The 41,543-nt window shown below is 64.4% G+C and carries 40 protein-coding genes and 1 pseudogene; 18 read left to right on the top strand and 23 right to left on the bottom strand.

Annotated features, from left to right (window positions below; translation table 11 throughout):
- A pseudogene (locus tag IC66_RS0106070) lies at positions 1-217 on the bottom strand (nitrate ABC transporter permease); the annotation flags it as partial.
- Positions 218-277: 60 nt separating this feature from the next.
- Positions 278-1,597, bottom strand: coding sequence for a CmpA/NrtA family ABC transporter substrate-binding protein (locus IC66_RS0106065; protein WP_028144314.1), 1,320 nt, complete (start codon positions 1,595-1,597; stop codon positions 278-280).
- Between the two features lie 671 nt (positions 1,598-2,268).
- Between IC66_RS0106065 and IC66_RS0106060 the strand changes: the two genes are divergently transcribed.
- Positions 2,269-3,108 (top strand): formate/nitrite transporter family protein, encoded by an 840-nt coding sequence (locus tag IC66_RS0106060; protein ID WP_028144315.1) that lies wholly within the window; start codon positions 2,269-2,271, stop codon positions 3,106-3,108.
- A gap of 60 nt (positions 3,109-3,168) precedes the next feature.
- The gene (locus IC66_RS0106055; protein WP_049806465.1) at positions 3,169-4,905 is read left to right on the top strand and encodes a bifunctional protein-serine/threonine kinase/phosphatase; all 1,737 of its coding nucleotides are present in this window, start codon (positions 3,169-3,171) and stop codon (positions 4,903-4,905) included.
- 1,255 nt (positions 4,906-6,160) lie between these two features.
- On the opposite strand, the gene IC66_RS0106040 is transcribed toward IC66_RS0106055, so the two are convergent.
- On the bottom strand, positions 6,161-7,078 hold the full coding sequence (locus IC66_RS0106040) for a dioxygenase family protein (RefSeq protein ID WP_028143051.1): 918 nt from the start codon (positions 7,076-7,078) through the stop codon (positions 6,161-6,163).
- A 158-nt stretch (positions 7,079-7,236) separates the two neighbouring features.
- Here IC66_RS0106040 and IC66_RS0106035 point away from each other — a divergent pair, with 158 nt between their 5' ends.
- Positions 7,237-8,511 (top strand): serine hydrolase domain-containing protein, encoded by a 1,275-nt coding sequence (locus tag IC66_RS0106035; RefSeq protein ID WP_038947007.1) that lies wholly within the window; start codon positions 7,237-7,239, stop codon positions 8,509-8,511.
- Positions 8,512-8,563: 52 nt separating this feature from the next.
- Here IC66_RS0106035 and IC66_RS0106030 read toward each other — a convergent pair whose 3' ends face one another.
- The 4 genes from IC66_RS0106030 to IC66_RS0106010 all read right to left on the bottom strand — a co-directional run bounded on the left by IC66_RS0106030 (position 8,564) and on the right by IC66_RS0106010 (position 12,097).
- Complete coding sequence (locus IC66_RS0106030; protein ID WP_038947006.1) at positions 8,564-9,883, bottom strand: TRAP transporter large permease; 1,320 nt, start codon at positions 9,881-9,883, stop codon at positions 8,564-8,566.
- Positions 9,880-10,395, bottom strand: coding sequence for a TRAP transporter small permease (locus tag IC66_RS0106025; protein ID WP_038947005.1), 516 nt, complete (start codon positions 10,393-10,395; stop codon positions 9,880-9,882). Before IC66_RS0106025 ends, IC66_RS0106030 begins: the two co-directional genes overlap by 4 nt.
- An 84-nt stretch (positions 10,396-10,479) precedes the next feature.
- Positions 10,480-11,478: a TRAP transporter substrate-binding protein gene (locus tag IC66_RS0106020; protein ID WP_018322778.1), complete on the bottom strand. Its 999-nt coding sequence runs from the start codon at positions 11,476-11,478 to the stop codon at positions 10,480-10,482.
- Positions 11,479-11,872: 394 nt separating this feature from the next.
- Entirely contained in the window at positions 11,873-12,097 is a 225-nt protein-coding gene (locus IC66_RS0106010; RefSeq protein ID WP_038947004.1) for a hypothetical protein, read from the bottom strand.
- Between the two features lie 187 nt (positions 12,098-12,284).
- On the opposite strand from IC66_RS0106010, the gene IC66_RS0106005 reads away from it, so the two are divergent.
- From IC66_RS0106005 to IC66_RS0105975, 7 genes are all read left to right on the top strand, one after another.
- A complete protein-coding gene (locus IC66_RS0106005) occupies positions 12,285-13,742 on the top strand; it encodes a sensor histidine kinase (RefSeq protein WP_049806466.1) in 1,458 nt (485 codons plus the stop codon).
- Positions 13,743-13,908: 166 nt separating this feature from the next.
- Positions 13,909-14,724 carry a FadR/GntR family transcriptional regulator gene (locus tag IC66_RS0106000; RefSeq protein ID WP_038947002.1) on the top strand — a complete coding sequence of 272 codons (816 nt, stop codon included), beginning with the start codon at positions 13,909-13,911 and terminating at the stop codon, positions 14,722-14,724.
- Between the two features lie 151 nt (positions 14,725-14,875).
- On the top strand, positions 14,876-15,697 hold the full coding sequence (locus IC66_RS0105995; RefSeq protein ID WP_038947001.1) for an ABC transporter permease: 822 nt from the start codon (positions 14,876-14,878) through the stop codon (positions 15,695-15,697).
- A complete protein-coding gene (locus IC66_RS0105990) occupies positions 15,694-16,500 on the top strand; it encodes an ABC transporter permease (RefSeq protein ID WP_028143058.1) in 807 nt (268 codons plus the stop codon). The genes IC66_RS0105995 and IC66_RS0105990 overlap by 4 nt, the downstream gene beginning before the upstream one ends.
- The gene (locus IC66_RS0105985; RefSeq protein ID WP_028143059.1) at positions 16,497-17,255 is read left to right on the top strand and encodes an ABC transporter ATP-binding protein; all 759 of its coding nucleotides are present in this window, start codon (positions 16,497-16,499) and stop codon (positions 17,253-17,255) included. Before IC66_RS0105990 ends, IC66_RS0105985 begins: the two co-directional genes overlap by 4 nt.
- Positions 17,252-17,584 carry a hypothetical protein gene (locus IC66_RS0105980; protein WP_028143060.1) on the top strand — a complete coding sequence of 111 codons (333 nt, stop codon included), beginning with the start codon at positions 17,252-17,254 and terminating at the stop codon, positions 17,582-17,584. The genes IC66_RS0105985 and IC66_RS0105980 overlap by 4 nt, the downstream gene beginning before the upstream one ends.
- Before the next feature lie 4 nt (positions 17,585-17,588).
- Positions 17,589-18,644, top strand: coding sequence for an ABC transporter substrate-binding protein (locus tag IC66_RS0105975; RefSeq protein ID WP_028143061.1), 1,056 nt, complete (start codon positions 17,589-17,591; stop codon positions 18,642-18,644).
- A 58-nt stretch (positions 18,645-18,702) separates the two neighbouring features.
- On the opposite strand, the gene IC66_RS0105970 is transcribed toward IC66_RS0105975, so the two are convergent.
- Together IC66_RS0105970 and IC66_RS0105965 are read right to left on the bottom strand one after the other, a co-directional pair.
- Positions 18,703-19,434 (bottom strand): cytochrome c biogenesis CcdA family protein, encoded by a 732-nt coding sequence (locus IC66_RS0105970; RefSeq protein WP_038947000.1) that lies wholly within the window; start codon positions 19,432-19,434, stop codon positions 18,703-18,705.
- Positions 19,435-19,640: 206 nt separating this feature from the next.
- Complete coding sequence (locus tag IC66_RS0105965) at positions 19,641-19,907, bottom strand: hypothetical protein (protein ID WP_028143063.1); 267 nt, start codon at positions 19,905-19,907, stop codon at positions 19,641-19,643.
- Positions 19,908-20,389: 482 nt separating this feature from the next.
- Here IC66_RS0105965 and IC66_RS0105960 point away from each other — a divergent pair, with 482 nt between their 5' ends.
- The 4 genes from IC66_RS0105960 (at position 20,390) to IC66_RS0105945 (ending at position 23,325) form a co-directional block, all read left to right on the top strand.
- On the top strand, positions 20,390-21,439 hold the full coding sequence (locus tag IC66_RS0105960) for a LysR family transcriptional regulator (protein WP_028143064.1): 1,050 nt from the start codon (positions 20,390-20,392) through the stop codon (positions 21,437-21,439).
- Between the two features lie 29 nt (positions 21,440-21,468).
- On the top strand, positions 21,469-21,840 hold the full coding sequence (locus IC66_RS0105955) for a helix-turn-helix domain-containing protein (RefSeq protein ID WP_020608151.1): 372 nt from the start codon (positions 21,469-21,471) through the stop codon (positions 21,838-21,840).
- 272 nt (positions 21,841-22,112) lie between these two features.
- Positions 22,113-22,934: an enoyl-CoA hydratase gene (locus tag IC66_RS0105950; RefSeq protein ID WP_028143065.1), complete on the top strand. Its 822-nt coding sequence runs from the start codon at positions 22,113-22,115 to the stop codon at positions 22,932-22,934.
- A 103-nt stretch (positions 22,935-23,037) separates the two neighbouring features.
- Positions 23,038-23,325, top strand: coding sequence for a hypothetical protein (locus IC66_RS0105945; protein ID WP_028143066.1), 288 nt, complete (start codon positions 23,038-23,040; stop codon positions 23,323-23,325).
- Positions 23,326-23,390: 65 nt separating this feature from the next.
- On the opposite strand, the gene IC66_RS0105940 is transcribed toward IC66_RS0105945, so the two are convergent.
- From IC66_RS0105940 to IC66_RS0105905, 8 genes are all read right to left on the bottom strand, one after another.
- Positions 23,391-24,470: an isocitrate/isopropylmalate dehydrogenase family protein gene (locus tag IC66_RS0105940; RefSeq protein WP_038946999.1), complete on the bottom strand. Its 1,080-nt coding sequence runs from the start codon at positions 24,468-24,470 to the stop codon at positions 23,391-23,393.
- Positions 24,471-24,605: 135 nt separating this feature from the next.
- The gene (locus IC66_RS0105935; protein ID WP_028143068.1) at positions 24,606-25,673 is read right to left on the bottom strand and encodes an alcohol dehydrogenase; all 1,068 of its coding nucleotides are present in this window, start codon (positions 25,671-25,673) and stop codon (positions 24,606-24,608) included.
- Positions 25,674-25,749: 76 nt separating this feature from the next.
- Positions 25,750-26,721 (bottom strand): ABC transporter ATP-binding protein, encoded by a 972-nt coding sequence (locus tag IC66_RS0105930; protein WP_038946998.1) that lies wholly within the window; start codon positions 26,719-26,721, stop codon positions 25,750-25,752.
- Positions 26,718-27,710 (bottom strand): ABC transporter ATP-binding protein, encoded by a 993-nt coding sequence (locus tag IC66_RS0105925; RefSeq protein ID WP_028143070.1) that lies wholly within the window; start codon positions 27,708-27,710, stop codon positions 26,718-26,720. Before IC66_RS0105925 ends, IC66_RS0105930 begins: the two co-directional genes overlap by 4 nt.
- Positions 27,707-28,579, bottom strand: a complete 873-nt coding sequence (locus tag IC66_RS0105920; protein ID WP_038946996.1) for an ABC transporter permease — start codon at positions 28,577-28,579, stop codon at positions 27,707-27,709. Before IC66_RS0105920 ends, IC66_RS0105925 begins: the two co-directional genes overlap by 4 nt.
- Positions 28,566-29,516, bottom strand: coding sequence for an ABC transporter permease (locus IC66_RS0105915; RefSeq protein ID WP_038946995.1), 951 nt, complete (start codon positions 29,514-29,516; stop codon positions 28,566-28,568). The genes IC66_RS0105920 and IC66_RS0105915 overlap by 14 nt, the downstream gene beginning before the upstream one ends.
- Before the next feature lie 7 nt (positions 29,517-29,523).
- Complete coding sequence (locus tag IC66_RS0105910) at positions 29,524-31,068, bottom strand: ABC transporter substrate-binding protein (protein ID WP_038946994.1); 1,545 nt, start codon at positions 31,066-31,068, stop codon at positions 29,524-29,526.
- A 131-nt stretch (positions 31,069-31,199) separates the two neighbouring features.
- Positions 31,200-32,396 (bottom strand): CaiB/BaiF CoA transferase family protein, encoded by a 1,197-nt coding sequence (locus tag IC66_RS0105905; protein ID WP_038946993.1) that lies wholly within the window; start codon positions 32,394-32,396, stop codon positions 31,200-31,202.
- A 192-nt stretch (positions 32,397-32,588) separates the two neighbouring features.
- On the opposite strand from IC66_RS0105905, the gene glgA reads away from it, so the two are divergent.
- Positions 32,589-34,004, top strand: a complete 1,416-nt coding sequence (glgA, locus tag IC66_RS0105900) for a glycogen synthase GlgA (RefSeq protein ID WP_038946992.1) — start codon at positions 32,589-32,591, stop codon at positions 34,002-34,004.
- A 235-nt stretch (positions 34,005-34,239) separates the two neighbouring features.
- Here glgA and IC66_RS0105895 read toward each other — a convergent pair whose 3' ends face one another.
- Together IC66_RS0105895 and IC66_RS0105890 are read right to left on the bottom strand one after the other, a co-directional pair.
- Positions 34,240-35,184 (bottom strand): oxygenase MpaB family protein, encoded by a 945-nt coding sequence (locus IC66_RS0105895; RefSeq protein ID WP_038946991.1) that lies wholly within the window; start codon positions 35,182-35,184, stop codon positions 34,240-34,242.
- 91 nt (positions 35,185-35,275) lie between these two features.
- Entirely contained in the window at positions 35,276-36,412 is a 1,137-nt protein-coding gene (locus IC66_RS0105890; RefSeq protein WP_028143077.1) for a DUF3734 domain-containing protein, read from the bottom strand.
- A gap of 201 nt (positions 36,413-36,613) precedes the next feature.
- Between IC66_RS0105890 and IC66_RS0105885 the strand changes: the two genes are divergently transcribed.
- Positions 36,614-37,495, top strand: coding sequence for a LysR family transcriptional regulator (locus tag IC66_RS0105885; RefSeq protein ID WP_038946990.1), 882 nt, complete (start codon positions 36,614-36,616; stop codon positions 37,493-37,495).
- 35 nt (positions 37,496-37,530) lie between these two features.
- Here the strand turns inward: IC66_RS0105885 and IC66_RS0105880 are convergent, their stop codons facing one another.
- Together IC66_RS0105880 and IC66_RS0105875 are read right to left on the bottom strand one after the other, a co-directional pair.
- Positions 37,531-38,247, bottom strand: coding sequence for a peroxiredoxin-like family protein (locus IC66_RS0105880; protein WP_038946989.1), 717 nt, complete (start codon positions 38,245-38,247; stop codon positions 37,531-37,533).
- Positions 38,248-38,329: 82 nt separating this feature from the next.
- Complete coding sequence (locus IC66_RS0105875) at positions 38,330-38,614, bottom strand: hypothetical protein (RefSeq protein ID WP_038946988.1); 285 nt, start codon at positions 38,612-38,614, stop codon at positions 38,330-38,332.
- A 237-nt stretch (positions 38,615-38,851) separates the two neighbouring features.
- Here IC66_RS0105875 and IC66_RS0105870 point away from each other — a divergent pair, with 237 nt between their 5' ends.
- Together IC66_RS0105870 and IC66_RS0105865 are read left to right on the top strand one after the other, a co-directional pair.
- Positions 38,852-39,334 carry a cupin domain-containing protein gene (locus tag IC66_RS0105870; protein ID WP_038946987.1) on the top strand — a complete coding sequence of 161 codons (483 nt, stop codon included), beginning with the start codon at positions 38,852-38,854 and terminating at the stop codon, positions 39,332-39,334.
- Between the two features lie 89 nt (positions 39,335-39,423).
- On the top strand, positions 39,424-40,626 hold the full coding sequence (locus IC66_RS0105865) for an MFS transporter (protein ID WP_038946986.1): 1,203 nt from the start codon (positions 39,424-39,426) through the stop codon (positions 40,624-40,626).
- Here the strand turns inward: IC66_RS0105865 and ccoS are convergent.
- Together ccoS and IC66_RS0105855 are read right to left on the bottom strand one after the other, a co-directional pair.
- Positions 40,623-40,790 (bottom strand): cbb3-type cytochrome oxidase assembly protein CcoS, encoded by a 168-nt coding sequence (ccoS, locus tag IC66_RS0105860; RefSeq protein WP_008138466.1) that lies wholly within the window; start codon positions 40,788-40,790, stop codon positions 40,623-40,625. The two genes, IC66_RS0105865 and ccoS, sit on opposite strands and share 4 nt — an antisense overlap.
- Positions 40,790-41,543: HAD-IC family P-type ATPase (locus IC66_RS0105855; RefSeq protein WP_038946985.1), on the bottom strand; the 754-nt coding region annotated here is incomplete at its 5' end. The genes IC66_RS0105855 and ccoS, both read right to left, overlap by 1 nt.

Genomic DNA, 41,543 nt, shown 5'->3' with positions numbered 1-41,543 from the left:
GCGGCGCGGAGCCGGCGCGACGGCAGACCAGCTCCCACACCAGCGTCAAAAGCGCGATCACGACCAGCGGCGGGATCACGCGCACGGCAGTTTCTCGCGCCATCCGCGCATAGGCTTCAGCGCGCGGCGGGCGCTTCGGTGTCAGCGCGACGACCGGTGCGGCAACGGCCGCAGGCGACGCGGTCTCGACCTCAATCTTCGTGGCAGGCATATTCATCGCAATATCTCTCCGGCTGCAAAGGACGATGCGGCCGCCCATGGGCGGCCGCTGGCTCCATCAGACTTCGACGCGCTTGATCGCGAGCGACTTCAGATAGGCTGCCGGATTTTCGGGATCGAACACCTTGCCGTCGAAGAAGGTCTCCTTGCCGCGCGAGGTGGATGTCGGGATGTCGGAGCTCGCGACGCCGAGTGTCTTGGCCGCATCCTTCCACATGTCCTCGCGGTTGACCTTGGCGATGAGCGCCTTGCTGTCGAAGCCGGCCTCGTATTTGCCCCAGCGAATGTCCTCCGTCATGAACCAGAGGTCGTGGCTCTGGAATGGATAGGAGGCATGGTCGCGCCAGTACTTCATGATGTGCGGCGAGTTCTCGACCACCTTGCCGGAAAGGCCGTAATCGAACTTGCCCTTGGCGCGATCGGCGATGTCCTCGACCGGGCAGTTGATCCACTGGCGCTTGGCCATGATGGTGGCGAGCTCCTCCTTGTTCTCCATCTTGTCGGCCCATTGCTGGGCTTCCATCACCGCCATCAGGATCGCTTTCGCAGCCTTCGGGTTCTTGTCGACCCAGGCCGCGCGCATGCCGAGTGACTTTTCCGGATGCTTGCTCCAGATCTCGCCGGTGGTGACGGCGGTATAGCCGATGCCCTGGTGCACCAGCTGCCCGGGCCAGGGCTCACCGACACAGAACGCATCCATGGTGCCGACCTTCATGTTGGCCACCATCTGCGGAGGCGGCACGGTGATGGTCTCGACATCCTTGTCCGGATCGATGCCGCCGGCGGCGAGCCAGTAGCGAACCCAGAGGTCATGCGTGCCGCCGGGAAAGGTCATCGCGACCTTGGCCGACTTGCCCTCGGCCTTCTTCTTCTCGAATGCCGCCTTCAGCAGCGAGGCATCGACGCCGACCTTGAGGTCGGCATATTCCTTGGCGACCGAGATGCACTGCGCATCGAGATTGAGCCGGGCCAGGATGTACATCGGCGTCGGCTGGTTGTTCTGCGTCACCTTACCGGCCGAGATCAGATACGGCATCGGGGTGAGGATATGCGCGCCGTCGATGCCGTTGCCCTCGGAGCCGAGCACGAGATTGTCGCGCGTGGTGCCCCAAGAGGCCTGCTTCTGCACGTCGACGTCGGGCATGCCGTATTTGGCGAACAGACCCTTGTCCTTGGCGACGAAGAGCGGGCCGGCATCGGAGAGCGCGATGAAGCCGAGCTTGGCGCCCTTGACCTCGGGGCCAGCGTCCTGCGCGAAGGCGCCGGCGGGAAAATTCAGTTTGGCGGCGGCGAGAAGTGCGGCGGTAGAGCCTGCGGCCTTCAACAATTGGCGGCGGCTGAGCCCATTGTCCGAGGGCCTGCGGGTGCGCTTGGTCATATGTCGTCCTTTGCGTCGTTGCAGAATTGATGGCGTCAGTGCACACGAGCAGCCCGTCCGTCCGGCGGCGCCGTCTTTGGCGCATGCGAACGCACGACGGGGGAGACCCCCGTCTGGTGGCGTCGGCAAGTCGGATGAGAAGTCTCGCGGGACGGCTTCAATGGCGTCGGCACGGAACTATTCAAGCTTCATGCCAAGCCCTTCATCGCCAAAAATGGCGGACAATGAAGGGGTTACGGTGACCGCGCCAGACTGCCGCACCCCCGCTCCGCACGCGAAATTTGCGGCCTGCTCAATCCTTGTGCGTCGCACAAAACTTGTGCAGCAGCCCAGGCAAAAGGCTCGGGGCACGTCGGCAGCCAACCAAGCAGCAACACATCGTATTGAGATTGCTTGATCTTTCTCGTTGGCCCGAACGGCACGCGACTTGCTTCTCCTGGGCCGTCAACGAAGACTGCGGCTCGCCGCATTGTTGCAGCCTCTGGCGGCTGCATCCCGGAAGCTCACTGCTTCGCGGCCCTCACCGGCTCAGTCCTCGTGACGCGATTCTCACGGCTTCCAACTCTCCATACCGCTCGTGCGCGGCAAGCCAGCCCGCACGGCCAAAGATGTTCAGCCGCGCTCTCGCCAGGTGCGCGTCGACCTCTCTTACGAAGCAAAAGGAACCATTGATGTCGTATCTCGCGCCTTCGGAATTCGTCACCAAGATGGTGGATGCGGGCGAGTCCAAGATCTTCATGTCCACCCGGGATACCATCATCCGCGCCTACATGGCCGGCGCCATCCTCACGCTCGCCGCATGGTTCGCCGTCACGATCAACGTCAACACGGGTCAGCCGCTGGTCGGCGCGCTCTTGTTTCCGGTCGGCTTCGTCATGCTGTACCTCCTCGGCTTCGACCTCCTGACCGGCGTGTTCGTGCTCTCGCCGCTTGCCCTGATCGACAAGCGTCCTGGCGTCACGATCGGCGGCGTGCTGCGCAACTGGGGCCTCGTGTTCATCGGTAATTTCGCCGGCGCGTTCACGGTCGCCTTCATGATGGCCTTCGTCACCACCTTCGGCTTCACGCAGCCGCCGGACAAGGTCGGGACCGCCATCGGAATCATCGGCGAAAGCCGGACGCTCGGCTACGCCGCGCACGGTGCGGCCGGCATGGCGACGCTGTTCCTGCGCGGCATGCTCTGCAACTGGATGGTCTCGACCGGCGTCGTCGGCGCCATGATCTCGACCTCGGTCCCCGGCAAGGTCATCGCGATGTGGATGCCGATCCTGGTGTTCTTCTACATGGTGTTCGAGCATTCCGTCGTGAACATGTTCCTGTTCCCGTCCGGCCTGCTGCTCGGCGCGAAGTTCTCGATCCTCGACTATCTGATCTGGAACGAGATCCCGACCGTGCTCGGCAACCTCGTCGGCGGCCTCGCCTTCACCGGCATGACCCTCTACGCCACGCACGTCATGACCCTGCCGAAGCGCCAGGTCGACAAGGCTGCAAAGCCCCGCGTCGCCGCCTGATCGAATACGTCTCGACAGGGGAGCCTCGCCCGAGCAGGGTGAGGCTCCCCTCTCCTGGTGATGACGATGACCCGCGGACTCCTGATTTCGGTCGGCCAGCACTCCGACAAGGGCCGCAAGCCCGTCAACCAGGACTTTCACGGCGTCCTCATTCCAGAGGAGCCGCTGCTCGGCCTGAAGGGCATCTCGGCGGTCCTCGCCGACGGCATCTCCTCTAGCAGCGTGAGCCAGATCGCCAGCGAGTCGGCGGTCAAGAGCTTCCTGATGGACTATTACTGCACGTCGGAATCCTGGACGGTGAAGACCTCCGCCCGCCGCGTGCTGGACGCCACCAATTCCTGGCTGCATGCGCAGACGCGCAAGAGCCAATATGCCTATGACCGCGACAAGGGCTATGTCTGCACCCTCAGCGCCATGGTCATCAAGGCGACCACCGCGCACATCTTCCATGTCGGCGACTGCCGCATCTACCGCGTCGCCGGCAAGGCGCTCGAGCAGCTGACCGACGATCACCGCATCATCGTGTCATCGGAGCAGACCTATCTCGGCCGCGCGCTCGGCATCAATCCGCAGCTCGAGATCGACTACCTGGCGTTCGAGGTCGAGGCCGGCGACACGTTCCTGCTGGCGACCGACGGCGCTTACGAATTCGTCGACGCGCGCTTCATCACGAGCGCGCTGAACGAGCACGCAGACGAGCTCGACGGTGCGGCAAGGGCGATCGTCGAGGAAGCCTACCGGCGCGGCAGCGACGACAACATCACCGTCCAGATTATCCGCATCGACGCGGTGCCGCAGCGCGAGCCGGCCGGCATCTTCAATCAGACGTCACAATTGCCGCTGCCTCCGCTGCCGGAGCCGCGCGCGATGTTCGACGGCTACCGCATCGTCCGCGAGATCCACGGCAGCAGCCGCAGCCACATCTATCTCGCCGTCGATGCCGAGACCGAGGAGCCGGTCGCGCTCAAGCTGCCGTCGGTCGATTTGCGCGACAACGCCGCCTATCTCAAGCGCTTCCTGATGGAGGAGTGGATCGCGCGCCGGATCGACAGCCCTCACGTGCTGAAGCCGCTGTCGCAGTCGCGGCGCCGCAATTATCTCTATGTCGCGACCGAATTCGTCGAGGGGCAGACCCTGAAGCAGTGGATGACCGACAATCCGCGCCCCGATCTCGAAACCGTGCGTGGCATCATTGAGCAGATCGCCGCGGGCCTGCGCGCCTTCCACCGCATGGAGATGCTGCATCAGGATCTCAGGCCCGAAAACATCCTGATCGACAAGACCGGCACCGCGAAGATCATCGACTTCGGATCGGTCAGGGTTGCGGGCGTCGCGGAGGCTGCGCCACGGGACGAGGCCGACGAAATCCTGGGCACGGTTCAGTATACGGCGCCGGAGTATTTTCTCGGGCAAGGCGGCTCGCCGCGCTCCGACATGTTTTCGCTGGCAGTGATCTGCTACCAGATGCTGACCGGAAAGCTTCCCTACGGCGCCCAGATTGCCAGGACCCGGCGCAAGGCGGACGTGCGGAGGCTCAAATATCGCTCCGCCGACGACGACCGCAATGTGCCGGCCTGGATCGACGGCGCGCTCCGCCGCGCGCTGCATCCCGATCCCTACAAGCGGCACGAGGACCTGTCCGAATTCGTCTTCGAGCTTCGCACGCCCAATCCAGCCTATCTGGACACGCGGATCACGCCGCTATTGGAGCGCAGCCCGCTGATGTTCTGGAAGCTGACCTCCGCGGCACTCGCCTGCGCCGTCGTCGTGCTGCTGGCGCTGCTGCACGCCCGCTAGGGCCGAAGCGTCAGCTTCTGGCGGTCATGGGGAAATTCTATCGAGGTCTCCCCTGGATCAATCTTTTGTCGGACGCGTTCATCGGCGCCGACTATCTGCCAGCGTAATAGCGCCTGCAGCCACTAGGACAATGATGATGACCGTGGCGAGCGCCTCCACCGAGGCAAGGGTGTCGTACCAGCTGTTCCAAAGCTCAAGCATGCGCTGGCCTCTATCGAGCGCCGCCCATCAGCGATAGACTACACTTTCTCAGAAAGGACGCGCCTTCGCGCGCAAGCACAATGCTGCGTTTCGCCGCGTGCCTTTTGATCGCGCGGCAACGTGACCCATGCCGAAGATGTTGACCAACTGTGAAGTGGTTTACATCCTTGGGGTCTTGGCTCGGGCTAAAGTGGCGAAGGCTTCTTACTTTGAAGGAGGCATCCAATGCTCGCGGCAATCAGATGGAACTCCCGATATAACGCTCGCGAATGGGTGATGAAGGCTGGGGCGCTCGTCGTCCAACTCCGCGCACCGAATGCAAACCGACAGACCGGTGAAAGTAAGTCGAGGCGGCCACTCTGGAAACACTTCGACGACACCCATCATTGGGACGCAACCGCGGAGGAATGGGTCCCAAACCCTGACCGGTGATCGCAACGCATTGTGCGCACACCGACCGAATTCGGAGACTTCAAGCTGCCCGTTGCTGACGGGCCCGTCTAGCGGTGAGGCGGCGTCTTGACTTGCTCTGACATCCGTATCACGGACTGACGCAGTCGGCCCTACGGGGCTTGATCGTAGGCCTGCAGGATCCTGACAAAATCAGCCATGCTGGATCGATCTTGGCTTTCAGCCATAGCCGCAATCTGAGTATTGGACGCGGGTCGGCTTCCCTGCCAGAACCGCATCAAGAGATCGGCGATGTTTCTCATGGTGTACTCTCTGCACCAACCATGGCAATAAGCATCAGTTGAGCGGCAAAGCGCCCGCTAGTTCGGAAGAAGGGCCGGCGGGCGCTACGCCGCCGGCCTTGTCCCGCAACTGCCGGCTCACAGGGCCGGTTCCGTTGCTTTCCACTCTGGATGCATCGGTAACACCAAGCACTTGGTCGGCGCCATCGCGCGCAGGTATGAAGTGACCATACCTAGGTAGACTTGGGTTGGTGAATCGGGATCAGTCGACCAAGTGTAGGTTTAATCGCTGGTAGGTTGACGACTTGCGTGGATGGCCCAACTCGTACGCGCCCGGACTGCCCCGGCATTCCGGCGGGCCATCAGGCCCGCTCCACAGCCTTCACCCCGAGCGGCGTCGGCGCCATGCCGCCGCCGGGCTTGAGGTGGAATTCGTAGGTCATCAGATGCCACTGACCGTTCGCCTTGGAGCCGTCAGGCATCGCGGGATCGTTGCGCGGCTCGACCTTGGCGACGAGATCATCCTTGACCCCGAACACCACGTCGGAATCCAGATATTTGTCGCCGTCCATGAAGACGTGCGTGATCAGGGGCTCGTATCCCCTCGCGTTGACCAGGAAGTGCACATGCGCCGGGCGCATCGGATGACGCTTGGTCTGCACGATCATCTCGCCGACCGGGCCGTCGGTCGGGATCGGATAGCTGCATGGCAAAATGGTCCGGAAGAAGAAGCGGCCGTCGTTATCGGTGATGAAGCGCGCCCGCGCCGAAGCGCCGACCTCGTCATAGTTCGGCTTCTGGGAATCGTAGAAGCCGTCGTCATCGGCATGCCAGACGTCGACGGGGACATTGGCCAGCGGCTTGCCCTGGAGGTCGGTGACGCGGCTCTGCACGAACATCCGCTCGCCGGTTTGATTGTTCGGCGAGATGTCGGTGCCGTGCGCGGTCACCTTGTGCTCGCCGACATAGAACGGGCCGAGCACCGTGGTCTGGGTGGCGCCGTCGCGGTCGCGATGGTTGACCGCGTCGACCAGCATGGAGACACCGAGCACGTCGGACAGCAGGATGAACTCCTGGCGGGTGTCGGTGCATTTCTGACCGGTGCGGGTCAGGAAATCGATGGCGTAGTCCCATTCCTCGAAGGTGAGACCCGTCTTGCTCACGTAATCGTGCAGCGACTTCACCAGTTCCTGGAGCAGGAATTTGGCGCGCGGATTGGGCGTGCTGTCGAAGCTCTTCACGACGGCCTGGGTGAGATCAGTCTCGTTGAACTGGGTCATGATGGTTTGCCCTGCGTTTTCTCATTGGCCCCGGGGGGCTTGGAGGCGTTCCAGGGGCCAGCCTACACCAGTCGGCCCGCTCGCGCTAAGCGCGAGCGGCTTGGAATGGGGCCGTCATTTGGCTATCAACGGACCGACAAAACTGCCCGGAGGAACTGATGCTCGCCCCCACCCCCGCCTCGCCCGAATCCGTCGGCATGTCCAAGGCCGCGCTCGACCGCATCGATGCGCATCTGAGGAAACGGTACATCGATGCCGGCCGCTTCCCCGGCACGCATCTTCTCGTCTACCGCCGCGGCAAGGTCGCGCACAGCTCGGTTCAAGGCTTTGCCGACGTCGAACGCAAGCTGTCGGTCAAGGACGACACCATTTACCGCATCTATTCCATGACCAAGCCGCTCACCAGCGTCGCCTTCATGATGCTGGTCGAGGAAGGCCTGGTCGCGATCGACGAGCCCGTCGCCAAATACATTCCGGAATGGAAGGATCTCGGCGTGTTCATCGCCGGCAACTCGCCGGCCTTTCTGACCCGGCCGCCGTCCCGGCCGATGCTGATCGTCGACCTCCTGCGCCACACGTCCGGCCTCACCTACGGCTTCCAGCAACGCTCCAATGTCGATGCCGCCTACCGCACTGAAAAGATCGGCGAGGTCGAGAAGTCGGGCACGCTCCAGACCATGATCGAGGCTCTGGCCAAGATCCCGCTGGAATTCTCGCCGGGCGAGGCCTGGAACTACTCGGTCGCAACCGACGTGCTCGGCTATCTCGTCGGCAAGATCTCGGGAATCCCCTTCGAGCAATTCCTGAAGCAACGCATCCTCGACCCGCTCGGCATGACCGACACCGACTTCCACGTGCCGGCCTCCAAGGCGCATCGGTTCGCGGCCTGCTATTCCGCAGATCCCGGTGGCGGCATGACCTTCCATGCCGGCCAGCGCCGCGAAGGCCTGACACTTCAGGACGATCCGACAACGAGCTCGTTCCTCACCCCGCCCTCCTTCATCTCCGGCGGCGGCGGCCTCTGCTCGACGGTCGCAGACTATCTCACCTTCTGCCGCGCACTGCTCAACGGCGGCGAGCTCGGCGGTATCAGGCTGATCGGACCGAAAACGCTGGCCCTGATGACCAGCAACCACATTCCGGGCGGCCGCGCCCTGCCCGAAGTGTCGCGCTCGCTGTTCTCCGAGGCCGCCTATACCGGCATCGGCTTCGGTCTCGGCTTCGCGGTGACCATGCGCCCCGCAGAGACGCTGATCGCCGGCAGCCCCGGCGAATACAATTGGGGCGGCGCGGCCACGACCTCGTTCTGGATCGATCCGGCCGAAGAGCTGATCGCGATCTTCATGACGCAGGTGCTGCCGTCGAGCGCCTACCCGATCCGGCGCGAGCTGCGCAGCATGGTCTACGCCGCGATCACCGAGAGCAATCTGTAACCAATCCAGCCGATCCCGCGGCCCACCGCCGCGGGATCGCGCCATCAGACGCTCATTTGAGCATCTCCGGCACGATCAGGCGCGGCAGGAACAGCGACACGCTTGGCCAGACGATGACGGCCGCGAGCACGAGCAGCATCGGGATCAGCATGATCACCGTGTCCTTCAGAGCATAGCGCAGCCGCACGCCGGCGATCGAACAGGCGATCATCAGACACAGGCCGTAGGGCGGCGTCACCAGTCCGAACGCCAGCGACACGATGGAAATGATCGCGAACTGGACCGGATGGAGATCGACGGACCTGGCCAGTGGTTCCAGCACGGTGCCGACGATGACGATCGCCGGGATGGCGTCGAGGAAGCAGCCCACCACCAGAAAGCAGAAGGCGATGAAGAAGCCGGCTGAGACAGTGCCCATGCCCCATGTCGAGACGTTGGCCAGCAGCTCCTGAGGGATCTTGTAGTAGGCGAGCAGCCAGCCGAACGCACTTGCGGTGCCGACGCAGAACAGAGCCACGCCGGCAAGGCGCCCGGTGTCGAGCAGGGCCTTGTACAATTCCCGTATGCCTGTCTCCCGATAGAAGAACGCCGACAGCGCGACGGAATATAGCACCGCGACGCAGGCGGACTCGGTTGCGGTGAACCAGCCGAGCAGAATGCCCCCAACGATGATGAAGGGCGTCATCAGCGCCGGAATTGACTTCCAGATGGCGCATCGCATCTCGACCCAGCTTGCCTTCGGATAGGTCGGGTAGCCGCGGCGCACTGCATAGACGTGCACCGTCGCCATCTGCGCGCCCGCGATCAGCAAACCCGGCACGATGCCGGCCAGATACATCGCCGCAATCGAGGTCGAGATCAGCCCGCCCCACACGATCATGAGGATCGACGGCGGGATGATGACCGCCAGGACCGCTGACACCGCGGTGATGGCAATCGAGAACGAGAGATCGTAGCCCTCCTTGGTCTGTGCATCGATGAAGATCTTTGACTGGCTCGCTGCATCAGCGGTGGAGGAGCCCGAGATGCCGGCAAAGAATACCGACAGCACGACATTGATCTGCGCCAGCGATCCGGGCCAGTGCCCGACCATCGAGCGCGACAGCGCCACCAGGCGATCGGTGATGCCGCCGATGCTCATCAGGTTGGCCGTCAGCAGGAAGAACGGCACCGCGAGCAGGATGAATGAATTGTAGGCGTTGAAGGTTTCCTGCGCGAGCATCATCATCGAGAGATGAGGCTCGATCAGCAGAATCGGCACGCAGGCAAGGCCGAGCGCGAAGGCGACCGGCACGCGCACGATGAGCAGGCCGATGAAAACCCCGAACAGCACCATCGCGGCCTGTCCGGCGGAGAGTACATTGCCGCTCATCGCCCTGCCCCAACCAGAATGCGCATTTCATCGATGATCTGTTCACCCGCAAAGATGATCCACGTCACGCCGGTCACAGGCCAGGCGACGTGAATCAGCCAAAGCGGCAGATCGGCCAGCTCTGAAGTCCTGTTCCAGGCAAAGCGGGTGAACTCGAGGCCGGCCGATACGAACACCAGCGCCAGCGCCAGTATGCCGAGCCGCGCGAGGATTCGCACCGCGGCCTCCGACCGCCGCGACAGGTCAGGCCACACATCGACCTCGAAATGCTGCGCTTCGCGCACGCCGACCATGGCGCCGATCATGATCGTCCAGACGAACAGGAAGCGCGCCATCTCCTCCGTCCAGATGTAGGACGGAATGAAGGGCGTGTAGCGTGAGATGATTTGCAGCGTGACCGGAACAACCAGGACGCCGACGCAGGTGGCCAGCAGGAATTCCAGCAGCTTCGCATAGGCCGCCGATACGCGGCGCCACAGCGACGGTGTGGACGGGACGGGCATTTCAGACATTGGGGCTCCGTGCAGCAGCTCATCCGCCAGCTCCGGGCAAGAAGCGGGGCTTGCCCGGACGTGCTGTCGGCGGACGCAAAGACCTCAGACGACGTTGATCTTCTCGAAAATGCCCTCCGCACCGATTTCCTTGGCGTAGGTGGCCATCACGGGGTCGGCAAGCTTCTTCATGGCGTCCCGCTCCTCGAAGGGAACGCGCTTGAGCTTGCCGGCCTTCTCGAGCGTGTCGAGCTTGACGACCTCTTCGCTCGACTCGAGCTGACGGCCGTAGTCGCCGGCCTCCTTGCCGGCCTTCATGATCGCGTCCTGCAGCTCCTTCGGCAGGGTCTTCAGCGTCTTCACCGAGAAGCAGATCGGCCGGATCGACACGGCGTGCTGGGTCAGGTTGAGATGCGGAGCGACTTCGTAGAACTTCATCGCCTCGACGCCGGCCGCCTCGTTTTCGCCGGCCGATATCACACCGTTCTGGATCGCGTTGTAGATCTCATTATAGGCGATCACCGTCGGGCTCATGCCGACCGCCGCAAAGGTCTTCGACCAGATCGGCGCGCCCTGCACGCGAACCTTGAGTCCCTTGAGATCGGCGAGATTCTTGAGTGGCTTGTTGGCGAAGATGTTGCGGATGCCGCCGCCGGAATAGCCGATCAGGACGACCTCGGCCTTCGCCGCGACCTCGTCGGCGATCGGCGCCAGGATATTGGCTTCGACGACCTTGTTCATGTGCTCGATGCCCTTGAACACGAAGGGCGCGTCGATGAAGGGGGCGGCCTTGGCGAAGGTCGACATGTGAGCCGGCGAGACGATGCCGTAATCGACCGCCTTGCCCTGCGACATGTACTCGAAATACTGCTTCTCGAGGCCGAGCGAGGAGTTCCTGTGCAGGGTGAAGTTGACGGGCTTGCCGTAGTACTTCTTCACCAGCTCCTCGAACCGGAGCAGTGCCCGGTTGAAGGCGTGGTCGTCGTTGAACTGGACCGCGCCGTTCAGCGAGATCGGCGCTTGCGCCCTGAGGATCGACGGCATCCCAATCGTGGCCGCCGCAGTGGTCGCACCGATACCAGCGAGAAATGACCTTCGCTTCATCGTCTCCCCTCCCTTTGATGCTCCGGCCCTGTAGCCGGGCCGTGAGCGCAGCCGGTATGCGGCTTGCGAAATGGAAGCGTATGAAAAACGTCGGCCGGACGGAAGTCATTTCGCGTGCGCTGGAGGTACTCTTCGTCGCAGGGTTACGCCCGGCACACCTGCTGCACTGCAACTCGCGCTCCTGCCGGCGCGGCCAGTCCGTATGGGCGCAGTCGCACTCTCGTAGGAGGCGGACCACGAGCGGACCTGTGCGCTGCACGCACGGACCCGCTCGCCCGTTACTGCTGGCCTAGTGCATATGCCCGATCAGATAGATGCCGCCGCCGATCACCAGCACGGCCGGCACGGCCCACAAGATCATTACCGGCATTTGTCATCCTCCTCAGTTTGCTCCTCAGTTAGACGTGCAGACCTTCACGGTCTTCATGCCGCTTTCAGCTTCGGTCCGCGGTTTGTAGATCGTACCCGACGGGCTGACGACGGTCATCGTCATGTCCGTCGGCTTCTTGTCGACGACGGTGCACTTCTTCGTCTTGACGTCCTGCACGACGTAGAACTCGTCGGCTGCGAACGCGGGCAGGGACAATGCAGTTAGCATCAACGCTGCAGGCGCGGACATCCCGGACTGCGCTGCAACATCTCGTTTCCGAACCGCTCGCCATCTGCGAAAAACATGGCGCCACGCAAGTCTCGCACGTATGGTCTGCCCAAAATCATAATCCGGCGCCGCTGCGCCGGAACCGGGACGCCCGCGTTTGTCAAAGCTCACCCTGCCGGTCCGGCTCGCTCTTCTGGTGACGGGAACGATGTTGCCGCTGATCGTCTTTGCGGTTGGCATTGTGTTCTACAATTACAAGCAGGATCGAAGCGACGCGACCCGCCGAGTGCTGGAGAACGTGCGCAGCATGCGCCTCGTGCTCGACTCCGAGGTGCAGCGGATGACCGGCGGCTTGCAAGTGCTTGCACTGACGAATTCGCTTCGTAACGACGACTTCCAGAACTTCCGCCGCATCGCGCTCGGCTTCCTCGACCAATATGGCAAGGGCGGGCTGGTGCTGATCTCCGATCGCAAGGGCCGGCTGCTGTTTTCCTCCGCAACGGAAGACACCGCTAGCCTGCCGCCACGCGGCCATCTCGAGATCGTCGAAAAAGTCTTTGCGACCAGGTCGCCGCAATATTCCGACCTGTTCACCGGCGCGATCAACGGGCGGCAGGTGCTCACCGTCGAGGTTCCGGTGTTCCGCGACGGCGAGGTGATCTACGACCTCTGCTTCAGCCCACCGATCAGCATCTTTCAGGAACTGGTGGAGAAGCAGCGGCCCGACCGGCTCTGGACGGTGACTCTGCTCGACACCAAGGGCATCGTGTTTGCACGCGCGCCGAACCCCAGCGAGACCTTCGGCAAACGCCCCTCGCCCTCGCTCTATGCCGAGATGTTCCGCCGCAGCGAGGCATCGCTCCCGACGGTGTCGCTCGACGGCATCGCTCTGGCCGCGGCCTACACACGATCGCGGCTGACGGGCTGGACGATCGCCGCCGGCGTCGACGAAAGCTCCCTGATCGCGCCGCTCTGGCGCAACATCGCGATCACCAGCCTGATCGGCGGCATCCTGCTGCTGACCGGCCTGACCTTCGCGGTCAGGATGGCAACCACGATCGCGCGCGGCGAGATGCTGCACAATCTCCTGATCGACGAGCTCAACCATCGCGTCAAGAACACGCTGGCCTTGATGCAGGCGATCGCGGTGCAGACCTTCCGCAGCGCCAGCCGGGACGAGCGGACGAAATTCGAGGGACGGCTCGGCGCACTGGCCGAAGCGCATAATCTGCTGAGCCAGGAGAAATGGGCGGGCTCCGAGCTGCGGGAGGTGATCGCCCGTGCGCTTCAGCCGTTCCTGATGAACAGTCCTGACCGCATCCGCATGGCCGGACCCGCCGTGCCGCTGTCGCCGCGGCTCGCCGTGGTGCTGTCGATGATCGTGCACGAGATCGCCACCAACGCCGCGAAATATGGCGCGCTGTCCAACGAGACCGGCCGGGTGACGCTGGACTGGGAGATCATCGCCGATGCTCCGAAACCGCGGCTGCGCCTGATCTGGACCGAGATCGGCGGACCGCCGGTGACCGCGCCGGTACAGCGCGGCTTCGGCTCGCGCCTGATCGAGCGCAGCGCACGCGACCAGCTCGGCGGCGAGGCCACCGTCGACTTCCTGCCGCGCGGCGTGGTCTGCACGGTGGTCTGTACGCTGGACGAGGCGCGGTAGCCGCTCCGGGCCTGGCGCCATATCGCAGCGCAATACAGCCTTCCTGCGACAATTGCGCTCGCCCCACGCAATCATCCGATGTTAAACATCGGATGATTGTGAAGCTGCCGGCGGCGGCCAATACAAATGAACCGGCCGCGAGAGGCCGGCGGGGAGAAACAAACCGGTGGCAAGAGCGCGGCCGAGCCCAGCCGACAAACTGATCAAGCCCGGCCGCATCCGCGCCGTGCTGACGACGCTTGGCCGCGAGATCGCCCAGGATCTCATTCCCGTCGGTACCACCCTGCCGCCGGAGCCGGAACTCGAAGCCCGTTTCGGCGTAGGGCGCGGCGTGGTGCGCGAGGCGATCAAGACGCTCGCCGCGAAGGGCCTCGTCAGCGTGCGACCGCGCCACGGCACGCAAGTGCTGCCGCGCCACGAATGGAGCCTGCTCGATCGCGACGTGCTGAGCTGGCTCGTCGGCCAGGACGAACCGGATCGCGACCTCCTGCTGGCAATCCAGGAGGTGCGCTCGATCATCGAGCCTGCAGCCGCAGCGCTTGCGGCCGAACGCGCGACAAGGAACGATCGCTGGCGGATCGATACGGCCTTGGCCGCGATGCAGACCGCAAAGGACCAGGCCAGCGCCCTCGCCGCCGACAAGGCCTTTCATCTTGCCATCCTGGATGCGACCCATAACCCGGTGTTGCAGGGCTTTCGCAGCGCGATCGACACCATCCTGAGCACCGTCTTCACCGTCGCCGTCGGGAGCCCCGGGGGCTGGTTCAAGGATAATTTGCCGAACCACGTGGGGGCAGCGCGGGCTATCGAGAGCGCCAACCCCGAGAAGGCGCGCGCCGCGATGGAACGCCTGCTCGGCTATACCCGATTGAAGCTCTCGAACCGGAAGACGGTCATCGCCGCGGCAACTCGCAACGGGTCAGCCGTGCGCGCGGCCAGGACGTCGAGCGTCAAGAGCAGGAGGAAACGTCGTGGACCGTGACAGGAAGGGCTCGCCCCACATCCACGCTCCGCCCGGGATCGCGGTCGTGGCAACCGACGGGCGGCCGCGATCGCGCGAGACACGGTGACGATGTCAGGAATGATCAGCGTGAAATGCCGGCACAGGCATAGCTGAGCGTCAGGGAGGTCAAATGCAGGTGACGGGCAGTCTGAAAGGTCGATCGTCGCGATTGATCCGCAGCGTCAATTCGCTGGCGGGCGCTGCGATGTTCGTCGCGCCGCTGCTTGCGCTGGTGGCGATCTGGGCGATCGTCGTCCCGCTGTTCAACGTCAATCCGCGCGTGTTTCCATCGGTCGGTGCGGTCGGCGCGGCCGCCATGGAGTCGATCCGCGACGGCACGCTGTTCGCCCATGTCGGCGCCAGCCTTTTGCGCGTCGGCCTCGGCACGCTGATCGGCATCGCCACCGCCGTGCCGCTCGGTATCGCCATGGGCGTGAGCCCGACGGTGGCGGCCTTTCTCACGCCGCTGTTCCGCTTCTTCTCGGTGCTCGCCGGCATCGCCTGGATCCCGATCGCGACCTTATGGTTCGGCTACGGCTTCGGCGCGATCGTCTTCGTGATCTTCAACGCCGTGTTCTTCGTCGTCGCCTACAACACCCTGCTCGGCGTCAGGACCATTCCGCACACGCTGCGCAATGCTGCCGCCTCGCTCGGCGCCGGCCGCTGGGCGCTGCTGACCGAAGTATTGCTGCCGGGCGCGCTGCCCAACATCGTCACTGGCATCCGCACCGGCCTGGGCTTTGCCTGGCGCGGGCTGATCGCCGCCGAGATGATCGCGACCAATGTCGGGCTCGGCTACATGCTGTTCGTCGCACGCGATTTCTACCGCACCGAAGTGATCGTGTTCGGCATGATCGTGATCGGCGTGCTCTGGCTATTGATCGACCGTCTGCTGCTGGTCCCGCTGGAACGCGCGACCATCGAACGCTGGGGCTTGGTGAGGCGCGCATGAACCTGCTGCTGCAAATCTGGGGCGACTATACCCGCCTGACCCGGCGCTGGCCCGGGGTCGCCGCCATCATTCCGTTCATCCCGGTGCTGGCGTTGTGGACGGCGGTCAGCGAGGCCGGGGTGTTTCCGCGAGCGTTCTTCCCCGGCCCCGCCGATGTGCTGCGCGCGTTCTTCACGCTCACCTACAAGGGGATCCTGCCCGACTATCTTCAGGACAGCCTGATCCGGCTCGCAACCGGCGCCGCCGTCGGCATGGCGCTCGGCATTCCCTTGGGCATCCTGATCGGCACGAGCCGCTGGGCACACCGGATCTGCTGGCCGGTGCTGCTGTTCTTCCAGGCCATCGGCGACATTGCCTGGCTGCCGATCCTCTTGATCTGGTTCGGCTTCGGACTGACGACGATGACTTTCGTCATCGTCTACACCGTGCTGTTCCCGGTCGTGCTCAACACCGTGCTCGGGGTTGAATCCGTGCCGCGCGACCTCGCGCGCGCCGCCCTCAGCCTCGGTGCCTCGCGCGCGCGGGTGCTCTGGGAGGTGACGCTGCCGGGGGCGCTGCCCAACATCATCACGGGCCTGCGCAACGGCCTCGGTTATGGCTGGCGCGCGCTGATCGCGGTCGAGATGATCGTCGGCACATCGGGCATCGGCTTCATGATGTTCGATGCCCGCCGCGCCGGCTCTACCGTGGAGATTCTGCTCGGCATGATCATTCTCGGATTGCTCTGGTACATCGTGGACGCCTGGGTCCTCGCGCCGCTCGAGCGCGTGACCGGCCAGCGTTGGGGATTGGTGACATCATGAAGACGCTTTCGCTGCGCAATCTCGGCAAGACCTATTTCGATCCTTACGCAGGCGCGCATGTCACCGCCGTTCACGACGTCTCGCTGGACGTCGAGCCCGGCGAGTTCATCTCCGTGGTCGGCCCGTCCGGCTGCGGCAAGACGACAATCCTCAACATGATCGCCGGCTTCATCCCCTATTCGAAGGGGGACATCCTGCTCGACGGAAAGCCGGTGCACGGGCCCGGCCCCGAGCGTGGCGTCGTGTTCCAGTCGTTCGCGCTGTTTCCCTGGAAGACGGTGCTCGACAATGTCGGCTTCGGCCCGAAGATGCGCGGCGTGCCCAAGGCCGAGCGCGACCGCATCGCGCGCGAATATCTCGCGCTCGCGGGGCTGTCGCACGCGGCGCACCGCTATCCAAACGAGCTCTCCGGCGGCATGCAGCAGCGCGTCGGCGTGGTGCGCGCACTCGCCAACAATCCCGACGTCCTGCTGATGGACGAGCCGTTCGCCAGCGTCGACGCGCAGACGCGCATGACGCTCCAGGAGGAGCTGACCCGGATCTGGCAGGAGCGCAAGCCGACGGTGATCTTCATCACCCATGACGTGCCCGAAGCGGTGTTTCTCGCCAACCGCGTGGTCGTGCTGTCGAAGGGACGCGTGCTCGACGAGATCGCGGTGGACCTGCCGCGGCCTCGCGTCTGGGACGACCTCGTCAAGGACGACCACTTCAAGCAGCTCTCGGCGCGGGTGCTCCAGATGGTGCGCGCGGCATGAGCATCGCCTCCGACGTCCTGCGCTCGCCCAAGGGCCGCATCGTGCTCGGCGCCATTGCCGCATGGGCGCTGTTTCAACTCTGGTTGACGGTTGCCGCGCCGGGAAAGATCTCGCCGGAGCTCACGGGCACATCGGAAAAAGTGAACGTGCAGATCGAGCTGCCGTTCACGCCGGAGCGCTTCCACGTGCTCGCATTCCAGCAATATGGACGCGTCTCGGGAACGGATGAGCATTCGATCGAGCTACGCGGCGTCAAACGAACGGACCTCAACGCCGTCGCCCGCCCCTATTGGGTGACGGCGGTGGGGCCGATAAAAGAGGGAGGCTGAGAATATGAAACGACTCTTGCTGCTCGGAATCGCGCTCTTGGCCGGCATGGTGCCGGCGAGCGCCCAGACCCCGACGAAACTGAAGGCCGGCATGGTCACCGGCATCGACCAGATCGGCCTGCCGATCGCACTCGAGCGCGGCTTCTTCGAGAAGTACGGGCTCGATGTCACGATCGCACGCCCCTACGCGACCGGCGTCGACGCGCTGAACGCACTGCAAGCCGGCGAGAGCGAGATCGTGCAGGTCGGCGTGCCCATGATCGGCGCCGTGCTGCGCGGCATGGATCTTGTCGCACTCGGCAATTACAGCGGCAACGCCACCAAGGCCGGCTCCGATGCCACCATGGCGATCATCGCGCGTGAAGGTTCAGGCATCGTCAAGGGTGACCTGTCGACGCTCAAGGGCAAGAAGATCGCGGCCTCCTTCGGCACGATCAATCATCTCTACATCCTGGCGACGCTGGAGAAGGCCGGGCTGAAGCCCGATGACGTGACGCTGGTCAACACGCCGCCGCCGGACATGACCGTCGCCCTGCTCGCCAAGGGTATCGACGCGTTCTCGGGCTGGGATCCCTGGCCGATCGTTGCAGGCAAGGATGTGCCCGGCGCGGTCGAGATCATCAGAGGCGGCGACGTGATCTCCTATATCGGCTTCAACGTCGCGCTTCGTCCCTGGGTGCAGGCCAACGGCGAGACCATCGAGAAATTCCTCGCTGCCGTCTCCGAGGCCGATCAATGGATGCGCAAGAATCCGAAGCAGGCGGCGCAAGTCGCCACACGCTGGATTCCCGGCCTCAAGCAGGACGTCGCCGAGGCTGCGATGCAGTTTAACATCCAGCAGGCGGACCGTCGGCTGTCGGCGAACAATTACCGTGCGCTGTGGAGCGCCGAGGATCGGCTCTCCCGCCTCGGCATCCTCAAATCGACCTTTGACGTCAATGCGCATATCGAGCCGAAGCACATTCTCAAGGTCATGAAGGATCGTCCCGAACTGTTCACCGACCTGCCGCCGATCCCGGAGACGGCGGCGATCTCGCCGGGCTACGTGTTCAAACCCTGAGCAACTGCACACGGGGACGCCGGCGCGATCAGCGCGCCGGCATTTTCCGGATCAAGCCCTACCCGATGGTCTGCAGCGCCGGGAACGTCTCCAGCAGCCAGATGCTCACATTCGAGACCGCGCCGGTGAGAAAGCCGATGCCGGTGATCACCATCAGGACGCCCATGGCGCGCTCGACATTGACGAGATGTCCCTTCATCCGCGCGAACAGTGCCGAGAACTGCTCGATCATCAGCGCGGCGATCAGGAAGGGAATGCCGAGACCGGCCGAATAGACCGCGAGCAGCCCCGCGCCCTTCGTCACCGTAGCCTCAGCGGCCGCGATCGAAAGGATCGCGGCGAGGATCGGGCCGATACAGGGCGTCCAGCCGAAGGCGAAGGCGAGCCCCATGATGTAGGCGCCCCAGAGGCCGACCGGTTTGGGGATCGGCAGCCGTCCCTCGCGCATCAACAGGCCGATGCGCGTCAATCCGAGAAAGTGCAGGCCCATGATGATGATGACGATGCCGGCGAGGATCGACAACTCCGCCGACCAGGCGCGGATCAGCCCACCGACCAGCGAGGCGCTGGCGCCGAGCGCGACGAACACCGTGGAGAAGCCGAGCACGAACAGGAGCGCCGACATCATGATCGCGCGCTTGGAGGCCGAGCCCGGCTCGTCGCTCTCGACATGCTCGATCGTGGCGCCCGTAAGATAGATCAGATAGGGCGGGACCAGGGGCAGGACGCAAGGCGAAAGGAAGCTGACGAGGCCTGCAATCAGCGCCGCCGGGATCGAAACATTTTGCATGATGCCGTCTGAGCCATCTCAGGCCCCGGTGCGGCGCGCCGGGAATGCGCGCGGCCCGGAGCCGAACCGGCTCTGGTGTAACCGATGCCGGAGAATGCGCAACAGAGGCGCATCAAACCAGGGCTCCTCCCGATGCCGCCTGCGATCACAGGTGCGGCATCGGGACGCGCACAAACCTCGCCAAAAAGCGAGATTCGGCGGCGCGGCTACTTCACCACGCGGAGCAGCGGACGCCGGGGCTGGTCCTGCGTCTGCTTGGAAGGGGACGGCGGCTCGCTCGCAGCGCTCCGCAGCATTTCGTCGCACAGTGCCTTGAGATCGGCACTGTCAATTCCTTTGAGTTTCATCCTGACGTCGAGGATGACAATGGACAGCAGCTCGGCCGACTCACGGCTGTCGCACGCGTTGAGAACCCTGCGGCACCCCTCGAGCGTTTCCAGCACCGACTGCAACTGTTCGTCTGAATGCGACACCGGCGTTCTTTCCGTTAATTCGGCCTGCGAGACGTGTTGGTGACGACCCCTTCGGCCCCCATGGAATACGGAGGATAGCACGAGGCCACAGCGCCTCTGAACCTGATTTCAGTGGGTTTCTGCCGCGGAACTGCGGTTCCGGCTAACATCGCCGCGCTGCTCCGTTGGCCATGGTCGAAACGGTCCGAGAGCAAACGCCCCGCGCCCTGTGATTGATCCATTGAGAGAGATGGCGCCGGCTTTCGCGCAAGCACACTCATTGCCGACAGCGCCTGCAATCCCGCAGCCATTTCACGGCTCGCAACGGCACTCACGCCACACCCCTCATCCGGGCAATGGCCTGCCCGATTCCCAACCCTTGGCAGCATTCAGATACCACCCACGAGGTAGTAAGGATGACGTTCAAAACTCATCATCCCCCAACCCGCAGTGGTTGTGGTTTGCGCCAGATTCTGCCAGTTTAGCTAACCGAAGGGACTTGTATGCACTCCTTGGCGGAAAGGGGCGTTCCTGTGGCGGAACGCCCAAAGACAAATCTCAGCGGCCTCTCTGATTGGGATGCCGCCCGCATATTCCTTGAAGTCGTCCGATGCGGGAGTTTCCGATCGGCGGCCGAGCGCCTGTCGCTGTCGATCAACGCCGTGCGCCGGCGAATCGACGATTTCGAACGCCAGACCGGCACCACACTCTTCACCCGCGACGTCCATGGCACCCATCTCACCGATGAGGGCGCGCTGGTGGTCTCCGCCGTCGAGCGCATGGAGGCCGCCACCTTCGACGTACTGCGCGCCAGCGATTCGATGGCCAACGCCCTGTCCGGCGAGGTGCGAGTCGCCGTTACTGAGGGGCTCGGCACGTTCTGGCTCGCCCCGCGCCTGGTTGAATTCCAGCAGGCCTATCCGAAGATCCTGGTCGACCTGCATTGCGCGATGCGCTCGGCCGACGTCTCGCGCCACGAAGCCGACGTCGCCATCCATCTGTCGCGTCCCTCGGCGCTCGACATCAAGCTAGTGCGGCTCGGTCGCATGCATCTGATGTTCTGGGCCTCCGAGAAATACATCGAGAAGCATGGCGCGCCGCGCTCGGCGGCGGAATTGATCAAGCATCGCCTGGTGCTGCAATTCGCCGACCAGCTTGCCGCCAAGGAATCCTTCGAGAGCTTCTTCCCGGGCGTATCGGAACGTGACCTTCTGGTCATGAAGACCAACGTCTCAAGCGCCAACTACTGGGCGGTCGCGAATGGCGCCGGCATCGGCGTCTTCCCGAGCTACGCCATTGCGCTTGGCGGGAGGTTGATTCCACTGGAGGTCGAGTTGAACCGACCGCTGGATATCTGGTTGTCCTACCATCCCGGTAGCGGCCGTATTCCGCGTGTGCGGCACATGATTGATTGGCTGATCGAAGCTTTCAGTCCGGCTCGCTTCCCGTGGTTTAAGGAAGAGTTCGTGCATCCGCATGAATTCAAGGACTCGTATATGGGCGAACCCCTGACCCAGCTCTTCGGGGGATTTTCAACCGAAGAACAAAGGTGAAAACGAAGATGAAAGCAGCGGCGAAAAGAATGAAGCAGCGCAGTGCTGGCAAGCCGGACATCGAGCTTGGCAAGCGGATTCGTCTGCGGCGCGTCGAGATGAAGATCTCGCAGGCCGAGCTCGGCGAGAAGCTTGGCGTCAGCTTCCAGCAGGTTCAGAAATACGAGAAGGGCGTCAATCGCGTCGGCGCGGCTCGTCTGCAGCAGATCGCTTCCGCCCTCGACGTGCCCGTGACCTTCTTCTACGACGGTGACAACAAGGCGCGCGAAGTCGAGAGCCTGCTGTTCCTCGATTCGGCCTTCAGCCTCCGCCTGCTGCGCGCCTACAGCAAGATCAAGGACCAGACCGTGCAGCGTCAGTTGGTCTCGCTGATGGAATCGATCGCGGCGAACGAGAGCTGAGACCGGTCGACGGTCTGGCCTTTGCGGCCGATCTTCAATCCGCCGCGTCGCGGGGACGCGGCCGGATTGAACGATCATATTCCGGCTCGCGCGCTTGCGCGCGGCCTTTGCGGGGCGGCACGACCGCCCCTTTTCTTTGCGCGCGCGACACTCGGGACGACGCGCCATGCAATCCCGCTACAGGCGGATGCAGACTCGCCCACCCTGCCGCGGTTGACCCCGGAAGCGCCAGCGCAGCACATTGCCCCTCGCACATGACGAGCGAGCAAGCGATGTCCGACATATTCAGCACGACCGGTACACCCTACGCGGACGGCAAGATTCTCCAGCACACCACCGACGGCGTCGGCGTGATCACCTTCAACAATCCCGACAAGCGCAACGCGATGTCGCTGGAGATGTGGGAGGGATTTGGCGAGGCCTTGACGAGCCTGCGCGACGACGAGACGGTGCGCGTCGTGGTCCTGCGCGGAGCCGGCGGTAAGGCCTTCGTCTCCGGCGCCGACATCAGCCAATTCGAGAAGACTCGCCACAACGCGGCAGCGTCCGAGGAATATGCCAGGCGTAGCGCCGCCCAGCGCGCACTGCTCGCAGACTATCCCAAGCCGACGATTGCCTGCATCGACGGTTTTTGCCTCGGCGGCGGCATGCAGGTCGCCATGCTCGCCGATATCCGCATCGCCGCGCACGACAGCCAGTTCGGCATTCCCGCGGCCAAGCTCGGCATCGCCTATGGCTTTGACGGCCTGCGGCACCTGGTTTCGCTGGTCGGCCCGTCCTGGGCGCGGCTTCTGATGTACACGGGCATGCGCATCGATTCCGCCGAAGCGCTGCGCATTGGCCTTATCGAGCGCGTGTTCCCGGTCGACGAGCTCTGGGGCGAGACCATGACGATTGCCGAGACGATCTCGCAGAACGCCCCGCTCGCGATCAAGGCCGCCAAGATCACCATCGCGCAGGTGCTGAAGGATGAGAGTCAGCGCGACATGGACGCGATCAAGGCGATCGGCAATGCCTGTATGGACAGCGCAGACTTTCGCGAGGGCCGGCAAGCCTTCATGGAAAAGCGCAAGCCACAGTTCCAGGGGCGTTGAAGCTGAACCGACGTTCAGGAAGATTAAATTCCTCGTGCAGCTCCGCGCGGTAGCAACTAGTTGATCTGACGAAAGTTCTCCCGCCACAACGAGGGAGATCGCGATGACACTGAAATCTGCTGTTCTTGCTCTGGCTGCCATCGGCGGTGTGGCGCTCGCGTCGGGCGAGGCGCTCGCAGCCATGCCGAATGGCATCCCGCAGGCGGACAAGATTGCAAGCGGTCCGGCCGCTGACGTGGATCAGGTGCGCTGGGTGTGCAACCCCTGGGGCCGCTGCTTCTGGCGTCCGAACTATTACGGCGCCTACGGCTATTACGGCGGCCCGCGACGCTTCTACGGCCCGCGCCCGTGGGGCTGGGGCCATCGCCACCACCATTGGCGCCGCTGGTGAACGACAAAGGGGCCGCGAGGCCCCTTTTCTTTTGAGATGAACCGGCGCCGCGGCTCGGCTGCTTCTCAGAGCGCCGCCAGCACCGCTTTGGTGATGTCGGCAGTCCCGTTGCTGCCGCCGAATTCCATCGGCTTGATGCCGCCGGCATAGACCTGATCCACCGCACGCTCGATCGTCTCGCCGGCCTCCGCCGCGCTCTCGACGCCGTGCTTGTCGGCGAGCCAGTCCAGCATCATCGCCGCCGACAGGATCATGCCAGTGGGATTGGCCTTGCCCTGCCCCATGATGTCGGGCGCGGTGCCGTGGCAGGGCTGGAACACGGCATATTTGTCGCCGATGTCCGCCGACGGCGCCATTCCGAGGCCGCCGATCAGGCTCGCAGTGATGTCGGAGACGATGTCGCCGAACATGTTCTCCATCACCATCACGTCGAAATCCCAGGGACGCTTCACCAGCATGGCCGAGCAGGCATCAACATAGAGCCGATCGGTCTTCACGTCGGGATGCTTCTTGGCGATCTCATCGAAAATGCCGCGAAAGAACGCGAACGCCTTGAACACGTTCGCCTTGTCGACGCAGGCAAGCGCGCCGGGCTTGCCGCGCGCCTTGCGCCGCTCGGCGAGGCGAAACGAGAAATCGAACAGGCGCTCGGATGTCCTGCGTGTGATCACCATGGTCTCGCGCGCGTCCTCATGGGTGACGACGCCCTTGCCCATCGAGGCGAACAGGCCTTCGGTCGATTCCCGGATCACGACGAGATCGATGCCGCGCGCATCAGCGCCGACGATCGGGCTCGGCACGCCCGGAATAAGGCGCGCCGGTCGCACGCCGGCATAGAGATCGAAGATGAAACGCAGCTCGATCTGCGGCGCGATCTCGGTATTGTCGGGGTAGCGCACCGACGGCAGGCCGCAGGCGCCGAGCAGGATTGCGTCCGCCTCCTCGCACAGCTTGATGGTCGAGTCAGGCATCGACTTGCCGGTGGCAAGATAATTGTTGGCGCCGGCGGGTGCTTCAGTGAAACGGAAGCGCAAATCCGATTTCTGCTCGATCTTGCGCAGCACCTCGACGGCCGGCGCCATGACTTCGGGACCGATGCCGTCACCGGCGAGCACGGCAATGTGGAAGGCGTTGTTTGCGGACATTTAAGGCCTCAAGGAAAGGAGCTAGCCAAGTCGTCATTGCGAAGAACTCTTGCGACGAAGCAATCCAGACTGTGTCCACGGAGGGATTTCTGGATTGCTTCGCTGCGCTCGCAATGACGGAGGAGAGAGTGTTCGCTACGGCGTCAGCACCGTGCGCCCGACCACCGCGCCCTGCTGTAATTGCACCAGCGCATCGTTGGCCTTGGCGAGCGGCGCCGTGGTCACCGGGATCGGCGGCACCTTCTTGGTGCGGACGAGGTCGAGCAACTCCTGCGTCTCGCGCAGGTTTCCGACATAGCTGCCCTGGATCGTCACCGCCTTGATCGGAATCAGCGGCAGCGCCCAGGTTGCGCCGCCGCCGAACAGGCCGACGATCACGAGTTTGCCGCCCTTGGTCAGGCAGTCGAATCCAAGCTGCGTCGTCGCGGCATTCCCGACGAGGTCGATCACGGCACGGATCGGCCCGCCCGCCTTCTTGGCGAGTTGCTCCAGCGCATCCGGCGCCTTCGGGTCGACGGTGGCGAGCGCGCCGGCCTTCTCCGCCGCTTCGCGCTTCCTGGCATCGATATCGACCATGATCGCGCCCTTGCCGCCCATGGCTTTCAAGAGCGACAGTGCCATCAGGCCGAGCCCGCCGGCGCCGAACATCACGATCGGCGTGTCGAAATGCTGCTCAACCTTTTTCAGCGCGCTGTAGGTGGTGACGCCCGAGCAGGCATAGGGCGCGGTCGTTGCGGGATCGAGTCCCCTGAGATTGAGCAGATAGCGCGGATGCGGCACCAGCATGTGATCGGAATAGCCGCCGTCGCAATAGACGCCGAGCGAGCGCGGCGTCAGGCACATGTTCTCGTCACCGGCGAGGCACGTCGCGCACTTGCCGCAGCCAATCCAGGGATAGACCAGCCCGACATCGCCGAGCTTGAGGTCGCCCTGGTCGGTCGGTTTCACGTCAGGGCCGAAGGCCAGGATTTCGCCGACCGTCTCGTGACCCATGGTCAGCGGCAGATTGATGCCGCGGTCCTTCAGCGAGAGCGGCTTGCGGCCATGGCCGAGATCGTAGCCGCCCTCCCAGATGTGGAGGTCGCTGTGGCAGACGCCGGCGGCCTTCACCTTGATCAGGACCTGCGTGCCCGAGGGCTGCGGCGTCGCCTCGTCGAACTCCTGCAGCGGCGCCTTGAAATCGGCGACCTTGAAACTCTTCATCGGCGTTCTCCCGGCATGCTTCTCGTTGTCGCGCCACCATGCCATGGCCGGCGAGGCGAGACAAACCGGTCTTAGTTCAGGTCAGCGGATGATGGCAAGCTGCGAACTGGCCAGGCCCGATTTCGCGCAACTCCGGTATCTCCGCGCTGCATCGCTGATCGGCGCGTGGGCAGCGGGTGCGGAAGCGGCAGCCGGACGGCGGCGCAATCGGCGATGGTGGCTCACCCGCCGCCACACTCTCGGCGGGACGCACATCCGGATCGGGCACCGGGATCGCCTGCAACAAGAGCCCGGTGTAGGGATGCGCTGGATTTGCGAACAATTGCTCCGACGGACCGACCTCGCAGAGCCGACCGAGATACATCACCGCGACGCGGTCGCTGACCGCTTTGACCACTGCGAGATCATGCGCGATGAACAACAGCGTCAGGCCGAAGCGTGCTTTCATCTCCTCCAGCAAATTGAGGATCTGTGCGCGGATCGAGACGTCCAGCGCCGAGACCGGCTCGTCGCAGACGATGAATTCCGGATTGAGGACGAGCGACCGCGCGATACAGATGCGCTGGCACTGCCCGCCGGAGAATTCATGCGGCAGGCGGCCCGCGACGAGATCAGGATCGAGCCCGACCGCGCTGAGCACCTCGTGAACCCTGCGCTTGCGCTCGGCGGCATCCTTGACGCCGGCAATGATGAGCGGCTCGGCCACGATGTCGCCGATGCGACGGCGCGGATTGAGCGAGGCGATCGGATCCTGGAAGATCAACTGCACGCGGCGGCGCATCTTGCGCAACGCCTCGCCCTCCATCGCGGTGAGATCTTCGCCGTCGAACAATACCCGGCCGGATTTGGCACGTCGCAATTGCAGCACCGCGCGCCCCAGCGTCGACTTGCCGCAGCCGGATTCTCCGACCAGCCCCAACGTCTCGCCGCGCGCGACCGCAAGGCTGACACCGGACACCGCATGCACCGTCTTGTTGCCGAGACCATATTCGACGACGAGATTGTCGACGTTCAGCAGCGGCTCGGCGCGCGCGGCAAGCTGCATCATGCGCCAACTCCCTCCGCCATCTGGATCGGGTGGAAGCAGGCATAGAGATGATCGGGCATCTCGGCGCTCTTCAGGTCGGGCTTGGCCTCATGACAACGGCTAGCGGCATAGCGGCAGCGAGGCGCGAAGGAGCAGCCCTTTAGCGGTCGTGTCGGATCGGGCGGACGGCCGGAGATCGCGGGCAGCGGGGTATGGGGCGCGGTCTCCAGCTTCGGGATCGCCGCCAGCAACGCTTCGGTGTAGGGCATGTGCATGCGCTTGAACAGCGCCTGGGTCGGGGCGCGCTCCACCACCCTGCCCGCATACATCACGGCGACCTCGTCGGCACGGCCCGCGACCACGCCGAGATCGTGGGTGATGATGATCATCGCCATGTGGCGGCGGCGCTGCTCGCGCGCGAGCAGATCGAGGATCTGTGCCTGGATGGTGACGTCGAGCGCGGTGGTCGGCTCGTCCGCGATCAACAGCTTCGGTTCGCAGGACAACGCGATCGCAATCGCGATGCGCTGGCGCATGCCGCCGGAACATTGATGCGGATATTGCGCGAGCCGCTGCTCAGGCGCCGGGATTCCGACAGCCGCCAGCAGCTCGATGCTGCGCTTCCGTGCTGCGGGGGCATCGAGCTCGAGATGCTCCTGGATCGTCTCCATCAGCTGCGTGCCGATGGTCAGCACCGGGTTTAGCGAGGTCATGGGGTCCTGAAACACGACTGCGAGATCGCGCCCGCGCAAGCGACGCAAGGGTTCCGCATCGAGCCGCACCAGATCCTGGCCGTCGAACATCACGCGGCCCGTGAGCTTTGCTTTTTTCGGTAGCAGCTGAAGCACCGCGCGCGAGAGCATGGTCTTGCCGCAGCCGGACTCGCCGACGATGCCGAGCGTGCAGCCCGCCTCCAGCGACAGGTCGACATGATCCACGGCGCGCAGATTACCGCGCGGCGTCGGTAGCTCGACTGCAACGTCCTCGATGATCAAGAGCGGAGCGCTCACAGCGCCCCCTGACGCGGGTCGGTCAGCGCCCGCAAGGTATCGCCGACCAGATTGAAGGCCAGCACGGTGAGAAACAATCCGGTCGCCGGCAGGAACGCCAGCCGCGGCGCGACGTCGAGGCTGTCGCGCCCTTCGCCGATCATGCTGCCCCAGCTCGCCATCGGCGGCGGAACGCCGAGACCGAGGAAGGACAGCGCCCCCTCGACCACGATGGTGACGGCAACGCCGAGCAGGAAGAAGGCCAGCAGCGGCAGGATCACGTTCGGCAATAGCTCGCGCAGCAGGATGCGCGCATGGCTGGCACCTAACGCCTCGGCCGCGATCACGAATTCCCGCCGCGCCAGCGTCAGCGTCGCGGCCCGCGCCACACGCATGAAGGCGGGAATGCCGAGCACGCCGAGGATCAGGGTGAGGTTGGGGACGGACTGACCGAGATAAGCCGTCACCGCGAGCGCGAAGATCAGCGGCGGAAAGGCGAGCAGCACGTCCATGCTGCCGACCACCAGCGTCTCGAACCGGCCGCGGAAATAACCGGCGAGCAGGCCGAGCGCGCCGCCGAGCGTAAGGCCGATCATCGGCGCGATCAGCCCGACGGTCAACGACACGCGCGCGCCAAAAATCAGGCGGGCGAGCTCGTCGCGGCCGAGCCCGTCGGTGCCGAGCCAGTGCTCGGTGGAGAACGCCGCGCGGCGCTCCAGCATGTCCATGTCTACGGGGTTCTGCAGCGGCAGCACCGGCGCAAGGATCGCGAGCGCAAGGATGATCGCGAGCCAGGCGCTCGCGATCCAGAACAGCAGGCCGAGCCTGCGCTTGCGGCCGACCGGCACGGGCGCCGCCTCGTCCTGCATCGAGAGCTCAAGCGTGGCCATGGCGGATCCTGGGGTCGAGCACGGCGTAGAGCATGTCGACGATGAAATTCACGATGACGAAGCCGCAGGCAACCAGCAGCACGACGCCCTGGAGGATGACGAGGTCGCGGGTGTAGATCGCCCCGACCAGCAGCCGGCCGATGCCGGGCAGCGCAAAGATCGATTCCACGATCAGGGTGCCGCCGAGCAGGCGGCCGATATTGATGCCTGTGACCGTCACCAGCGTCAGCGACGAGGGCTTGAGCGCATGCACGAACAGGATACGCGCGGGCTTGAGACCCTTGGCCTTGGCGAGCGCGATATAATCCTCCTGCAAGGTCGCGATCATGTCGGAGCGCAGCACGCGCATGATTCCCGGCCATTCCGCCAGCGCCAGCGTCAGTGCCGGCAGCACGAAGAAGCGTAAATTCGCCAGCGGCGCCTCGGTGAACGGCACATAGCCCGTCGCCGGCAGCCAGTGCAGCTCGACCGCGAACAGATAGATCAGCAGGATCGCCACCAGGAACGACGGCATCGACAGCATCGCGAACGCGCTGCCGGTCATGAAACGGTCGAACGCGCCGCCGGCACGCGCGGCACAGGCGATCGCAACCGGGACGCCGATCAACAGTCCGATGAACTCGGCCATCAGCATCAGTTGGAGCGAGACCGGAATGCGCTCGGCGACCGCCTGCAACACCGTCTGCCCGGTGCGGAACGAGCGGCCAAGATCGCCCTGCAGGACGTGACCGAGCCAGCTCAGGTAACGCCACCACAGCGGCTGATCGAGCCCCATGTCACGGCGCAGCGCCGCAACATTCTCCGGCGTCGCCTGATCGCCGAGGATGACGAGAGCGAGATCGCCCGGCAGCAGCGAGGCGATCAGGAAGGTCAACAGCGACACGGCGAGCAACACCGGCAGCATGCCAAGCAGCCGCCGAACGACGAAGTTCAGCATCGCGCCATCATTCCAGCCAGGTCGTCGAAACGTCGATCACGCCGTTGTAGATCTTGGGGAAGCCTTTCAGCTTGGCGCTCGACAGCGCGTAATAAGTGTTCTGGAAGGTCCAGAACCAGATTGCCTCCTTGTTGATCAGGCGGCTGATGGCGCAGTAATCCTCGGTGCGTTGGCCGAGGTCGGCGGTGACGCGCGCGTGGTCCAGCAGCTTGTCGAGCTCCGGGTTTGAGTATCCGGCCAATGCCAGCGGGCTGCCGCTGCGGAAATTCGCGTACATCTGCGGGTCGGGATCGGCGAGATCGACGATGCGCCACGGCGTCATCTGGAACTGGCGGGTGAAGGCGCGTGACGGAATGGTCGCCTGATCGACCTGCTCGATCTCCATGTTGGCGCCGGCGCGCTTCCAGAATTGCTGAAGCACCTGGCCGATCATGCGGCCGCGCGGGGTTGCGGTCACCAGCATCTTGAACTCGACCGGCTTGCCGTAATCCTTGATCAGCGCCTTGGCCTTCTCGACATCGAACGGCAGCGCGCCGTCATCCTTGCATTTGACCCAGGAGCCATCGCCATAGGGATTGGTCGCGGGCCGGCTCAGGCCGTTGCTGATCGCCTGCGACATTTTCGGGCGGTCGAGCGCCATCACCAGCGCCTGACGCACGCGGACATCGTCGAACGGCGCGACCTTGGTGTTGAAGGCGTAGACCTGCGCGCCCGAGCCCTTGTAGGTGTGCACCGTGAGCTTGGAGTCCTTCTGCGCCTTCATGATGTTGTCGGCGTCGTTCTCGTCGTCCCAGATGATGTCGGCCTCGCCCGATTGCAGCGAGGCGAAGCGCGACTGCGCATCGGGCAGCGGCTTTAAGATGATGCGGTCGAGATAGGGACGGCCCTTGTCCCAGTAGTTGGGGTTTTTCTCCAGCACCATCCGGTCGCCAGCGGTCCATGATTTCAGGATATAGGGACCGGTACCGACGGGATTGCGATTGTAATCGTCGCCCTTCGTCTTCCAGGCGGTCGGCGACTGAATGACGTTGTTGGAGCTCTGGATGGTGATCACCGCCGGCCAGTTCACCGAGGGATCGGTCAGATTGAAGACAACGGTGGTTTCGTCCGGCGCCAGCACTTCCTTGACGTTGGTGATGTAGAAGGCGCAGCGGCATTTGTTGGCCGGGTCCTTCTGCCGGTCAAAATTCTCCTTGAAAGCCTGCGCATTGAACGGCGTGCCGTCGTGGAATGTCACGCCCTGGCGCAGCTTGAAGGTCCAGCTCTTGTAATCGTCGGAATGAGTCCAGGACATCGCGAGCTTCGGCGCGGCTTCGCCCTTGTCGTCGAGCGTGGTCAGCGTATCAAAGATCGCCGCGGCCGCGGTGAAGGTCGAGGTGTCGTAGACGCCGACCTTGAGCGGATCGAAGCCCGCGATCTCCAGCTCCTGGCCGACGGTGATGCTGCCGCCCGGCTTCTGCGCTTGCACCGGCCCGGCCAGCGGAAGGAGGGCAAATGCCGCAACAAGGAAAATCGGCGCGTGCTTGCGCGCCGCGGCAGCAATGTTCGTCATGGTTCCTCCCGGGATCCCTCGTCCGATGTTTCGGATCGTTGAATGACTGGGGACGAGATTGGCGACAAAAGCTCGCCACGGCAAGAGGAACGCGCGACAGATCACACGCCGCACGTGCGGCGTAATGGTGCTCAGCCTGTCGCGGCAGTTTTGCCTGTCGGAATTGATGCATCATCGGCGAGGCTGATCTCTTCGCGCAGGGCATCCGTATGCTCGCCGAGCACGGCCATCGTCTTGGCCGGCGTGGTATCGGCACCCGACATCCGGAATGGCAGGTTGAGCACCTGAAAGGAGCCGCCCTCGTCCCGCACCTCGGAGAGCGCCTGCCGGTGCGCAAGCTGCGGATCGGCCAGCGCCTCGGACACGGTGCGATAGGCCGAAGCCGGCACGCCGGCAGCCCCTAGCGCTGCGAGACACGCATCGGTCGTGAGCTGCCGCGACCAGGCCTCGACGCCGTCCATCACCTCGGCCCAATTCTCGCGGCGCGCGGCATAGGTCGCAAAGCGCGGATCGGAGATCCATTCGGGGTGACCGATCACGCCCATCAATCCCTGGAACGTCTTCTCGCTGGCGACCGTGATCATGACATAGCCGCTTGCCGTCTCGGTCGGGCCGAACATCGGGCGCGGCGGTGGCTTCACGGCAAATTGTGCGCTCTGCAATTCGGTCAGCGTCAGTGACAGCATCGATTCCAGCATCGACACGTCGATGTGCTGGCCAAGGCCGGTCACGGTCCGCTGATAGAGTGCGGACGCGATCGCCCCGAAGCCGTAGGTGCCGGTGACGACGTCGGCGTGATAGATGCCGCAATAATCAGGGCGATTGCGGCCGGGCTGGTAGGCCAGATGCGCCATATCATAGCCGGAGGCGGCATGGATCACCGGCGCATAGGCCGGCAGCTCGGCCGAGGGGCCGGTCTGGCCGTAGCCCGAGATCGAGCAATAGATCAGCTTCGGGTTGACGGTGCGCAGCCTGTCGTAGTCGAGCCGCAGCCGATGCATCACGCCGGGGCGAAAGTTCTCGACCAGGATGTCTGATGCCGCGGCCAGCCGGCGCACCGCCTCCTTGCCGTCCTCGGACTTGAGGTCGAGCACGACGCTCTTCTTGCCGACATTGAGCTGGCCGAACGCGGTGCTGCACCCCTTGCGCAGCGGCGGCCGGGTCCGCATGGTCTCCCCGCCGTCGGTCTCGATCTTGATGACCTCAGCGCCCATGTCGGCAAGCATCCGCGCGCAGTGAGGACCGGCGATGGTGGTGGAAAAATCCAGGACCCTCAGCCCGGCGAAGGCTTTTGTCGTCGTCCCCTCATGCTTATCTGCTAGCTGCATGCCTGCTCACGTCCTTGGGTCTTAGGAACTCTCGAAGTTCTCTGTTGTTGATGCGGCGACCCTAGAGGGCGGCGGCCGAGTAGGAAAGTGTTTACCGAACCGACACGCCGCGTGGGTGGGCTTTAAGAATTCCCGGACAACTGGACCCGTTCTTGCATAGTAGCGAACGGGATCGACAGAGGGCAGCTGTTCTTGAGGGTCTTGTTCGTCACCACGGAGTTGGACGACTTCGTCCGCGTCGGCGGCCTTGGAGCCGTGTCCGCTGCACTGCCCCGCGCCCTTCGCTCCTTTGCCGATATCCGGATCATGTTGCCCGGCTATCGCGACATCATCGAGCAACTCACGCATATTCAGATCGTTGGACGCTGCCCGGCGCTCGCGGAGATGCCGGCCTGCTCGCTCGGACGGGCCGCAACCAAGGACGGAATGCCGGTCTATGTGCTGTTGTGCTCGCAACTTTACGACCGGCCCGGTAACCCCTATGGCGACGAGTCCGGGCGCGACTGGCCCGACAATGACATCCGCTTCGCGCGCTTTGCCTCTGCCGCCGCTGAGCTGGCCATGGGCAAGCTGGACAAGAATTGGGCAGCTGACCTGATCCATGCCAATGACTGGCAGGCCTCGCTCGTGCCGGCCTATCTCGCCTGGCGCGGCTCCAAGCTGCCGTCGATCCTGACCATTCACAATCTTGCCTATCAGGGCCTCTTTCCGAAGGACTCGCTGCGGCGGATCGGCGCACCGGAGAGCTCTTTCCACATCGACGGTGTCGAGTTCTACGACCAGCTGTCCTTCCTCAAGGCGGGCCTCGTCTACGCCTCGCACCTCACCACCGTCAGCGGCACCTATGCGCGCGAGATCACCACGGCCGAATTCGGCTGCGGCCTGGAGGGCCTGCTCCGCCTGCGCTCGGACGCGTCCGAGCTCACCGGCATCCTCAACGGCATCGACGAGAGCTGGGACCCGCGCTCCTGCGCCCAGCTCGCCCAGCAGTTCGGCGCCGGCGACTGGGTCGGCAAGAGGGCCAATGCGGACTACGTCCGCAAGCAGTTTGGCTTAGCGGTCTCGCGCGGCCCGATGTTCGGCATCGTCGCGCGTCTCGTGCACCAGAAGGGCATCGATCTCGTGCTGTCGGCGGCCGACGAGATCGTCGATGCCGGCGGACAGATCGTGGTCACCGGCTCCGGCGAGCCGGCGCTGGAGCAGGCCTTGATCGACGCGCATCGCCGCCGCCCCGACGCGATCGGAGTTGTGATCGGCTTCAACGATGCCCAGGCCCGCCGCATCTTTGCCGGCAGCGATTTCACCCTGATGCCGTCGCGCTTCGAGCCGTGCGGGCTCAGCCAGATGTACGCCCAGCGCTTCGGCTCGCTGCCAATCGGTCACCAGACCGGCGGCCTTGCCGAAACCATCACCGACGGCGAGACCGGCTTCCTGTTCTCGAGGCCCTCGCGCGAGTCCTTCCTTGGCGGCGTCCGCCGCGCGTTCTCGGCCTTCATGGCGCAGGACCAGCTCGACACCATGCGCCGCAGCGCCATGGGACGGTCCTTCTCCTGGAGCATCTCGGCGGGGACCTACAGCGCGCTCTACCGGAAGCTGGCTTCGGTGTGAGGCAAGCCGCTTCCTCATTCTTCGTCATTGCGAGAAGCCCTTGCGACGAAACAATCCAAAAACCCTCCGCGGTTACAGTCTGGATTGCTTCCGCCTTCGCCAGCTTCGGCGGACAAGTCGCTGCGCTCGCAATGACGGTGTGGAGACAGTTTTGCGCCTCACTTTCCGCTCTCGTTCCCCGGACGCAGCGCAGTGCTCTTGCGGTGCGCTGTGTCCGGGACACCCTGAATAATTCTCAGCGGCGCACATCCATCTGCGGCCGCCCGATCCACGCCCTGTTGAGGCAGCGCGTCATCCAGTCGGGCTGCGGCTCGCCCCGCAAGCGCGCCTGCGCTTCCTGGTAGGGCCCGACATAGCGCAGCCGATCCGGCAATGTCGGATAGATGCGCCGGATCCATCGCAGCGCGTTGTCGGCCGATCTGAGCTCCCGCTCGCCGAGCTCAAACCCGAAGCCGGCGCGCAAGCGTTCCGGCAGCAGGCTCGCCGTGAGCGAGCGATACCATCGTGGCGGCCGCAACCACGGACGCGCGCCGCCAAAAATCTGCGCCGCGATCTCGCGCGCCGCCGGGCTCACGGTCAGCGTGTCCGTCTGCACCATCGCCGCGGTGTAGGACGTAAAGCCCGACCAGTCCGCGGGCAGATCATCCGCCGTCAATCCGAACAATGCACCGAACGTCCGACTCTCGCTCCAGTAGCGCTCGCGCTCCTCCACCGAGAATGGCGACAGAACCAGCTCGTGCGCCATCAGCGCCGTCTCGACCAGCGTCGCATGGACCCAACGCAGCGAGGGGATATCGTTGGCGCAGTAGCGCGAGCCTGCCGCAAAGGGACCGACCGTCTCCGGCATCTCTCCGACGATCATGCTGTGTCGTCGGTGCAGCTGCCGGGAGGACAGCAAGGCACGGTCGAGCGAGCCGAACACCATGGCAAAGACGATGTCAAAGGTGCGATGGAAGCGGCCAATCGGATCGGCCAGGGTTTTCGAATGCTCGGCGATGGCGGCGGCGACCCAGGGATGCGCCAGTTGCAGCAACAACGCGCGGCCGGCACCGAGAAAGATGACCGCCTCCCGGTCGATCCGCCAGGTCAGCGTATCAGGACCGAACACGCCCGCTACCGGCCCCGCCGCGTTGGCGCGGACCAGATCGAGCGTTGCCTCCAGATCTTTCTCAGCGACCAATTGCAAGCCTCGCGACGAACACGGGGCAACAATAGCCTAGACCTAGCCCTCGGGAAATCGCCACTGCGCAAGACAATCACGCGTCAAGCCCTCACTCCGCCGCAATCGGCATCTCCTCCATATGCTCGTGCAGCACCACCCCGGCGAGCGGATCGAATTCGCCGATCCAGGGCTTGCGTGCCAGGACCGATCGCGTGTGAGCGTAACCAGCGTGCCAACGCCGTGTGATCCCCGACGGACTGAAGTCGATATCCTTGGTATGGGTCTCGCGCTCAAGCTGCGGCGCCAGCAGCCGTACCACATGCATGCGGGTCGGACAGCCATAGCTCGTCAACTCTCTCACCGCGGGATCGCTGCGCTCGCTCTCCGGAAGCCGTGCCGCGAGCTGGTTGATGACATGGCGCAGGCGATGGGCCTGCTGCTGGCGCGCAATCTGGCTCGAAATGCGGCTGGAATATTGCACGTCCTTGTGCCGGTTCAGCACCTCCGCGATCGTGTTCGGCTCGGGTCCGACGGGATTCCACAAATGCACGGAGAAGATCAGCGAATCCCTGCGCGGATTGTCGTCGAACACCGCTTCCGTCGGCGTGTTCGACAGGATGCCGCCGTCCCAATAGAGCTCGCCGTCGATGCGCACCGCCGGGAAAGCCGGCGGCAGCGCGCCCGACGCCATTATGTGCTTCACCGTCAGTTCACTGTCGCGGCTGTCGAAATAGCGCATTTCACTGGTGCCGACATGAGCCGCACCGACCGTCAGGCGCGGCGCGCAGCGATTGGCGAGATCGAAATCGACGAGCTCGCTCAGCGTCTTCTCCAGCGGCGCGGTCGAATAATAGCCCGCGTTGTCGGCACCGAGCGGATAGGAATCGCCCGCATGCGCCAGTGGATTGGGCCGGAAGAAGCCGCGAATGCCGCCGGTGACCGTCGACCAATAAGCGAGCCTCTCGTTGAAGTCGGGAAAGGCGCCGCCCAGGGTCCAGACCGGGGCCTGCTCCATCCGCTTCCAGAATTCCTTCAGGCGCGCAAGCCGTTGCTCCGGCACGTTGCCGGCAATCAGGCTCGCATTGATGGCGCCGATCGAGGTGCCGATGACCCAGTCCGGCTCGATGCCGGCCTCGTGCAGCGCCTGGTAGACACCCGCCTGATAGGAGCCAAGCGCACCGCCGCCCTGAAGCACCAGCACGACCTGACCCGGGATATCCGCACCTTTGCCCTTCATGCCGTTCATGGTTCGCTCCTGGTGAGCCTGCACCGGCCGAATTTTCGTCGCACGCGGCGGCATTGTTACCCGCGATCATTTTAAGAGATGGCGGGATCTTTTGAAATGCCAGTTGGCTTCCAAGTCCATACGTCCGTGCTATCGCGCGTGGGATGTCATTTCTGGTTCCGATCGGCTAGATTTGAAGTCGATTTCGCTGGGAGCCGATCCATGGAAATGCACCAGGTCCGCTATTTCCTCGCGGTGGCGCAGCTGCTCAATTTCACGCGCGCGGCCGAGGAGTGCAACGTTACACAGCCCTCGCTGACACGCGCGATCAAGCAACTCGAGGCCGAGCTTGGCGGCGACCTGTTCCGCCGCGAGCGGCCGGCGGCGCAATTGACCGAGCTCGGCCAGCGCATGCATCCGCTCCTGAAGCAGTGTTTTGACGCTGCCGCCGGCGCGCGCTCGCTCGCCTCCTCGTTAAAAAGCGGAGAGGTCGGCGCGTTGCGCGTTGCCTTGACGCATTCGATCGACCTAGCGCTGCTCATTCCGCATCTCAACGAGATCAGACGGCAATTCAACCAGCTCGAATTCCGCTTCCTGCGCGGGACGAGCCGCGAGGTCGTCGAGTTCTTGAAGAAAGGTGAAGCCGAGCTAGGCATCGCCGCCGAGATCGATGAGGCCTGGGAACGGCTCGACGCCTGGCCGCTGTTCACCGAGAGCTTCGAGCTCGTCGTTGGCGACGGACATCGGCTGGCCGGCCGCAGCAGCATCGAACTGGACGATCTGCGCTCGGAGCAACTGTTGAGCCGGACGTTCTGCGAGCATTCGCGCCGCATCTCCGCGAGCCTGCACGAGCACGGCATCGAGCATGGCCACGAGATTTCGAGCGAGCGCGACCTGATCGAGCTGGTCGAGGCCGACATCGGCGTCGCCATGATACCGCACACCTCGCCCCTGCCGCAGACACTGACGCGTGCCGTCGTCGCCGGCCTGGACGCCCGCCGCACCGTCAGCCTTTACGGCGTGGCCGGCCGGCAGCGCACGGCGGTCGCCAGCGCCGTGATGCGCATGCTGCGCGGCGCCGACTGGCGCGAGATCGCGGGGTAGCGAGAACGGTCTTCCTAAGGGGAGAAGCTGAGAACCTAGTTCTCCCTGCCCGCGCTCTCCAGCGCGGCGAGCAGATCGTCGATCTCCATGCGCTTGCGGAAATCGGGATCGACGAAGCGCGCTCTCACGATGCCGTCGCGGCCGACCACGAACACGGCCGGGATCGGCAGCATCCAGCCGTCATTGCCGTGGAATTTCGCCATGTCCTGATAGGACAACAGGCGCTGGATCTCGGCACCGAGCCAGATCGCGAGATTGAGCGACAGCGCATAGCCGTTGTCGAGATCGGTCAGGACCGGAAACGGCGCGCCGGATTCAGCCTTGAGCTGGCGGGTAAATTCCTGCGTCTCCGGCATGACCGCAACGATCTGCGCACCCATGGCCTCGATGCGATCGAACGCCTGGACCACGGCACGGACATTGAGCCGGCAATAGGGACACCAATGGCCGCGGAGGAACATCACGGCGAGCGGGCCGCGCTGCAGCAGCGAAGGCAGCGTGACGAGACGCCCGGCCTCGTCCGGCAGCATGAACGCCGGCATCGCATCGCCCGGGTGAGGCGCGGTCTCGCCACCGCCGTTCCCGCCCAATCTCGCCACCAGGCGATCGACGGCCTCGCCATAGGCCGGAAACACCGCACGGCTGGCGTCGGCATAGGCGCAGAGCTGTTCGTTCAGCGTGCCGTCCATGTCGCGGCAGCGCTGGAAAGCAAGCCTGAGCTGCTCGGCATCGGCTGGCGAGAGAGATGTCATCTTCTGCTCCGGCATTCCCTTCAGCGAATATTAGTTTCCCGGTTCGGCCGCCCGCAAGGGGCGGCCGCGATGCCAGGCCGGCTCAGTTCACGTAGAAATTGCCGGTCGGATCGAGCCGTCCCGAGGTGGAGTACAGCGATCCGTTGCTCATGAAGAAGACGGTGTTGTCGGGCACCTTCTTGGCGTTCTTCATCATCGCCTCGTGGTTCTTCTCGGCCGGAGCCATGGCCATCGCCGACATCTTGCCGGGGCCGCCATAGACATAGGCCATGCCGGCCTTGAAGTCCCAGGCCGCCTCCGAGAAGGCCGAGGTGGCGATGACCGCAAACGCGGCGGTGGCGATCAGGGTCTTGGACAATTTCGGCATTGGGGCTCCTGCGGATTGACGTGAACGCCCGCCAATCGGGCGCCGTGCCATCGGACGCCGGATACGCCGGAAGCGGAAATGCCGTTGCCCAATCGGATCGATAGCCGCCGCGCATCAACATAGCACCGCGCTATCGCATCGAGAGCAAGCCGGCATTTCAGGATCGACGCGATCTCGATGAAGCTCCCGTCATAGCCGCCGACCAGCGGGGTCGCGGCCAACGCAGGAGACCCTTCCATGTCTAGGAGCCACGCCCTGTCGCGTCCGATCTGGCCAGGCCTTGCCATTGCCGGCGCGCTCACGCTCTCGGCGCAGCCGGTCATCGCCGGCGAATGTCCGGCCGGCAAGATCAAACCGAACGCCCAGCAGATGGTCGACTACAAACCCGTCGGCGTTACCGACGTCACCCTTGGGGCGATAGACCTCGGCAAGCAGCCGGCACATCTCGAGGGGCGCGAGCTGCGCTTCCGCAAGCTGACCATCGAGCCTGGGGGCATCGTGCCCTGGCACAGCCACGACGATCGTCCCGCATTGATCTTCGTGCAGCAGGGCGAGATCGTCGAATACGCCTCCAATTGCGTCGATCCGATCGTGCACAAGGCCGGCGACATCCGCCCGGAGGTCTACGGCACCTCGCATTGGTGGAAGAATCTCGGCAAGGAGATCGTCGTTCTCTACGTCGGCGACGTCCGCAAGGATCCCAACGATCGCCACATGTAACGAGCGCATTCCAGCCCCAGCGCACCGTTATGGATGAGGCGCCCGCGATCCCCATGCCGGGCGCCAAATCCTCACAGGACAATCACGCCGTGACCGATCTTTCCGCACCGATCAAACCGGCCGCGATGACGATGGAGGCGCACTCGCCGGGTCTGGCGCTACGCTCGCTCGTGATCGGCCTCACCGCGTTCCTGACCGTCGTCGATCTCTTCGCAACACAGGCGATCCTGCCCTCGCTGACGCGCCATTACGGCGTCACGCCCGCAGCGATGGGCTTTGCCGTCAACGCCAGCACGTTCGGCATGGCCACAGCCAGCCTCGTGGTTGGCTTTCTCAGCCCGCATATCGACCGCCGGACCGGCATCCTGCTCAGCTTGATGCTGCTCGCACTCCCGACCAGCCTGCTGGCGATCGCGCCAAATCTCGCCGTGTTCACCGTCCTGCGCGTCGCACAGGGCCTGTGCATGGCCTCCGCCTTCGCGCTCACCCTCGCCTATCTCGGCGAGCAATGCAGCGCGATGGACGCCGGCGGCGCCTTTGCCGCCTACATCACCGGCAATGTCGCGAGCAATCTCGTCGGCCGGGTGATCTCGGCCGCCGTTGCAGACGGCCTGGGCCTTGCCTGGAACTTCTATCTGTTCGCAGCTCTCAATCTGGCCGGCGCGGTGCTGGTCTACTTCACGATTCGACGCCTGCAGCCGATGCATGCGATGATGCCGACTGCTTCGCCGCTCAAAGCCACCATCGCGCATTGGCGCAATCCGCGATTGCGCGCGGCCTACGGCATCGGCTTCTGCATCCTGTTCGCCTTCATCGGTACCTTCACCTTCGTCAATTTCGTTCTGGTCCGACCGCCGCTGTCGCTCGGCATGATGGATCTTGGCCTTGTCTATCTGGTGTTCCTGCCCTCGGTCGTCACGACCTTGCTGGCTGGGCGGGTTGCCTCACGCATCGGAGCGCCCCCGACGATCTGGGGCTCGCTCGCCGTTGCCGGCATCGGCCTGCCGCTGATGCTGACTGCGCGGCTGCCTGAAGTTCTCACCGGAATGGTGCTCGTCGCGGTCGGAACCTTCTTTGCACAGGCGGCGGCCACCGGCTTCGTAGGGAAGACGGCGACCGAGAACCGTGGGGTCGCCAGCGGCACCTATCTTGCGTGCTATTTCTGTGGAGGGCTCGTCGGCACGGCCGTTCTCGGCCGACTGTTCGATGCATTCGGCTGGCACGCTTGCGTGACGGGCGTGGGCATAGCCCTTGCGGCCGCTGGCCTGCTCGCGCTGAACTTGAAGCGCTAGCGCTTGACTGGGGCTTCCTGCGGCGGCTCGTCATCGGCGATGGCGCGCCAGGCGGCACCATCGAGATCGTCGTACTGGCCGCTCCGGAGCGACCAGAGAAAGGCGACGAGACCGGCGCCGCCGAGCATCAACGCCAGCGGGACCAGGATGACCAGAATCTCCATTACGCGATCTCCCGCGAGGTGCTGCGCGCCCGCAGCGAATTCAGCATGACCAGGATCGAGGATCCGCTCATGGCCGCAGCCGCGATCAGGGGCGTCACGACGCCACTGATCGCAACCGGCACCGCGAGCACATTGTAGCCAATCGCAAGCCAGAGGTTTTGCCGCATCAAATGCAGCGCCTTGCGCGATGCGTCGATGGCCGCAACCACCGGAGCCAGCGGCCGGCCGAGGAAGACGAGATCGGCGGTGGCCTGGCTCAGATGCGCGGCCGAGATCGGCGACATCGAGACATGGGCTGCCGCGAGCGAAGGCGCGTCGTTCATGCCGTCGCCCACCATCAGCACCTTGGCGCCGCGCTGCTTCAGTTCCTCGATCCGCGCGATCTTGTCGGCCGGCGTGACGCCGGCGCGCCATTCGGGGATTTCGAGCGCGTGAGCCGCGGCCTTCACCGCCGGCTCGCGGTCGCCGGAGAGAATCTCGATGCCGATATTGCGCGCCTTCAGCGCCGCGATCACAGCCTGCGCGTCCGGACGGAGGCCCTGGCGGACCGAGAGCACGAACCTCTCGCTGCCCTTGCTGAACGCGACGATGGAGGCTTCGGGATCGACGACGGTGCTGCCAACCAGCGCCTCCGCGCCGCAGAAGGAGGGTCGGCCAAGGCGAAGCTCGACGCCGTCCACGGTCGCACGGACGCCCTGCCCGGCCTCTTCCACCGCACCGACAACAGGCGATTTGGCGGCGGCGGCCTGCGCC

The organism is Bradyrhizobium genomosp. III, assembly GCF_000261705.1.
In the GTDB taxonomy this organism is placed as follows: domain Bacteria; phylum Pseudomonadota; class Alphaproteobacteria; order Rhizobiales; family Xanthobacteraceae; genus Bradyrhizobium; species Bradyrhizobium ottawaense.
The sequence above is the reverse complement of the archived record's forward strand: the minus strand, read 5'-3'. Positions and strand labels throughout refer to the sequence as shown.

What these genes read in the sequence shown, in the direction of transcription:
- IC66_RS0106065 (WP_028144314.1), bottom strand. Translation starts at nt 1,597, where the DNA reads ATGACCAAGCGCACCCGCAGGCCCTCGGACAATGGGCTCAGCCGCCGC.
- IC66_RS0106060 (WP_028144315.1), top strand. Translation starts at nt 2,269, where the DNA reads ATGTCGTATCTCGCGCCTTCGGAATTCGTCACCAAGATGGTGGATGCG.
- IC66_RS0106055 (WP_049806465.1), top strand. Translation starts at nt 3,169, where the DNA reads ATGACGATGACCCGCGGACTCCTGATTTCGGTCGGCCAGCACTCCGAC.
- IC66_RS0106040 (WP_028143051.1), bottom strand. Translation starts at nt 7,078, where the DNA reads ATGACCCAGTTCAACGAGACTGATCTCACCCAGGCCGTCGTGAAGAGC.
- IC66_RS0106035 (WP_038947007.1), top strand. Translation starts at nt 7,237, where the DNA reads ATGCTCGCCCCCACCCCCGCCTCGCCCGAATCCGTCGGCATGTCCAAG.
- IC66_RS0106030 (WP_038947006.1), bottom strand. Translation starts at nt 9,883, where the DNA reads ATGAGCGGCAATGTACTCTCCGCCGGACAGGCCGCGATGGTGCTGTTC.
- IC66_RS0106025 (WP_038947005.1), bottom strand. Translation starts at nt 10,395, where the DNA reads ATGTCTGAAATGCCCGTCCCGTCCACACCGTCGCTGTGGCGCCGCGTA.
- IC66_RS0106020 (WP_018322778.1), bottom strand. Translation starts at nt 11,478, where the DNA reads ATGAAGCGAAGGTCATTTCTCGCTGGTATCGGTGCGACCACTGCGGCG.
- IC66_RS0106010 (WP_038947004.1), bottom strand. Translation starts at nt 12,097, where the DNA reads ATGTCCGCGCCTGCAGCGTTGATGCTAACTGCATTGTCCCTGCCCGCG.
- IC66_RS0106005 (WP_049806466.1), top strand. Translation starts at nt 12,285, where the DNA reads ATGTTGCCGCTGATCGTCTTTGCGGTTGGCATTGTGTTCTACAATTAC.
- IC66_RS0105995 (WP_038947001.1), top strand. Translation starts at nt 14,876, where the DNA reads ATGCAGGTGACGGGCAGTCTGAAAGGTCGATCGTCGCGATTGATCCGC.
- IC66_RS0105990 (WP_028143058.1), top strand. Translation starts at nt 15,694, where the DNA reads ATGAACCTGCTGCTGCAAATCTGGGGCGACTATACCCGCCTGACCCGG.
- IC66_RS0105985 (WP_028143059.1), top strand. Translation starts at nt 16,497, where the DNA reads ATGAAGACGCTTTCGCTGCGCAATCTCGGCAAGACCTATTTCGATCCT.
- IC66_RS0105980 (WP_028143060.1), top strand. Translation starts at nt 17,252, where the DNA reads ATGAGCATCGCCTCCGACGTCCTGCGCTCGCCCAAGGGCCGCATCGTG.
- IC66_RS0105975 (WP_028143061.1), top strand. Translation starts at nt 17,589, where the DNA reads ATGAAACGACTCTTGCTGCTCGGAATCGCGCTCTTGGCCGGCATGGTG.
- IC66_RS0105970 (WP_038947000.1), bottom strand. Translation starts at nt 19,434, where the DNA reads ATGCAAAATGTTTCGATCCCGGCGGCGCTGATTGCAGGCCTCGTCAGC.
- IC66_RS0105960 (WP_028143064.1), top strand. Translation starts at nt 20,390, where the DNA reads ATGCACTCCTTGGCGGAAAGGGGCGTTCCTGTGGCGGAACGCCCAAAG.
- IC66_RS0105955 (WP_020608151.1), top strand. Translation starts at nt 21,469, where the DNA reads ATGAAGCAGCGCAGTGCTGGCAAGCCGGACATCGAGCTTGGCAAGCGG.
- IC66_RS0105950 (WP_028143065.1), top strand. Translation starts at nt 22,113, where the DNA reads ATGTCCGACATATTCAGCACGACCGGTACACCCTACGCGGACGGCAAG.
- IC66_RS0105945 (WP_028143066.1), top strand. Translation starts at nt 23,038, where the DNA reads ATGACACTGAAATCTGCTGTTCTTGCTCTGGCTGCCATCGGCGGTGTG.
- IC66_RS0105940 (WP_038946999.1), bottom strand. Translation starts at nt 24,470, where the DNA reads ATGTCCGCAAACAACGCCTTCCACATTGCCGTGCTCGCCGGTGACGGC.
- IC66_RS0105935 (WP_028143068.1), bottom strand. Translation starts at nt 25,673, where the DNA reads ATGAAGAGTTTCAAGGTCGCCGATTTCAAGGCGCCGCTGCAGGAGTTC.
- IC66_RS0105930 (WP_038946998.1), bottom strand. Translation starts at nt 26,721, where the DNA reads ATGATGCAGCTTGCCGCGCGCGCCGAGCCGCTGCTGAACGTCGACAAT.
- IC66_RS0105920 (WP_038946996.1), bottom strand. Translation starts at nt 28,579, where the DNA reads ATGGCCACGCTTGAGCTCTCGATGCAGGACGAGGCGGCGCCCGTGCCG.
- IC66_RS0105915 (WP_038946995.1), bottom strand. Translation starts at nt 29,516, where the DNA reads ATGCTGAACTTCGTCGTTCGGCGGCTGCTTGGCATGCTGCCGGTGTTG.
- IC66_RS0105910 (WP_038946994.1), bottom strand. Translation starts at nt 31,068, where the DNA reads ATGACGAACATTGCTGCCGCGGCGCGCAAGCACGCGCCGATTTTCCTT.
- IC66_RS0105905 (WP_038946993.1), bottom strand. Translation starts at nt 32,396, where the DNA reads ATGCAGCTAGCAGATAAGCATGAGGGGACGACGACAAAAGCCTTCGCC.
- IC66_RS0105890 (WP_028143077.1), bottom strand. Translation starts at nt 36,412, where the DNA reads ATGAACGGCATGAAGGGCAAAGGTGCGGATATCCCGGGTCAGGTCGTG.
- IC66_RS0105885 (WP_038946990.1), top strand. Translation starts at nt 36,614, where the DNA reads ATGGAAATGCACCAGGTCCGCTATTTCCTCGCGGTGGCGCAGCTGCTC.
- IC66_RS0105880 (WP_038946989.1), bottom strand. Translation starts at nt 38,247, where the DNA reads ATGACATCTCTCTCGCCAGCCGATGCCGAGCAGCTCAGGCTTGCTTTC.
- IC66_RS0105875 (WP_038946988.1), bottom strand. Translation starts at nt 38,614, where the DNA reads ATGCCGAAATTGTCCAAGACCCTGATCGCCACCGCCGCGTTTGCGGTC.
- IC66_RS0105870 (WP_038946987.1), top strand. Translation starts at nt 38,852, where the DNA reads ATGTCTAGGAGCCACGCCCTGTCGCGTCCGATCTGGCCAGGCCTTGCC.
- ccoS (WP_008138466.1), bottom strand. Translation starts at nt 40,790, where the DNA reads ATGGAGATTCTGGTCATCCTGGTCCCGCTGGCGTTGATGCTCGGCGGC.